The following is a 57,671-nucleotide window of genomic DNA, read 5'->3' as shown; positions in this document are numbered from 1 at the left end:
ATAGCGATCGGATTTCTTCCAGTCGGGCAACCACCTCCGTTCAGACGGTTCTGGCCCCGCCAATGCCTGCTCAGTTCCAGCGTAAATGCAGGGCACTCCCAATGTAAACAGTTGCAATGCTACTCCGGCAATCAGCTGATGATCCGATGCAGCTTCACTGGAAAAGCGGATTTTTTCACCAAATACATGATCATGATCATCCAAAATTGAAACATGCCGCCGTCCGATATTCCGATGCGACCCCATTACAGCTTTCCCTGGATCAAACCCGTTAAAGTAGGCTCTTGGATCTATTAGCCCTTTGGCAACCAGGTTAAGATTTACCCGCATCTCGGCGATATCCAGAGCAGCGTTTAGATTTTGCCCCACCACATCCAGATAGCGGTCTTGGTTGTAGTCTCCGCCTGCTATTTCTCCCACTAGAAAGAAGTCACTCTTACCTAGATTGGCTGCAAACTCCTTAATAGTTCCGCAAAAATTTCGGGCTTGTTCATAGGTCACATGCTTGAGTGTATCAATCCGAAAGCCATCACAGTCTGTCAGCGCAATCCAGTATTTATAACATCGGGCTAAGTTATCTAATAGATGGGGATACTCCAACTGGAAATCTCGTAGTGTGATGAAATCCGAACGCCGGAATTCCGCATTGGGATCATCCAAGTCTCCTCGCCCCAAATCTCCCTTGCCAGCACGAGTGTAGCAATCTGCTTCCTGAAGTTCCCTCGGCCACACTCCTTCTGCGCTCGTTTGAGGCTTTACCGCAATGGGTTGTCCACGATCGCCTAGCCATGAGCCAAACTGATACCAACCAGACGTATAAGGTGGTTCCAATTCTCCCCCAGAAGTATTCGGAGCATAGAGCCAGTTAGATCCTGAATGGTTAAAAATGATATCTAGGATAATGCGTAGTCTCTTTTCGTGGGCTTTATTGACCAGACTGACCAAATCTTGGCGAGTCCCAAAGCGAGGATCGACCTCTAGAAAATCTTGAATGCCGTAACCGTGATAGCTATCCAAGTGACCCCGTTGTTGAAAAACTGGACCTACCCAGATCGTCGTCATGCCCAGTTGCTTCAGATAATCCAGTTTCGACTCTAATCCTTTGAGTGTCCCACCCTGCCAGCGATCACCTCCGGACTCTGCCCATTTATCAAATCGCCAAGACTGCCCATTCGTTAGATTAGGGCGGGCCAGATTCAGTTGCTGTCGATTCAGCAGAGGACGTGTATCCTCTTTACCATCGCTAAAGCGATCGGGTAAGAGAAAATAAAGCACTTCATTTCTCCAATCCGCAGGGGAGGGAAAGTAATTCTCGCGTCGAGGCAAACAAAAGTCTTTTAGACTATCCGGTCGCTGTGTAGCTAGATTCTGATCAACAAATGTCATAGAAATTATCTCAAGATTGGTAAATAAGTTTACTTAGTGAAACTCTTTTCTCTTTCGACGAAGACTATAAATTTTCTCCCCGACTTACTTAGTTGAATAACTAGCTATGTGTTGCAACGCGGTAATACTAGGTATAAAACAGTAAGCTCCTCCTTTGGTTGTAATGAATCGATCAAAACCCGTCAACTTGATTGAGGGGTTGTCTGGGGAGACGGGAATATCGAATTGACCACTTTTATTGTCATTAGCACCAATCAGAGGAGCTTTAGCATCTGTAGGTAAACCAGCAAAATCTCCTTTATTCACCCACTCTTCCATGACAAATTCAAATTGACGTTTGAGATTCACACAGATGAATAGACCTAGCAATCCCCTTTCAATGCCATCATTAGGAGAGTTAGGATTATAAGAGGGCCCATAGGGAATTCCCCTACGGATGAGTCTGTGAATATTTGTTACTCCTTGTATTTTTGCCGCACGAGGATTTGTGCGTCGTATATGTGAACCAATCGGACATTTATATCCTTGTGGATCATCAGAATAATCAAAATTATTAAATTGTTCGTAAATAATTGGTTCTTTAGGGGAAGTTAGTTGATCAGCATCTGGAGAAAGGTCTAGAGGGACACCATTGCGCCATCGGCCACACATTTTAGCTGCCAGTTTGTCTGAATCAATTTTATCTTTTTGCTCTTGGAGAAACTTTTCAAAGCCAGCTACATCTTGTTCCAGGACTCGAAAAGCAGCAAAACTACCATTCAAGCCCAACTCCGGAGGTGTCGGTACGTAGTAAGGAGCTTTTTCATCATCCAGCAGGATAAACTCATAAGCAGGAATAATAGGTTGGGGATCTAGGGATTTTGAAAGTCCACGCTTTGTAGGAACACCTTCTATTTTCGGCTGTGAAATTCCATCTTTGTAACCAAAATGAACTATATCGCTGGGTTGGCCTTTCTCATCAGGAAGTTTAGCTCCATCAAAGCAAGATAACTCTTTAAGTGCGTCTCCTTCCTTAAAGAGCGATCGCAGTTTATCCGATTGCTGCTCTAACACCTTACTATCTTGAGCATAGAGCGAGAGCAAAACATGAGTATTAGATGTTCCTAATCCACCTTTCCACTTATCAGGGGCACTCTCTCCAATATCACCTACTTGAGTTGCTTGAGCAATGGCACCTTGTCTAAATGATTTGTAGTTGGAACCGGAAAAGGATTTACCAATATCTGCAACAATTTGGAGAGCGTTTAAACCTTCAAAAGTAAATCCAATATTTAAGCAATAACTCGGTTTTATGTCCCACCATGCAGCAGTGGTGATCTGAGGAATTGATTCATCACTACCGCTTACCAAGCTACCAATAAATTTCTTTGCGCCCTTCGCATCTTTAATATGTAGAACAAAATGTCGCACATTGTTCATGTTATAGCCACGGATAATATAACCCTGGATATCACTAAAGTTAAGCTGCGTTAGAGTTTTTTCATTTGTCATAGATTTTCTCAATTTCAGAAGTAGGATGTTTGACAAATGGAGAATTATTGCCTTAAACTTGGCGACAAAAAAGCTTACATCTTCTGCCTTTTTGCTCAGTCCATCTCTAAATAAAAGCGTTGCCAAATAGAACTTTTCAGATTAATTAACTACAACTTACTCTAGGGGTGTGGTTGCCACTAAAGTAAGTTTTAGTTTAAAGGATGTTTGAAAAGTCCTCTTGTCAGTATCAAAAGTTTAGATCCTTCTAAATTACCCGATTAATTGGGGGACTTTGATTCCGGTTACCCCCGATTTATCGAAGGTTTAGGGGGGATCTAAAAGTGCATAAAGTCACAGTGAAACACTTTCCAGATAACCTCTTAGCAGTTAGACGCTAGCTGACGAATTTTAACCACAGTTAAAGTAGGATAAGCACTATACCAAACTTTTACTGGTTGATTATATTTTTGTATATAATCAGCAAAAGCTTCAGAGTCTTTTTGGACTGGAATTAACCCTTCAGCATTTTCTAAATGCACTAACACTGTATTGAAAAAGTCACCAACCACTGCAACAAAGTCATCAACATATTTATTAAAATCTCCGTCATAGGCGGTAAAGAGTGCAAATTTAGCATAATACTCTTCCCCTGATTCTGGCGTAACTTTTTCGAGAAACATAAAACGGCCAAAATGCACTGTACCAATCTGATCTAGTGCTGCTCCAAAAGTCCCAGTTTCTAAAATATCCTTTAGGGCTTTATAGTTTTCTGGCACTGGTGCCTTAATTGGGGCAACAAAGCTTAATGGATGTTGTTCTGGTTTAGTACTCATGATCATGACTCCTTAGTATTTTTAGAACTTAACGCGGGTATTGCTTGTTGTGGCTATGTCCATTTAGTTTTTATTAGTAAATAAGATGCGTTTCTCGTGACCTGTTAAGTGGACATACAAGGGCAAAGTTTTGGCTATTTAATGGTCTGCTTTTTACGCTGTACTGTACTAGACAGTAAGGGGCTAATACCGAACTTTTCCAGCACCATGTCGGACGTTTGCAGTGCGCCTTCAACCCAACCCTGAGCGTCTGAATAGGCTTCACCACAGATGTAGAGTGAGCAATCAGTGCCGAGCGGTTGGATAATTTGTTGCTTCACCTCCCAGCTTTTTACACCGATATTCCAACTGTTCCATCCACCGCCAAATGGGTCGTCACCCCAGTCGCGGAATGCGGCGTTCTGCACATCCGGTGTATAGTTGAGACCGTGGATGATCCCAAGCTGGCGTGCCACCTCCTCAACCATCGGTGCCGATGCCACGTATTTGTCCCATTCGTTGTTAAGCTTTTGCTTGCTTGACCCCAGGTATGGATTTTTCACTAATTCCGCAACCTGCCGACGCGCTTGCCAAGCCTGATGTCGTCGTGGGCGGAGACCGTCCCAAAAGCCGATGTCTGTGCCATCATCATAACTTGCCATCAGCATCGATGGCCCCTCGGTGGCTGGTTTGCCGTCGTCCTTGGGCCAGTAATAGGTTTGCCGCACTGGCAGGTCTGTGACTGTTCTTCCAGACTCAACTGGAATGAACTTACCATCGTCCGTGTAGCCTGCTGCACGCCACCACGGGCTAGTATAGGTTGTGAAGAGCTTGAAGAGTGGGCGCGGTGTGACGCTAGTGATGAGGTGCTGAATCTCCAGCATAGGCGGACTTGTAGGCACAAGCAGATCGAGTGAGCGGCGCGGCATAGCGAGGATCAATGATTTTGTCGCGATCGTTTCTCCTTGGATGCTCAGTTCAAATGTGGCGTTTTTCCAATCGAAGCCGTCAAGCCTAGTATTAAGCCGAATTTCGCCACCAGCTTTGGAGAAAAGCTGCGCTAATGATTTGGGTACCTCCTGAAATCCTTTCTTAAAACCCTTGTATTGCGGGTCAATGCCAAAATCGGAGAGATACCAGGGAATTGCATCAGCGGCATTCCAGTTAGTGAGTGTTGAGTTGTAGCCACCAGCATCAATGCCGAGTTCGTAAGCTTCGCCGCTGATGATGCGTATTAGCACGTTCCAAAAGCCTTGTTTCCAGAGCGGTGTTCCAGCGAAGCTCGCGTTCTGCACCATCTCTCGGCGTTGAGATTCAGTAAGCTTTGGATTTGTGATTCCCGGTACAATCTGCTCAATCGCATTGATGATGATGCTGCCTGCTGTACCACCACGTTCCAGAAAGGAGAGATGATACGGCACTTTATCCGGTTTGATAATGAAATCGGAAAGCCGGAGATAGACACCACGGAGATAGGCGATGTTTTGTGGTTGATCGACCGGAAAATCATACAACTCAATCTGCTGCTCTAGTGGGAGGACTTTATTAAGCTCTCCGATGAGCTTTGCGATCAGTGGTTGCACTGCTGGGAGGATACGCATCCCCCCAAGTTCCGCAACCATGTTTGAAATATCGGGCGGGCGCACTGAGAGCAAACGCCCCCCAATATAATCGCTCCCCTCGAAGACAACGATATTTTGATCTGGGTAGGCTTGTTTGAGCCGCCACGCACTATAGACGCCTGATACACCACCACCGACGATCGCAATATCGATTTCTGCCATGATTTGTCATCCTCTATTGGTGTTTGGTTTAAAAAATAATCGGAACATTCACGGCTGTGCCAGGAGCCTGTGTCCGCAAAAATGATTTTTCCACCTGACGATGAAAAAAGTTGAGTGGCGGTTGTGCGGTATAGCGTGCAGATATCTGCTGGGTCAATGGCGTTGAGAGCGTGTCTTTGGCAGTTCGTACATCGAGGATATACGAGCGCCGGTTCTCCAATACATAATCGATGCCGCGCCGTACAGCAGAACTAACGTCCTGAGAAGTCTCTACAATCTCACCATCTTGACCACCGAAGGCCTTCGCCAGAGCTACAAAGTCGAGTTTTGGCTTCTCAATTCGCAGATACTCAGGGTCGTTAGTCTTCGGTTTCCAGCCATAGCCAGGTGCAGAGCTATATGCAGCGACTACCTGTTGCAGTCCGCTTTGCAGTGTTTGGTATTCCTGATTGTTCGTAATGATATAGAGTATGCCGAGTTCGCGGTGTGCCGCAGTCCACCAAGTTTGCGGATAAAACAGCGATGAGCCGTCACCGACGGCGTTAACGACCAGGCGCGTCTCGATGCCTTGCCAACCAAAGCTTTCGAGTTTAATTCCCAGAGAAGCAGGCATTGACCAGCCGAGGGAGCCGCCAGCTACGCAATAGTAGCTAATGGGTGCGGCCCCATCATTGCCAAGTGGAAGAAAATACTGGAACGGTGCTGGATCGGAGACTGCCTCATGGACGTACACAAACTGTTTCTCCAGACCGCGCTCCTGAATCGCCTCGCGGAGCGCGTCAGCAATGGCAACAGCCCAAATCTCATCTTTTGTTAGCGCTAGTTCCAAATATTGTTGCCACTGTTGATGTCGCTGAACATTGAGTTGTCGCAGATTCTCGTTGCGCTTTACCGCCTCTGTTGGGGGGTTCTGACGAACAAGGTTGTTGATCAGTGGGAGTGTTGTTTTGATATCGCCGAGAATTCCCACCTGGCTATAAGAGTTCTTGCCGATGTCCCAGGTGTTATTCGTCAAATAAATCTGCTGAACACTGGGGGGAATCAGAGGGCCGTCGGAATACTTGAAGACTGTAATCTGAGCTTGGAGACCGAAGCCGCAGAAAAAGGCAACATCATGATCTTGAAATACTTGCTGCATTCCTAATTGGGTACCAGGGAGTTCTCCCTGCCAATGGAAGTCATCATTGGGGAAATTCGCCACGCTACTGAAGGTCTGGAGTAGTACTGGTGCGCCCAGGAGTTCCGCGAGTTCCTGTAACTCTGGCCAAGCATTAGCATAGCCAACTGCATCACCAGCAATGATAATCGGGTTCCTTGCTTCTGCCAGCAGCAAAGCCGCTTGCTGGATTGTTGATGAGTCACCAGTGAAATGGGGTGATATCTGTGTGATCCCTGGAATACGATCTTCGGCATCAATGTGGCGCATTGTAAATTCCCACGGGATGGCGACCATCACTGGACCGTTAGGCGGCGCGATCGCCTCTTTGAACGCACGCTGTAAAACCAGCCCAATTTCCTCGGGTGTCCGAACCTCATGTGCCCATTTCGTATACTGCCGTGCCAGATCAACGAGGTTTGAGGCCAAGAGTGGCTCTTGTGTTACTAACTCATTTTGCTGCTGGCAACAAAGTATTACTAAGGGGATATGCGATCGCCAGGCGTTGAAAAGATTACCGATGCTATGAGCGATACCCGGTGTAACGTGGACAACAACAACGCCTGGTTTGCCGCTCATCCGTGCCGAACCCATCGCTGCACCGATGGCGATGTTTTCATGTAAACATTCAATGTATTGGACTTCATTTTCTGGATATGATGTGCCATCAATAATTGGAATTTCGTTTGTACCTGGTACACCAAAAATGTAGTGAATGCCTATCTCACGCAGAATGTCGAAGATGTAGTCGCGAGTCCAGCGTTCTGGGTGTTGTATAGTCTTATTTGTCATACTTTATTATGCGGATTATGCCAAAACGGTAATAAATCAAAAACGCAAACCTGATTTTGTCAGCCATAGATCGAAGAAATACAGTTCCGCTTCTAGAGCGTGCTTGATGTTTTCTGCCTGCCGAAAGCCGTGCTGTTCGCCGTCAAAGAGAAAATAACCTACAGGAATATTTTTACCCCGCAACGCCTCGACAATTTTCTCCGTTTGGTTGGGAGGAACAATTCGATCTTCATTGCCTTGAAAAAATATCAGGGGCGAAGAGAGTTTGTCAGCATGATGCACAGGAGAGCGTTCTTCATAGAGGTCACGTCGATCTGGATAAGGGCCAATTAACCATTCGAGATAGTGCGACTCAAATTTGTGCGTATCCCGAACCAAAAGCTCTAAATCACTAACGCCATAAAAACTGGCTCCTGTTTTAAAGAAATTGCGAAACGTTAAGGCGCTTAATGTTGTATATCCACCAGCACTTCCTCCTGTTATAGCTATCCGTTGGCTATCAACTAAATTTTTTTGAATGAGATACTTCGCTGCATTGATACAGTCATCAATATCAATAATTCCCCATTTTCCTTTCAGGCGATCGCGGTACTCTCTACCGAATCCAGTGCTACCACCATAGTTAACGTCAAGAATTGCGATCCCTCGACTTGTCCAAAATTGTTTTGACAAATTTAAAGTATCGTCAGATGCTGCTGTAGGGCCACCATGACACATCACTAATAGAGGAGGTAAACTCCCAGCAGGTGCAATATAATCAGGATTTTTGGGAGGGTAAAAAAAGGCGTGTGCTGTCAACTCTTTCTCGGTGGGGAACTCAATAGCTTCAGAAGTAGAAAAATAAGGTTGCCATTGCTGGTTTTCTTGAGTAGACCGACGTAGGATTTCAACTTCGTAAGTCTTTAAGTCAATCTGAACTAACGCCGAGGTCATAGTGGGTGAACCTGCAATAGCCACAACCTTTCCTGGTGTGGCATGAACAGCTGTGAAATAAGTAAACGGTGTATCGATAGGCTTAAGCAAACCCGTCAAGAGGTCAATGATTCCTAGTATCCACCTTCCTCGTTTTGCATAAGTGCAGACGATATGGTTGGCAGATACAAATGCATAGGTAGAAGTTCCAAACTGCCAAGGAGGCTGACCGAACTCAGCCTCATCCAAAAGAACTGGTTCAACTTTGCCATTCACAAATTTATAGAGGTTCCAGTAACCGCTCCGGTCAGAAATGAAGTAGAGTACACCATCCGGCGACCACTTTGGTTGTAATATGGATTCTGCTGAACCACCTGCAACTTTTTGTGAGTTCTCCAATTTACCCTCATCTGTGCAATTAGCAATCCACAATTCTGTGGCTACCCAAGGCATATTTGGATGGTTCCAGGTTAGCCAGGCAATTTGCTTACCATCATGAGTCAGTCGAGGAGATGAATAGAAATCATTACCTTGAACTAGAGACTCCAATTTCCTACTGTCAGCAACCGCAACCGCAACAATAGAATTGACAGGCTCGCCGAGTTCATTTGTGTGATCTTCTTGGATGCAGATAATTCGATTCCGAGCCACGTCGTAATCACCATCTGCGTATCGCTTTTTCTCATCAGGTGTCAATGGCTGGGGGGTGTCTATATTAGTTTGTCCATAAATCCGTTGATCGTTGAAGTTTGAGAAATATGTAACTCCGTCCTTCACAACAAAAGCACCACCTCCATATTCGTGGACTAGTGTTCTAGCACTGAAACCCTTTGGAGTAATATCGACAATTTCGCCATTGGCAGTTCGTCTGACAATTACATATCGACCTTTTTCTGATGGTCGTGACTCGATCCAATAAACATCCTCGCTATCTAAGGCTACTTCTTGAATATTAATCGTTTCAGCAACGATAGCGTCAGCAGTAATAGCAGACTTCCAGAATCCATAGGGGGATTCCAGGGGTTGTGGTAAATCCATACTTATAATTACTTGTACTATTTTTTTAACAAAATTTGCTAGGAAGTATCTCCCCATAGCAAATGTCGGATAAAAATCTATTTGTCGTGTTATGAAATTAATATCGTTAAACTTTTAAATTGATGTAATTTTCATCCCAGCTATGTTGTAGCACTTTGCATTCCTTAGAACAACGGCAGGTAAAAAAGACTTATACTGCGTATAATGAGCTAATGCTTGATATAGCGTAACTTGGCAGGGTGCATTGTAGAGCGTCACTAATGTGTTAACAACGACAAATAATTTGTTATTCGACAAAAGAACAAGCTCAATACATAGTTACTAGTATTTTCAAGATTATATGAATGCTATAAAAGTGAATGTAATAGTATAAACTTCTTTACAAAACGCGATGTGCGACTTATTCCCGCATTTCTCACAAGCCCTGCGATGGCTACGCCCGCCGCAGGCATCGCACTTTTCATAATCCTTACCCAGAATATGTTTCGGGCATTTTTGGCAGTTTATTTGTTGATGCAGTGTGAAAAACCAGAATCTAGATTTTATAAGGCTTTGAGAATTCTGGTGAGAAATACGGCTATGTTTCGTTACAAAAGGCTGGTGTACGAATGATTGAAAAGAAAAATCCCACAATCCTCATCTGGAGAGAGAAAATCGTCACCAGTGATTAGAATGAGGGAAAGATGTTTTCTATTGAAGAGTTTATCATTGCCGTATTTTGTTGTATTGACAACTTGCTAATTGAAATTACCTAAATCTACCCAATAAAGAGACAAGGTTTGTCTTAATTAGTATCATTTTCAGCAATACTATACCTTTGGCTTACTTATCCTCTAACTTTAGTTAGAGGATTAAGTCTTTGAGCTTATCATAATGAAATTATGTATCGAAACATGATTCAGATATCAAATATCCAATTTTTTAAGATTAGACATCTCCAGAAATGATATGAAGGCGAACAACCCTTCGCCCCCAATACGGTTCGGTTAAAGGTATTGGTTTTGAATACATCCTTTACGCAATACCTGCAAGCCCATTCCCCAGACCACACTCGATTGTGAAAAATGCTTATCCGAACCGTATTACGTTCGCCCCTACTAAGGATTTTGAGCAACGCAGAATCAATTATTCGGGATGTCTACTTAATAACTATTGGGAATTCAGAATGTTGCTCGATGAATGGGATTAGCTTTCAGTCTTAAAGTTTTTCTGTCTAACTGTGAGAATTCAATTACGAGCTTAACAATAGTTTGGGTTCTACTACTTATTTAGCTCCTAACTTTAATAGATAAAACTAGGATTTAGGTATCTCTACAGATATTAAACATCTTAACTGAAGCTAATCACAAACTACTACATAACCGATACTTGATAATGCTTAAAAAAGCATAATTACCATATAAAGAGGGATAATTATGACCACTGAATCGGCGGCTAAACCAATCACGCCCAAATTTGATAACTTCCAGACTCTTGCTACTGAAAAGGGAGCTGTTCGCGCTGTAGCAGAGAAAATGTTTGACTTGCCTGCACAAATAAATCCACCTATACTTGGTTCTCGCACGCGTATTTGGAAGCAAGATCCTTCTGTAACAGAACTAAAATTGCCAAGAACTGTTTATGTTCACACCGAAGTAAACGATGGGCCTAGTGACTCCCAAATTAGAATAAAGGGTGTTGTGCCTGTTCCTGCGGATGTTAATCGAGATTTTTTACCAGACCCTGCTGCAAATGTGGAAGCTTTCGACGCGGTACATACTTATACTGTCGTGCGTCAAGTTCTTACTTTCTATCAAAGAGTATTGAAGAAAAAGTTGAATTGGCAGTGGAGTCAAGATAATGGTGAGCAAGCAATCAATGTTTATCCTCATGCAGGAGAAACGGCAAATGCCTTTTATAGCCGTGAGGAAAAAGCTTTAAAGTTTTTCTATTTCACTCCCTTTAAAGATTCAAATTTAACCTCGAAAGTTTTTACTTGTCGTTCACTAGATATTGTTGCCCACGAAACTGGACATGCAATATTAGACTCGCTAAAGCCTGAATGGATCTTATGGGATGCGCCAGCACAAACAGGAGCTTTACACGAGTCATTTGGTGATTTGACATCCATCTTTTTGATTCTGTCTCAGTTGGATTTGGTCGAGTATATTGTCGCGGAGACGAAAGCAGATTTACATCACAAGAATATATTGGCTGAACTAGCAGAGGAATTTGGACTGGCTTTTAACCTACGTAATGGGTTGCGAAATGCAGATAATAACTTAAAACTCAGTGAGGTTACTCCTGAGGTACATGACTTGTCTCAGGTATTTACAGGAGGAGTGTTCGACACTTTGGCAGATTTGTTTACATCACGCAGAGATCCCTATGTGCAAGATAGTGCCGAAGTTCTCTACCAAACTGGGAAATATTTGGGTGAAGTTGTGCTGCGTGCTATTATTGAGTCCCCAAACACTAATGCCAGCTTTGCAGATGTGGCTAATGCCATGATTAGAATTGCTCAAACAGACGGTAATCACGATTGCGCTAAATTTGTACAGAAAAACTTTGAATTTCGGGAAGTTTTGGGATCAAAAGCTTTTGGGACTCACATTGATTTATCCAATTTTGGTATGTATCCTAGTCGTCGTTGCGCTTGTGGGACAATGCAGCATCCACAATATAGACCAAAGGCTGCTCACTTGAATGGCACTCACACAGATGGAATGGTCAAGACACCATAGGTGTAGGAGAGCAAAGAAGCAGGGGAGAAAGAAGAAGCTCCATGAGCATCTGAGTCCAATGTCATCAACAAAAGCTGAAATCTTTGCCAGGGAAGGGTGTAGGGAAGTTGTTGATTTGTAAGTATTATTTGGTTCTTCGTTTTTTCCCTTACATCCTTACCCCTTACACCCTTACGCCCAAAAACCAGCTATAGGGTTGTGCTTTTTAAGCGTGCCATTCGCATTTGAGCCAAAGGGATAAATTCTCTTCTTCCCCTCTGCAACCCTTACACTCATTACACTACTTGCTTTTAGACTTAACTTAGTGCCATTCACTCCTCACTCCAATGGAAAAAATGACAAGCAAGCTTAATGTCCCCTCTCTTTGAGAGGATGGCAAGGAGAAGAAGCAAGTGTGAAGTATAAAGTGTATGACCGCTCTCCTGTATGAAGCATTTATTTTTATATCTTTTGTCTTTCATCCTTCTTCTTTTTCTTGCCAATCAGCCAATAAGTGAGGCTTACTCAACTATGAAAGTTAAGTTCGTTCAGTCAGGAGGATACGCAGGCTTGAGAAGGGGTTGTGAAGTGGATACAAACTTACTTCCAAGCAACGAAGCGGCTAAGTTAAAGTCTTTAGTGGAACAAAGTGGCATTCTACAAAAAGCTAAAAGTAATCACGCGCCACATGCCCGCGACTTGTTTAACTACAACATTACTGTTGAAACAGCTGAGGGCGAGGAGTGCAATGTCTCATTTGATGACTTGAGCTTACCTGAAGGTATACAACCATTGCTTAACTATCTCCAAAGTTGTGCGTATCCACTTACGCCTAATGTGAATTAGGAAAAAAGGCAGGAGAAGTAAGAAGATGAAATTTACTAGCTTTTCAAATCAGACTTCCCCATGACTAGCATAGACTTTAGAACGTTAATCACAACAATCTTTGTCATAGTGGATGATTTGTATCAAAAGCAAGTAAAAAGTTTTTTAGCTTAAGTTTCTGTACGATTGCTACCAGAAAGCCTCATTTAATAAAGAGCATTGTAAATAATTTTGAGAAGTTAAATTATGAGTGAAAACACCCATAATGTTATTTTTTTTGACATAGGCGGTACTCTTGGATCTCCAAGAATTTCACCCTTTCCCTATCGCCTTGAAGGTTTAGATGTTTATCCTTATGTGCCTGATATACTACGGCAGTTGCGTGATCGCAACAGTCGCATCGGAATCATATCGAATATCGGCGATGATAAACCCGAAAACGTAAAGAGAGTGCTGGAAAAGTGCCAAATTTATGATCTTTTCGATTCTGATCTAATCATTTATGGTGCAAAAAACTCTTCAGAAATCTTTCAGTTTACAGCACGTCAAGTAGGCCATTCTAATACTCCAAACCAGTGTCTATTTGTTGGTGAGGATAGTCATGAGCGAAGTTATGCAATACAAGCTGGTTGGCGTGTAGTTCCACATCCTTGTCTAGTTTGGGACGTGCTCAATGGTAGCCATTTAAGGTATATTCGCATAACTGTCCCAAGCGATCGCAGTGAACAGGGATGGCAGCAAGTCATTAAATCTTTACCTGTTGTACCTTTGTATGTGACTGGTGACAAAGGAAATCAGGTTTATGCGATCGCCACAAGCCAAGCGGCGATGAGACTTGATGATTTGGGATTTGCAGTAGATCGCTTGGGTAGTGAAGACGATCCCCTGACTACAGAAGTTTATTTACTACGGGACGATCTTCAAAAAAGCACTGGCTTTCTCAACCCACAAGGAAGATCGACGGAATTTTTTGCTAATGATGAATCCTCTAAAATGGTTTTGGCTTCTTCAACCGAAGGTCTTTTCGTTGCCTTACCATCAGATCACTCAGTAGAGGACTATCATTTTGAGAACGCCCAACACGGACATAATCTGAAACTGCTGCCCGATCTTAGTTTGCTCGAACCATTTGGAGAAGGTAATAATGCAAGAACTGCTGGCTTTTTAACCTCCCCTACCACTGAGCCATCCTTAAATCAGGCTGAATTAGACAAATTTAAAGCCATTACACCCGACAAAATTCGCAGCCATGTGGAAAGGTATGCAGGGATCAAACCTCTCGATGAGCAGCAAAGAATTATCAAAAGCCGACATATTCACAGTCCAGATATGCCGTTGGTTACAGAAGCATTAGCACAAGACCTAAAAAGCATTGGGGGAGATATTTTTAGTGTCAGAATGAATCAGTTTGTCCACGAAGGACGGGAGTTATACAACGTCGAGGCAGAAATTCAAGGCAGTCAATCACAGGAGATAGTTCTGGTCACTGCCCATTTAGATTCTACTGCTGCCAGCGATAGGCCTTACGATGCCAAAAATGATCCTGCCCCCGGTGCCGATGATGATGCAAGTGGAGTTGCTGCTGTCTTAGGGCTTGCCGAGGTGATCAAAGAGCTTAATTCCCTTAACCCATCTAAGAGAACAATTCGCTTTGTCCTCTTTAATGCCGAGGAGCATGGCTTAGTCGGTAGCCAAGCTTACGCCAGAACGCAAGCGGCGATCGCTGCTCCCATTGTTGGCGTGTACCAGATGGACATGATTGGTTATAACATCGAAGCTCCTCGTTCCTTTGAAGTTCACGTTGGTTATGCCAAATGCGCCGACGTGCAGCAGCGATCGCTCGTTCTCGCCCAGCGTCTTGAACGGCTAGTTTCTGTTCTTTCTCCCAGACTAGAACATCCTCAAATCTATACCCAACCCGACCCTGCCGAGGGTAGGAGCGATCATGCAAGTTTCCATCAACGGGGCTACGCAGCTTGCATTACGTCTGAGGACTTTTTCGTAGGTCCCGATCTAACATCACCCGAAGCTGAACCCAACGTCAACTATCACCGAAAGGAAGATAAGTTTGTGGATTTTGACTATGCGGCTGATATTGCCCGCGTAGTTGGTGCTGCTGCATGGGTGACAGCAAATGCTTAATTTGGGATCAGCCCATAGAAGGTTATTAAAACCTAGTTTTTTCCTTGTTCTTTAACTTCCGCTTTCTCATTACAAAAAGGTTAGGTATGCACAATGGTACATTCTATTGACCGTCGTAACTTCAGCACAAATCGTGCGACTCCAAGCCGTATTGATGAACTCAGCCGAAATGCGTCATTTGTTTCTAATGAGTTGCCTGGAGAACATACTGTTAGTGTCGCTTATTTGAATTCGCTCACAGGTACGCCCAACACTCTCGTTTCAAACAATGCCCCAAGCACAGATGGATCGCTGATTGATCGAGCGTTAAACTTTGTCAGCCAGACAAGTGCTGCTTTCGGATTTGCTCCCAGCGAACCAGTAGAATTTGTCCCAGACCCGACCATTGAAACAACTAGTGCTGATAGTCGCGCCGTTCACTTACAACAAACCTATCGTGGTATTCCCGTCTTTCAGATGGTTCGTACCGTTCGCTTTTCTCCTAACCAGGAGATTAATGAAGTCGTCGGAAATAACGTCAATCTCCCAACTGGGATTAATATTGCGCCGCAAATTGATGTTACCCAAGCCGTAACATCTGCTGCTGCGTATATCGCTAACCCCAATGAAACTGAGGAGATGAGAGACGGTTGGGGACAGCCAATAACCCCTATCAGCGTGGACTTGTCCGATTACAACCCGCGAGTGCTAGTTACTTTTCCCATGCCGAGTCAACCGACAGTCTTGGATAAAGGGCCTTTTGCTGACTTGATTTCCGCTCATCTGGTTCTTTTTTATCAAAATCCTGAGACACGCCTCGGATGGTACGTGCAGATTACTCTGCCAGATTATCAAGATCAATACGAAGTTATTATCTCAGCCGATCAATCTAACCCAGACATTCTTTACTGTCAAAGCTTAATGAGAACGGTTGTGGAGGGCAATGTTTATACAGAAAATCCCAGGACTACCCCACGAAGAATGATTCGTTTTCCCAGAGACTTGAATGAGTATCCTGTTCCAGTCGCCCAACCTCTGCCTCCTCAATTCCCTGGTGACTGGTGTATTAACAACCAGTCCGTTGGCAATAATACGATCGCAGCTCTTTGGGAGGTTATATTTCCAGGACGACAAGAACGTGAAATTCAGAAACTTGAAGGGCAAGAGCAAAATGGTAATGTCGTGTTCAATCCTAACGACCCTAATGGAGATGAACAGAAGATATTAAACATCTTCTATTTCTGCAACTATATGCACGATTTCTTCTACCTGTTGGGCTTCAATGAAGCAGTCGGTAATTTTCAACAGATAAATTTTACAGGGCAAGGAACTGCTGGCGATCCGGTGGATGCTCGCGCCTTTCGTAATCCGGTTCCTGGGACAGCGAATATGTTAACTCTGCCAGATGGGCGAAAAGCCATTATGAACATGGGGTTGGTAGTTCCTACTCGGCGGCATACTGCTTTTGATGCAGATGTAGTCTTCCATGAATTTGCTCATGGCGTGACTAACCGTTTAGTCGGTGGTCGAATGAATAGTCCACGAGGACTCCAACAGCCTCAAAGTCGGGGAATGGGTGAAGGCTGGGGTGACTATTTTGCTCTGACGATTCAAAATTTCGGTAAGCCAGTTGAGAAAGTTGTCATAGGCGATTGGGTGACTGATAATCCAAGAGGTATCCGTGGCTTGCCCTACGAACGCAACTTTCGCGATCGCTTTGGCAAACTTGGGAAAGATCGCTACAACGAAGAACATAATATCGGTGAGATTTGGTGCGCCACATTAATGGAGATGAACCGCCAGATTGGGCAGGCATTAGGATCGCAAGAGCGCGGTCATCAGATTAGCTGGCAAATGGTCGTTGATGCCTTAAAACTGTCTCCCTCTAATCCCAGTTTTCTAGATGAACGTGACGCAATACTCTGCGCACTCAATGACTTGCTTACGAAGGGACGCTTAACCAATGACGAACACGCTAATGTAAGAAGGGCTGTTTGGACAGTCTTCGCTAAGTTTGGCATGGGGCCTAATGCTGATTGTTTTGGGGCTTCGCTCAATGGAATTGTTGAGGATACTAGTCTGCCCCCAGACTTATAGGTAAGGCGTAGGGGTAAAGGAGCATTTCCTGCCCCTACTCAATAATGAACCTCGACTTCATGCAATTACAAAATATTCTTAGATTTCACCAAGTGCATCCCGTGCGGCTAACATATTTGTTTGTGACGCAACACTTTGGAGTTCCGCGATTGATGGAGTTCAGAGTCTTGAGATTTTCTGGAAAAACTTAGCTTTCCTTCAATTGTAAAAAATGACCTTTAAATCGACAAAATTCAAATCAAAACTTTTGATTGTCTTGAGTTTGATTTTTATTCTCTTTATTAGTGTGATTTTGGCTAATAATCATGCCTTAGTAGTATATGTACCAGAAAAATTAAATACAAATCTTTTTTTAACTCATACATTTTATAATGAAACACGACATAAAATGGTTAGTGCTGATTTTGGAGAGCAGTTTCAATTGAAAATTAGTGAAATTGCTAGTATAAACTCTGGAGAGGTTGAACTAACTTTACTAGACGTAACAGAAGATTCAAGATGTCCTTCCGATCTAAATTGTTTCTGGGCAGGACAAATACAAATTATTGTTAAAATTTTAGTAGATAAGAAAGATTTGGGAAAATCAAATTTGATTTACAATGCAAGCCGGAAGGATTTAGCTATCAAAAAAATTGATAATTATTTAATAGAGTTTATTAAGGCTGAACCTTATCCCAAGAGTAATCAAAAAATAGAACTTTCCGATTATATTTTTACTTTAGTAGTTTCTCTACTAAAAGATAATTAAGGAAGGTGTAGAATAACAAATTATTTGTCGTACTGGGTTGACAACACGCATTTACTCAAGTTTTATCCAGAATACTTGGTCGGATTTTCTATTTTCCCTTAAGTTTTTTCGCAACCAAAAAGTGGATATGATCGAATGACACTAAGAAAATCTCTAAGCTATGCTCCATAAACATTACAGACGTTTATACCAAGTAGAATTATCAGGTAACTTTGTTATATCCGTTGTAATTTGCCAATACCCCCAAGTTCTTCGCTAATTTTTCTCATATAGCGTTCTTCAGTTTTACCATTGGAGAAAAACCAGTATTTTTAGAAATTAATAGACGACAATTCAAATGTGATAAATGTAAAAGATCCTTCAGCGAAAACCTAGATTTTATCAGAAAACAAAGGATTTATACAAAATTAATTTAGCATCATTCCCAATAACTTAAATTTCCTTTGGTGCATTCACTACGTGAGCGCTTGTAAATGTAAGGGCGATGCTCACAGTATAGAAATAATGAAAAAATAATGAAAAAATAATGAAATAAATTTTAGTTTTAGTTTTCGTTTCTTCTAATCAGCACCCTAATGGATCGATAGCTTTCTTGTCTAATTGCTCAACTCAAGACTGTCCGGAGTATTGTTAAGAGACTGCGAGTAAAGTTTGGTAGTGCCCAAGATGTAATGATGGAGAAGTAGAACTTTTTGAGATATCTCATCAAGATGAATTCTCGTGCAAAACAGTATTTTGTTTGTAAATAAAATCACCCCGTACTTGAATATAATTTTTAGCGATGGCTACGCCCGCCGCAGGCATCGCACTTTTGTTGTCCGACCTCACAAAATCGCATTGCTCCCTATGAAAATTTAGGTTGTGAAAAAAAGTAAGTATAAAAGTTTGATTCAGTTTAAAATATAATGTATCGAATTAATGAAAATAGTTAAATACATGGTTAAGTATCCTGCTCCAGCTTTCTTAAGTGATTATTGGCAAAATTCATTTAACTTAAAACAACATTTACAGAAATTTTTGCATTTGGATGTAGAAACACTAGAAAGCAAGTTAGCGGTAGGACAAGAACAAATGGCCGAGTTAGGCCATAAAGATTTTGATTGGGATACAGCAACGGATTTTTATCGTGACCAGGTGGGAGAGGTTTATTTATTTGAGTTGGGAGCTTGGCATCTAGAACAAAGTCAAAATATTGAAAATACATTACATTTGATTGTAGATCATGCCCAAGGTCGGGTGTTAGATTTTGGCGGTGGAATTGGTACTCATGCAATTAATGCTGCCCTTTGTCCACAGGTTGAGCAAGTAATATTTTGTGATCTGAATCCTATTCATAATGATTTTGTGCGTTATCGAGCTGAACAGATGGGTTTGAGCCACAAAATAAGTTTTTGCTTAGAAATGCCTGAAAAAGAGACTTTTGATACCATCATTTCTTTTGATGTTTTAGAACATTTGTCAGACCCCACCAAACAGTTACTAAAGTTTCATGAAGCACTGACACCTGGTGGTAAAACAATCTTGAACTGGTATTTTTTTAAAGGCTTTAATCAAGATTATCCTTTTCACGTTGATGATCCTCAAATAGTAGAAACTTTCTACAGAACGCTTCAGAGTAATTTCTTAGAAATTTTTCACCCTTATTACTGCACAGCTCGTTGCTACCGGAAATGGGATTCAGTTTAACTCAAGCCCCACAGTAGTTTTATGTGTAAAGATAAAAACTACTGTGTTTATAAACTAACATGAGTATCGTACCAAGGTTCTTTGATATTTAGCCTGTTTAGTAACATTTTCCCCACAGGAAATCGATAGATAATCCCATTCACTCCGATTATTTTATAAGTCAAAAAAATGCCTTTATAGACCTTGATTACTTCACTCTCAGAAAGCCAACTACCTGGGGTTTCTTCTCCAAAAAGCCCGCTAGCACCATATTCAAATTGATGTGTGATATACTGACCTTCTTTTGCTGGTGAAGGACAGAATTGTTTAGGTACGTGTCCCTGACTGATGGCTTTGAATTTGTGATAACCAAGTTCTTTTAACAGCGCAAATTCTTCCAGCAGTTCCTTCCAAGAAGTCTTGGTTGATTCTATAGACAGGAACTGTGGTTTATTATCAAAGTGCCGTAATGCCTGTATGCATAATAAATCAGCACCTTCAATATCTACTTTGATATAGTAGGGAATGCCAAATTCCTCCAAAATACTTTCAAATCTCCGCCCTTCTACAACCATCTCGATGGAAGGCGCATCAAAAGAGCTTTCGTTTCGAATAGCCCAATCTGGTGAAGTTGTACCCCAAAAGCTTCTCTCCAAGTTGGCGTAAAAAGTGACTGGCTCATCTTTCGGTGATACAGCAATATTTAGAAGGGTAAGTTGACCATTTTCTATATATAAATTTAGTCGCTTTTTTGTAGCTTCGTAAAGCTCAGGATGAGCCTCAATACCAACAACTCGAAAGCCTTTTTTTAAGTAAAACTCTGTATCCTCGCCTGTGTGAACACCAACATCAATTATTAAGTTTTTATCCATAAATCACATTTTCCTTGAATAATCACCGCAAGCGTTCAAACATGTAATACTTTACACTATCTATAGTTTTTTATATGGAAATGCTACCAAAATAAACCTCTGATATAGTCATTTACTTTGAGATTTTAAAACACTTAACCAGAAGCGAATCTGATTTTAACTTAATATGGATGCGCGATCGCTAATATCCCCGCATCCCCATCTAAAGTTACCTCTACACCCACTGGTAAAGCTGCATTGGGGCTATTATGACCAAAAGGTAAATCAGAGACAACAGGAATACCCAAATCACCCAAGCGATCGCGCAATACTTCTTCTACACTAAAGCTAGATACAGTTGGCGGCGCTTCGCAGCGAGTAAAACCGCCCAAAGCAATACCGCAGACTTGTGACAAAGCACCGCTCAAACGCCACTGCGTTAGCATCCTATCGATGCGATAGGGTGCTTCTGTAACGTCTTCTAACGCCAGAATTACACCATCCAGATGTGGCAGGATTGATGTAGCTAAAAGGTTAGTCGCAACCGTGAGATTACCTGGCAATAAAATGCCATTAACAACCCCACCACCCCACCCGCAACCTTTGAGAGGAGCGAGAGGGCGACCCTCTACCGAATCGAATAATCGCTCAATTGACCAATCTGGCTCATCTAACAAGGTCGTCAGCACGGGAGCGTGAACACCGGAAATGCCTACTGTATAAAGGCTCCATAACAGGGCTGTGATATCAGAAAAGCCTATGAGCCACTTTGGAAACGCTGAGTTTGCTTGCCAATTCCAATCTTCTAAAATGCGGGTGCTGCCAAAACCGCCTCTGGCACAGAGAATACCGCGACAATCAGGATCTTGCCATGCTGTGGCTAATTGCTGACGGCGGTTTTCATCTGTTCCAGCGAGATAACCCCATTTGTCATCTATCTGAGGACTGACTTCTACTCGATAACCACGCGATCGCCAAATTTCTATACTCCGTTCAAATGCCTCAAATTCTCGCAAAGCACCACTAGGGGCAATTACTCGTAGTAAGTCTCCAGGTTTCAAAGGCGGTGGTAAGGTTTTGGATGGCATGAAAAAACTTAGAAGTTTGGAGTTAAGAATAAGAACTATACCTCAGAACTCCTATAAAATTCTGTTGAATTATTTTTGAAATTACTGAGTGTTCATATAATTAGGGTGAGGATTGCACAAACCGAAAAGAAACGTTTGCAGTCAAAGGCTCTGGTAGTGGTTTTCCTTGTGCTTGGTAATCTTCAATCAAAAGTTCCAGCACTTCCTCACCATTATTGAGAGCATCCGCGTAGGTATTTCCATGAGTGTGTGCATAGGGGCCAAACTCAGGTAGGCTGACAATGTACTTTTTATCTTCCATCGACCACTGAATTACAATACTATATTGTGGTTTCATTCCTGTTCTCCTTTGTCTTCTTCTTCCTCCGGTAGTTTTATTTCTATAAGCGCATTTCTAACATCTTTTTCCTGGTAACGATCTGCATCTGCTCCGTCTTTGCCAGACAAAGTGAGGCTGTAAAGTAGCAAAGGATGGCTCCATACTGTATGACTGCCTTTGCCGCTTCTATAAGTAAATCCAGCTTTAAGGAGCATTGCTTTTAGTTCCCGAATTTTCTTGGGCACTGTTAGAAATTTCTTACCTAACTACAAATATTTTGTCATGATTATCTGGGAAAATCTCAGATATACAGGGACGATACAGTAGATGTATCAATCAGCAGTGCTAGCTTTTTGGGGCAAAAGATAAAGACCTCCAGATATTAAAGTCAGGGCGACAGAAATCCAAAAGGCAATCAGAGAGGGAGTTTGCCACACTTCACCCAGAGGTGCAATTAAAAGTGCGATCGCAACTATTTGACTAACAGTTTTGAGTTTACCCCAAATATTCGCCCCTGTAATCGTCTTTTGACTTACCCGCCAACCAGCGATCGCTAATTCCCGCGCTAAAATCAAAAACACTCCCCAAGCTGGCACTTTTCCCAGTTCAATCAACACCATTAACGGTGCAAGTACGAGAAATTTATCCACTAACGGGTCAAGAAACTTACCTAAATCACTAACTTGGTTGAGTTTCCGCGCTAAATAACCGTCTAACCAATCAGTCAATGCGGCGACAAGAAAAATCGCCAAACATATCCACTTAGCTTGATCTGTGGGATTATATAAGCCGTAAAGCAGAAATGGTACAGCCAGAAGGCGAGAAAAAGTAATCCAGTTGGGTAAAGTCATGATTTGGGTTGAGGAATTATCTATAATTTTAACCAAGCAAATAATTGCCCTAATGTCAAATGTAAATCACTGACTAAATCGGGTACTGGCAATATATCTTGTTCATTTTTTAAATAGATTGCTTGTTGCTGAGGCAAATACACTAAAATACCATATTTCTCAAACATTAGGACACAACGAACTACACTTGAATCGATATTTAAAGATTGACAATACTCAACTTCTGTAATGCGTACATGACCGCACCAAGGCGGCTTTGAACACCAAATTTTTTGTAAACATTTTCCAAATGTTTCTTAACTGTACGATCGCTCATTCCCAACTGCTTGGAAATTTCATGGGTACTCGGATCTCTCGCTACCCAAAATAGCACCTCAGCTTCCCGTTTGGTTAACCCCAGCATTTCTAAGTATTTAACTGAAAACACATGAGGTTGAATTTCTTCCAACAGCAGGTAAACCCGTTCAAGTGCTGCATGATAATTCAGTCTCACCGTCAGCTGAGTTCCATTGTATTCCAGGTGAAGTAGACGCACAGGAGAAGGAATCTCGGTTGACTGTTTTAGTAAAGATATTTGATGATTTATCCATCTTTGAAGGATGTCAGGTAGCGAGTTTGGCAGCTTTGATAGTGGGCAATATTTATGTAGTAAGTCTCCAGCTTTTTGGCTTATCCACTCCACTTTGCCGTCAAGAAATAGAGCAATTAAACCTACTTGTTCGGTTGCCTGATTTAGCTGGCTAAGTTGTTCCTGTACTTGAGTAAATGCGGCAATGTTCTGATATGCCTGCTCTAACTGCGGACGAATTAAATTCAGAATTAAGCGATCGCGCTCAGTGAAGTTCCGGCGATCGCGGTTGATTGATACAACTAAGTGGTCTTGTCCTTGATGAAACTGATCGGCATTCCCTATGGAAGGAAGCTCAAAGTGAATCGCCATCTGATCCTTCAACCCAAGGGACTGAAAAAAAGCATAAAAAGCTTCTCTGCGTTGAAACTCTGGCTCACTAAAAAAATCTGAAATTGCTAGTGCTTGTCCATCCAGTGTTTTGACATAACGTTTTGCAACTGGATGAGTAAAAAATTTTTGACGTTGAGATGTGAATGATTCCGCAGCCATGCCTACTTCAGGATGGGGAAACGTGTAGAACCTGGGCAAGAAGGGTGTACCCCGAATGTTGAAACTGCCTATTGCAAATGTTTCTGCACCTACTAACTTTGGTAAAGCTGTCAGTATTTGTATGGGAAATTTATCAATACTGCAAGGTGCGTAAAGCGATCGCAAAAAAAGCAGAATCCTCTGCAAATCATTTTGTGACAAATTTTTCACGGCTTTTTATAGGTAGATGATTACTGCTTCACAATTAACTACGGCGATCGTCGTATTGTTTTCGTAAAAAAGTTTTGTCATTCTACTATCAGTAATTTTCTCGAACAAAATACTGCTCAGGGATTTCCCTGAGACAGATAAAACATTTGTGCAAGTCGCAATGATGCGATGAATCGTGAAAAGCCTAGTAATGCTGTCTACGAGACGCTATACGTAGCTAAAATTCGTGTAAAAATACACGAATTTTTGTAAAGACTAGCTTGAACGATTCCTCTAATAATTTTCAAACATCCTCTAATTTAAGGAGAAGCTCATTATGGCAGGTACCAATTTTAACGATATACTCATTGGAACCGCAGGCAACGATATCCTGGACGGCTTCGATGGAAACGATATCCTGAGCGGTTTAGGTGGCAGCGACACTCTCAGAGGCGGTAATGGGAACGATACACTCAATGGAGGCGCTGGCAACGATGAACTCAGAGGCGGTAGTGGCAGCGATATCCTCAGAGGCGGTAGCGGCAATGATTTCCTTTTTGGGGGTACAGGTGTAGACAACCTAGATGGTGGCGATGGCAATGACACCTACATCGTAGACAACACACTTGATGTAGCATCCGAAGTATTTGGTGATGCTTTGGGCGGCGTAGATACGGTAGAGGCTTCAGTCAGTTACACCCTGAGTACTAACTTAGAAAACCTGAATTTGACAGGGGTAGCAGCAATTAACGGCACAGGTAACGCCAAGGATAATGTCATCAACGGCAACAGTGGCAATAATATACTCTCTGGGTTGGATGGTAACGATAAACTTTTCGGGTTGGATGGTAACGATCAACTCAATGGAGGCGCTGGCAACGATGAACTCAGAGGCGGTAGTGGCAGCGATATCCTCAGAGGCGGTAGCGGCAATGATTTCCTTTTTGGGGGTACAGGTGTAGACAACCTAGATGGTGGCGATGGCAATGACACCTACATCGTAGACAACACACTTGATGTAGCATCCGAAGTATTTGGTGATGCTTTGGGCGGCGTAGATACGGTAGAGGCTTCAGTCAGTTACACCCTGAGTACTAACCTAGAAAACCTGAATTTGACAGGGGTAGCAGCAATTAACGGTACAGGTAACGCCAAGGATAATGTCATCAACGGCAACAGTGGCAATAATATACTCTCTGGGTTGGGTGGTAACGATAAACTTTTCGGGTTGGATGGTAACGATCAACTCAATGGAGGCGCTGGCAACGATGAACTCAGAGGCGGTAGTGGCAGCGATATCCTCAGAGGTGGTAGCGGCAATGATTTCCTTTTTGGGGGTACAGGTGTAGACAACCTAGATGGTGGCGATGGCAATGACACCTACATCGTAGACAACGCACTTGATGTAGCATCCGAAGTATTTGGTGATGCTTTGGGCGGCGTAGATACGGTAGAGGCTTCAGTCAGTTACACCCTGAGTACTAACCTAGAAAACCTGAATTTGACAGGGGTAGCAGCAATTAACGGCACAGGTAACGCCAAGAACAACGTCATCAACGGCAACAATGCTAACAATGTACTCTCTGGGTTGGGTGGTAACGATAACTTGAACGGCAATGGCGGGAACGACATCCTCAGAGGTGGTAATGGCAATGATGTCCTCAATGGGGGTACAGGTGCCGACAACCTGGATGGGGGTGACAACAATGACACCTACATCGTAGACAACATATTTGATATCGCATCTGAACAATTTGGTGATGCTTTGGGCGGCATAGACACTGTACAAGCTTCAGTCAGCTACACCCTGAGTGCTAACTTGGAAAACTTAACTTTGACAGGGTTAGCAGCAATTAACGGCACAGGTAACGCCAGCAACAATGTCATCAACGGCAACAGTGGCAATAATATACTCTCTGGGTTGGGTGGTAACGATACTATTTTTGGTGGGTTGGGCAACGACATTCTCAGAGGTGGTGCCGGAACTGACAGTCTCATCGGCGGATTGGGTAACGATGTGTTCGATTTCGACTTGATTTCAGACAGTCAACCTGGTGTACTGCGCGATGTGATCAGTGGTTTCGTTGGCAACGGTTTTGGATTAGGCGATCAAATCGATTTATCTACCATTGACGCTAACCCATTTTTAGCAGGCAACCAAGCCTTCACTTTCGGTGGCAACGGCCTCGGTCATCTCAGTTATAGCGGAGGCATTCTTCGAGGTAACCTCGATTTCGATCTTGCTGCTGAATTTGAAATTCAGATTGCAGGAGCGCCAGCACTATTTGTAGCGGTAGGAAATGCTGGAAGCGACATTATCCTTTAATTAAGTAAAGATACATTGAATAGTCGGAGGGAGAAGTGACTTTGCCTGTCCCTTTTTATTTCAGTATTTTTCTGTACTTAATTGTATTGGATGGTACATTACAACGTGATGGAGCAACCACTTAAAAACGCTAAAAAGCCTATTTAATAAGACTTTTGACTTCGCTTCGTGCTATTTGTTAGTTTTGTATCGTAGCTAAAAAAAGATTTTTTGTACGCCAAGGAAATTCCCTAGCCACGACAATTCCCGAATTGGTGCTGAAGGATTGGACATAGTAAAAAGGGCCTGAGTATCATTTGCATGGCATGATCTGTACTTTAAAGATCATCCAAACAATACTATGACTGAAAATATAGATTTTCGCATCGAACGAGATTCGATGGGCGATCGCCAAATTGCTAGTAGCGTTTATTACGGCATTCAAACACTTCGGGCAATCGAAAACTTCCCAATTAGTGGTATCAAACCTTTGCATACTTACGTAGATGCTGGATTGATAATTAAAAAAGCTACAGCAATTGTGAATGGAGAACTAAATTGCATTCCCCAAGATATTAGTCAGGCGATTGTCCAAGCAACTGATGAAATCCTGGCTGGGAAGTTCCGAGATCAATTTGTTGTCGATGTTTATCAGGCGGGTGCTGGAACATCTCACCACATGAATATCAACGAAGTTTTGGCAAATCGCGCCTTAGAAATTCTTGGTGAGGAAAAGGGCGATTATAAACGTGTTAGTCCTAATGACCACGTTAATTATGGGCAGTCTACCAATGATGTGATTCCTACCGCAATTCGCATTGGTGGATTATTGGCATTATCCAAGACATTACACCCAGCAATAGATGGTGCGATCGCATCCTTAGAAAACAAGGCTGTAGAATTCCAAGATATTGTCAAATCTGGCAGAACCCACTTACAGGACGCTGTACCCGTGCGTTTGGGTGAAAATTTTCGGGCTTGGGCACAAATCCTCACAGAACATCAAAACCGGATTTACACCGCCTCTGGGGATTTGATGGTGCTGGGTTTAGGAGGTAGTGCAGCGGGAACCGGGTTAAATACTCATCCTCTATATCGCGCCCGTGTGGTAGAAGTTCTTTCAGAATTGATTGATACTCCTTTAGAACCTGCACCGCATCTTATGGCAGCTATGCAGAGTATGGCCCCATTTGTAAATGTTTCCGGTGCTTTACGCAACTTAGCGCAGGATTTAGTCAAAATATCTCACGACTTGCGACTGATGGATTCGGGGCCAAAAACAGGCTTGAAAGAAATTCAACTCCCTCCAGTGCAACCCGGTTCCTCAATTATGCCAGGGAAATATAACCCCGTGATGGCAGAGATGACATCAATGGTGTGTTTTCAGGTGATGGGTTACGACAGTGCGATCGCTTTAGCCGCCCAAGCCGGACAATTAGAATTAAATGTGATGATGCCGTTGATTGCCTATAACTTGATTCACAGCATCGAAATTCTCGGCAATACCATCGCTGTCCTTACAGAACGTTGCATTGAAGGAATCACAGCAAACCAGGAACGTTGTTTAGCTTATGCAGAAGGTAGTTTAGCCTTAGTAACCGCACTAAATACCCACATCGGTTATTTAAATGCCGCAGCTGTCGCCAAAGAATCTTTAGAAACTGGTAAATCTTTACGGCAAATTGTTTTAGAACGCGGATTGATGAGTGAAACAGATTTAGCCACAGTGTTAAATCTAGAACAGATGAGTGGTATTTTACCTTTGAGTCGAGAATCAAAGCAGATCGATTAGTGTCAATTTTTTTAACGTAGACGCAAAGCGGCTTACCGCAGGCTACCACAGAGGCGCAGAGTACACAGAGAGAAAAAAACCTCTCATAACTCTGCGTTCTCTGCGTTCTCTGCGGTTCGTTTTTGGCTGTATTTAATTTGGCGGATCAAAACGATTTACTACTGTAGCCCACAAAATCATTGGTGAACCAACTGCTAAACAAAATAGCCACTGCTGCAAGTTTAATGGTGCTGTTTCAAAAACTTCATTAATTAATGGCACATGAGCAAAAATAATTTGCAAAACAATTGCCCCTAAAATCCCAAAGCCAATAGCAGGAATATCAACGTTCTCTTTAATTGTGCCGTCCATCTTGGCAATCAAATTCGGGATTAATTGACTAATACTCAATAAATAGAATATCCGTCCGGCAATGAGAGCGTTAATCGCCATTGTTCTGGCTAAATCAATATTACCTGTAGTTTGGCGGATATATTCAAATACTCCAAATATGACAACCCAATTAAATAGAGAAATTGCTAAGATTCGTTGTAACCGACTTCCTGAAATTAATGGTTCATTAGGATGACGGGGTGATTGTTGCATGATGTTTTGCGCCTTTGGCTCAAAGGCTAAAGGCACTGTCATAGTAATAGAATTGAGCATATTGAGCCACAGAACTTGTAAAGATAAAATTGGTAAATCTCTGGCTAACAATGTGCTAATTAAAATTGTCATTGATTCACCACCATTGACAGGCAAAATAAAGCAAATTGCTTTGAGCAGATTTTTATAAACTGCCCGTCCTTCTTCTATAGCAGCTTCAATGGAGGCAAAATTATCATCGGTAAGCAGCATATCTGCGGCTTCTTTGGCAACTTCTGTACCAGCACCACCCATCGCAATCCCAATATCTGCTTGTTTTAAGGCTGGTGCATCGTTGACACCATCTCCTGTCATAGCAACGATTTCACCTTTTGATTGCAAAGCTTCGACTAAACGTAGCTTTTGTTCTGGGGCGACACGGGCAAAGACTACACCTTCTTGGGCAACTTGGGCAAGTTCTGTTTGATCCATTTTTGCTAGTTCTGCACCTGTGAAAGCCAGAACTGAACCATTTTTGTTGATGCCCATGCGGCGGGCGATCGCCTGCGCTGTGATAGCATGATCGCCAGTGATCATTTTGACCTCAATTCCCGCTTCCTGACAGGCTTGTACTGCCTTAATGGCACTCTCACGCGGCGGATCGATCATTCCCTGCAAGCCGATGAAAATTAACCCGGTATCAATATCTGGATGATCTAGTGTATTTTGCCCATCAGGTACTACTTTCTTCGCTAAAGCTAATACCCGCAAGCCTTGCCGTGCCATAATATTGACTTCCCGCTCGACGCTGCTTTGCCGTAATGTTTCTACACAATCCAACGGGCGGGGTTGTCCATCAGTGTTCAACATCAGGGTGCAGCGCTGGAGAATTGCCTCGACTGAACCCTTGACATAAATAGTCTTACCTTGGGGTGTGGCGTGCAAAGTCGCCATGTATTGAAAGTCTGATTCAAAGGGAATCGCATCTACCTTTAGCATTTGCTTAACTAAGGTAGGCTGACTAAAACCTGCTTTATTTGCTGATGCAATTAATGCGCCTTCTGTGGGATCTCCCATTACTACCCACCTACCATTCTTCTTTTCTAAATGGGAATCGTTACACAACAAGCCTGCGATTAAACATTCTTGCAAACCTTTATGGCTGTTGAGGTTCACGGGTTTGTCATCTATCAGGATTTCGCCTTCCGGTGTGTAACCGATACCAGTGAGAGTATATTGATATCCCCCGGCATAAATTGCCTGTACTGTCATCTGGTTTTCTGTCAAAGTCCCAGTTTTATCAGAGCAAACAACAGTTGCACTCCCCAAGGTTTCCACGGCTGGTAATTTGCGGATAATAGCGTTGCGTCGTGCCATCCGGGAAACACCTATGGCTAGGGTGACTGTCACTACTGCTGGTAATCCTTCAGGAATTGCACTGACTGTTAAAGCAACTGCTGCTTCTAAAGCTTCTTGAAAACCTCGAAAGCTTAATCCCACCACGAAGCAGAGGGCTGCTAATCCTAACACCATATATAGCCAATTCTGGCTGAATTTATTGAATTTTCTAGTTAAGGGAGTAGAAATATCTGTGTGTTGCTCCATTAACTGAGAAATCCGCCCTGTTTCTGTGGTGTTCCCTGTGGCAACTACAACACCAGTACCTTGCCCAAAGGTAACGAAGCCACCCGCATAAGCCATGTTTTTGCGCTCGGCTAGAGCAATATCTGGTTTTAAAGTTTGAGTATTCTTTTCTACTGCTAGAGATTCACCAGTCAGGGCAGATTCATCTATTTGTAGATTTTTAACTTGAATTAACCGTAAATCTGCTGGGACTTTATCACCAGAAGTTAATAAAACAATATCTCCAGGCACTAACTCACCAGAAGCAATGCGTAATTTTTGACCATCACGGATGACGGTTGCTTCTGTGGTAATTGCTTTGGCGAGGGCAGCGATCGCACTTTCGGCTTTTGATTCTTGAATAAATCCAATGATGGCGTTGGTGGTAGTCACTCCCCAGATGACACCAGCATTCACCAAGCTGCCAGTTAGCGCCTTTACTAAACCCGCACACAACAAAATAATCAGCAGTGGTTGGTTAAATTGCAGTAAAAATTTTAACCACCAAGGTTTGCTTTTCTTGCCTGTGAGTTCGTTTGCCCCCACTTTTGTCAATAAGTGTTTGGCTACTGCACTACTCAAACCATTCTCAGCATCACTATCCAAGCGAGCGATCATTTCAGAAATTTCCAAAGTATGCCAAACGGTGAATTGCTTTTCTTGGGGTGCAATGGGAGATGCTGCCTGTACCATACATATTCCTTAATTTAGTGTTAAATAAGTTTTAGCACTAAGAGTAAGTGCTAAATACAAATAAGCACTAATAAAAATTGACTATTATCATAATTACTTTCAATGCTTGCTCAGTAGTCATGCAAGTGAGTATGCTTGCCATTAAGTGGGGATTAAAACCAAGGGCAAAAACTAGGTGAATTTGGATTTGTCTACTCCTTTACAATTAGTTGGGCGATCGCTAGAATTTCAGCGAATTGTCGAAGTACTAGCCCAAGATGGAGACTTGCTAATTACTGGCGTACCTGGTAGTGGGCGACGAACTTTAGTGCGAGGGGCTGCTCAAGAAGTTGGTGCGATCGTCTTGGAGATAGACTGCATCCGCGCTACAGATGGAGAGCGATTTATCCTCCTGCTAACAGAGACAATTAGCCAAAACTGGGAAGCAGCACAAATTCAAGACTGGGTAAGCAACTTTGGCAATGAGTTTTTTGTCTTTCATCCAGAAGGTAAACTTAAGTCATTGCGTTCCCTGAACCAAAAGCAGTTATGGCAAGCATTTGAAATTTTGCTCAATTTGCTCCAAATTATGGCTATTGGTTTAAATAAGCGGGTAGTGCTGATTTTGCAGGGTTTTCCGCACATTCGCTCTTGGGATCGCAATGGTTTGTGGGAAGCCACATTCAGACGAGAAATCAATGTACAAACTCATGTCAGCTACGTCTTGGTAGCAACCATAGCTGAAATCAGCCATCATCCAGATGAGACAAACTATCCGCTAGAAACTATACAGTTAGCCCCCTTAGCTAATGACGTTTTGGCATTGTGGGCTAGGGAGATATTGCATATACAAGGAATGAAATTTGATTCTCGCTCCCAAGCACTGCAATTATTTTTAGATGCTGTCCAAGGACACATTGGCGACGCAATGGCAATAATTCGCCGCCTGCAAACTTTTTCTTATCCTGATGGGTTAATTAGTGAAGCAGCAGTGCAGCAGGCAATAGAAGGATTACTCAAAGACTTGTCTTTAGTTTTTGAATCTTTACTAATGTTATTGCCAGCCAATCAGGTGCATCTTTTAGAATCTTTGGCTTTAGATCCTACAGATAAACCACAAAGTAAAGAATATATTCAAAAACATGGTCTTTCAAGAGGTGGTAGCCTTCAGGGATCGCTGACTGGATTACAGAACAAAGGTTTAATTTATAGTGCTGAACAGGGTTATCAACTAGCATTACCTTTATTGGCTTTGTGGTTACGGCAGAGGTTAAGCTAGTACGCGAGATTTTAGAGAATTGGTATAAATAGGAAGATAGAAGAATATCTTCATTACTGGTAATTTATTATCCATGCAGACTCAAAAATCATCTGTTAGTCTCATCCGGGCTACATCTTATGAACGAGAGGCTTTACGAGAATCTTTAGTTACACTGCTGGAACCTTTTGGAGGAATGGCAGCGTTTGTGAAAAAAGGCGATCGCGTTTTACTCAAACCTAATCTACTTACAGGGACGCGTCCTGGTAAAGAATGTATCACCCGTGCCGAACTAGTTTACGAAGTTGCCCAGATGGTAATTGAGGTTGGCGGTAAACCATTTTTGGGCGATAGTCCTGCTTTTGGCAGTGCCAAGGGCGTAGCAGTGGCAAATGGCTATCTGCCTATTTTAGAAGAACTCAATCTTCCTATTATTGATTTTCACGGTCAGCGTTACCAAACCGTCAGTGACAATTTTAACCATCTGCGGCTATCTAAAGAAGCAATGGAAGCAGATGTAGTGATTAACCTACCGAAAGTGAAATCACATATGCAATTGACATTAACACTGGGCGTAAAAAACTTATTTGGTTGCGTTCCCGGCAAAATGAAAGCTTGGTGGCACATGGAAGCTGGAAAAGACGCGAATAGATTTGGTGAAATGTTAGTAGAAACAGCCAGGGCAATTAACCCTAACTTAACCATATTGGATGGCATAATTGCTCATGAAGGAAATGGCCCCAGTAATGGTGAACCTCGCCAGTTGGGCATTTTAGCAGCCGCATCAGATATATTTGCTTTAGATCGGGCAATGGTAGAAATCCTCAATGTTCCTCCTGAACAAGTGCCCACAGTTGCAGCTTCCCAAAGGCTAGGAGTTTGTCCAGAACTTGCTGCCATAGAGTTTCCGCATTTAAATCCTGACTTATTAAAAATAGAAGATTGGCGGCTACCCGACAAGTTAATGCCCATCGATTTTGGTATGCCTCGCGTAATTAAGTCTACGTTTAAGCATCTTTACACCCGATTTATTAAAGAACCAATGAGTGTTTATGGAAGGGAGTAGAGAGTGTGGGAGATAAGGAGAATAACTATGCCCAATATACCCAATCCCTAATTTACAAGTGCAAACTTCGTTACAGCAATTTTATTTATTAGCAGAGTAATCTCTAATTACCCTCCGATTGCTTAACCAGACCGCCCTATTATATTTAGTGGCGGTTTTTTTAGTTGATTAATTTGTTATAAAATTTACCGTTTTAGATTTTGATTTATCCAAAAAGTTATACAGATTTAGAATCTGGAAATTGGGTATTTTGCTCAAAGATGAGCCAATTTTAACGATAAGCCTCTACACTACCTTATAAAACATTTTTACTCTACCTATATATAGATTGACAAAAATGCTGTGATATTACATAGATTTGAAACTTTAAATTCTTAAATATTTGTTTAGTGGTATCACTGAATCTATGCTGCACAACATGAGTAATGTATCTGTATTTATTCGGTAGCTATCATTGGTTACAAAAATCATTCCTGCCATTTCTTCTCTGGTGGCAAATATCCTTGTGTATAACTACTGTATAACAATTAAAAGCACTGAGAGATATTCAGTGCTTTTGCGGTTTTGTGTCCTGTATCACAAATTAGTAATTCCAGTAAAATGACCTTATCAAAGGCGTTGCAGGATGTTATAATCATGAAGAATAGAACAAATACATTTTGCTAATTAATCTTTAAGCAGCGAAAAAATGTAATTTATGATGCTGTTAAAGTGAGTTTTGCGTATGCAATCAGTTACACCATACAGGGAAACATCTGAAAATATTAATTACAAAATAAAACATGATTTGTCTACTTGTAACTTTGTATTAAGAACTCTATGTATAAAAACGCTGTTATGACAGTTGCAAAACTGGTTTAGATTGTAGAATGCTACACATTTTACAATCTAAAAATAGCTAACATAGCATTAAGGCTCTCGTTCAGAGAGTAGACCTACACAGTGATACGAAAAACGTCAATTTTGTATGAATTCAAATAGCCAGTCTGCCAATTCTTCCGACACATATTCCCAACGTTTGGCAGACATTGTGGGAACTGCGATCGCTCTGTTGACTCTTACCCTACCCGTATTTGTCATCGCCCACTATTCTTCAAGTGATGTCCAAAATAACCAGCAACCCCTGATCGAAAACCTACAAGGAAGGAAAGATTGATAAAGCTTCCCAGTAGCATTTCACCAGCAGGAGAGCTACAAACAGGAGAGAACTGATTTTTAGATAACCTCTGTAAATGTGGATGTAGTTGATCAGGCATAAGCTGAATCTGTATTATGTGACTCCAGATTTCAGTTGTCTTGACAGAGTAGACGCAGAAATCAAGGGCAGGAGAGAATAATACCCTCTTGGAAAAAGCGTTGCGAAGTAACTTCGCAACGCTTTTTCCATTTTTTGGCTAATTCAAAGGAATACGGTATAGGTTATGGGGCAATACGCTTGGGTTAAGCAATGCTGTGGAATGAATACCTTGGGAAGAGATCCATATTGCCCTAAAATTCTACACGGGGAGCGAAGCTGACTGAGTGCCCCCATAATTCATTGTTATCAGAGGAGTTTTTTGTGGACTTATCTCGTATTCCTGCCCAACCGAAACCGGGTCTAATCAACGTTCTGATTGAAATTACTGGCGGAAGTAAAAATAAATACGAATACGACAAGGAACTAGAAGCTTTTGCTCTAGACCGAGTACTTTATTCCTCGGTACAATATCCATACGACTACGGCTTTGTACCCAATACCTTGGCTGATGATGGCGATCCCCTAGATGGTATGGTCATAATTGACGAGCCAACCTTTCCAGGCTGCATTATTGCTGCAAGACCAATTGGCTTCTTGGAGATGATTGACGGTGGCGATCGCGATGAAAAAATCCTTTGTGTTCCTGACAAAGATCCACGCTACACTCAGGTAAAATCCCTGAAAGACGTAGCGCCACACCGCTTAGATGAAATTGCCGAATTTTTCCGTAGTTATAAAAATTTGGAAAAAAAGGTGACAGAAATTCTCGGTTGGCAAGATGTGGATAAGGTTGCAGCTTTAGTAGAAAAATCCGTCAAAGCTTATAGAGGATAATAGAGGAGTTAGGAGTTAGGAGTTAAGAGTTATAAATTTTTATTCCTAACTCCTCACTTTGATAACTTTCGCTTGTCACGGATTTTAAAATCTGCCACCAACCCCAAACCCAAATGCAGCGTACTCTCCTTTTGGCAAAAATTCATAACTGCACCCTCACAGGGGCGAATATTAACTACGTGGGTAGTATCAGCATCGATGAAATCCTTTTGGAAAAAGCTGGTATCTTACCCTATGAGCAGGTGCAAGTAGTTAATAATGCCAACGGTCAGCGCTTTATTACCTATGCGATCCCGGCTCCAGCCCATTCAGGAGTAATTGAACTAAATGGGGGTGCGGCACGTCTAGGCATTATTGGCGATCGCTTGATTATAATGACTTACGGGCATTTCACTCCAGAAGAGTTAAAAAGTTACTCTCCTACAGTAGTCATTGTGGACGAAAAAAACCAACTCTTAGAAGTGCGGCGCTACGATGACTTGCTTAGTAAGGTCTAATTTCAAGGAAAATGTCAAATTTTGAGTTGTCGGGTTCCCAGAGCTACATACCTGAAAAGTCAGCTACCATGCCAAGTAGTCCAGCAGGTGAATTTCTAGTGCAATTCTGGGGTGTAAGAGGTTTGATTCCTACCCCAAGTAGCAACACCAACCGTTATGGTGGTAATACCGCTTGTGTAGAAATGCATGTAGCTGGAAAACGCTTGATTTTTGATGGCGGTACTGGCTTACGCATACTGGGTAAAACTTGGCAAGAACTGCAACAGCCACTACAAGCCCATTTATTTTTTACTAACTGCCAATCAAATCGGATTCAAGGGTTTCCCTTTTTTGCTCCCGCATTTATTCTGGAAAATTGTTTCCATATTTACGGCACAGCTGCCTCAAATGGAGCCTCAATCAAACAATGTCTGTACGATCAGATGCTCCAACCACACTTTCCTTACCCTTTACAGGTAATGCAGTCGGAATTGCAATTTTACAATCTGACTCCAGATAGTGATGTGAAGCTAGATGATGTCATTATTACAACCGCATTAATCAATCAAACTCAGCGGTCAGTTGGTTACCGAGTTACTTGGCAAGAGTATAGCGTTGCCTACGTCACGGATTTGCACCAGAATGCCGATCAAGTGGAGCGAGAGCGGATTTTACAGTTCATTCAAGGCGTTGACTTGCTGATTGCCAATGCTACTTACACTCCCCCTACCTCTCACAACCATGACTCTGCTGATTTACTTTGGCAAGCTGCGGTGAATGCAGCCCTGAATGCTGGCGTTAAACGGCTAGCCATTTCTCATCATCACCCAGATGACCATGATGATTTTCTTGATCAGGTTCAAGTCGATATTAAATCTGCCTTTCCTGAAGGAATAATAGCTCATGAAGGTTTAGTATTAGCTGTTAGTAAGTGATTGAGCATGGTTAAGAGGTAACAGGGGGAGTAAAACACCACAAAAGTTATCCAGTTTTTACATTTATGAGCTATGGTAGCGGATCTCGTTTGCAGACAAAGGGCGCACAGCTAGCTGTGCGCCCCTACTATATTTCACGTTTAAGTTGATACCAGTAACAGATATGCGCCTCTACGAAGCATTTTGCAACTCGGCTGTGCGGACTGAAAGCTGCTGTGTCTGATTACCCCGTTGCACTTTCACCTGCAATACTTGACCAAGACGACTATCTTCTACAACATTCTGCAATTGTTCAGCACTGGTAATAGCTTTACCATCAACTTGAAGAATTACATCCCCGCGCCGGATACCCGCAGATGCAGCTGGAGAATTGGGGACAACTCGCATGACAAAAACACCATTAATTTCCGGTATCTGAATAGGAGAGTTGGGATCAGTGTTATTTTGCTTGGCAAGATCGGGTGTCAAAGTTAGCATTTGCACACCTAGATAGGGGTGAGCAACTTTACCATCACGTTGTAGTTGCGCTGCGATCGCTTTGGCTTTATCGATAGGAATCGCAAACCCAATACCCATTGCATCAGGGCGAATGGCTGTGTTAATGCCTATCACTTCACCTTGACCATTTAATAGTGGCCCGCCAGAGTTACCAGGGTTAATCGCGGCATCTGTCTGAATGAAGTCCAAGCGTTTGTCGCTAATGCCGACTTGGGCGCTAGAACGTTTGAGGGTACTGACAATTCCCAAGGTAACGGTGTTATCAAATCCCAAAGGATTACCAACTGCGATCGCCCAGTCTCCTACCTGTACATTACTGGAAGAACCCAAGGGTGCCACTGGTAAATCGTTACCAGCGTTAATTTTGACTACTGCCAAATCTGTGACTTCATCAATACCTTGAACTTTTCCTTCAAAGGTGCGCCCATCTTTGAGTCGGACTGTTACTTTATCAGCCTTATCGACCACATGAGCATTAGTCATAACTAAGCCGCTCTTGTCAATAATGAAACCTGAGCCTAAACCGCGTAACTGCTCAGAAGGCATCTGTTGAGGCAAACCCTCACCAAAAAACCGACGGAAAAAGGGGTCTTCAAAAAATGGATCAACGCGACGAGTAATTGTCCGCTCAGTATCAATTCGGACAACTGCTGTGCCCACACGATTAACTGCTGCTGTGACAAAGCTAGTGCTACCTATAGCAGCAGTAGCTGGTGATTGCCGTTGGGCAATCAGTTGTGAAGTATCTCCAGCAATTCCTGTGGGTGCTGGTTCGGCTTGGGAGGGCAACACTTGCAATGTGCTAACGGTTAGCAGTACTCCTAACGCGATCGCTAAAACATGAGTACTGAGTTGACGTAGAGACCGGGATGATTTGGGAAATCGCATAATCACAACCTAATTTATAAGCCTAATTGTTGCTTAGTCGTGACAAATCTATTTAGAGTTATTTTTACAAAATTGACGTTGGCTTTTTACTTGGGGTTTCGCCTGCTCTTTCCAATTATGGGGTTAGAGAATTTTGCGAACTACCTGTAATCAACTTAATGTAAAATTTAACCCAAAAGCTATTATGGACATTTACCCTTTACAAGTTCGGTTTTTACCCATCAATAAAACTTTTGGATTGCTAATAAGAATATACCTTTCAAAGTCGTGACATCCATAAAAAGGAGATAGGGGATAGTGGACACCCATGCTCACTTTTGGTTCAAAACCTTGTTAATGAACTAACTTTTGAATAAAATTTCATTCCGACTGGCTGCGCCTAACTGGGGTAAAGAGTTGATGGCTGAGTGGGGAGTGAGATTAGTGGGAACAGTTGGAGGGACTTGTAATTGTTGGACAACGCGTTGCAGTAGTTGGTCTTGTCCAGTCCGCAAACCCCAGAGATTTGTCCCACGGTTGATAATAGCAAACCAAACCAAACCGCGATCGCGTGTGGGCATTACTCCCGCTAAAGCACTGACATCCCGGAGAGTACCAGTTTTGATCACAGTTGCGGCGGGAATGTGTCTGGCGTGTAGTGTCCCCCGGTGATCAAATCCAGACATGGGGAACAAGTCAGCCAGATTCAGTTGATGGGCGGCTGCTTCACCTTGAATAGCCATCAACATGGCACAAGCAGCTCTGGGGGAAATGCGATTTTCCTGTCCCAGTCCAGAACCATTGATTAACTGAATTTCCACTTGTGGCACCCTAGCAAGGTTAGCAGCAGTTGATTGGACTACAGTTGCTCCTCCCACTGACTCTGCCAGCATCTCTGCCATATCGTTGTTACTATAAACATTCATTTCCTTGATTAGTTGCTTCAAGGGTAATGAGCGATGACGCAGTAACAGGATTTGTTGAGCGTTGGGTTGCATTGCAACTTTGACAGCGCCCGCAATCACGACTTGAGGCTTGGGCGTTCCCTTAGGCATGATTGAGTGTGTGTAAACAGCGGGGCGACCCCAAGTCCCATGATTTAGTGTTTGCTTGAGCATTAGACCCGCCAGCATTGGCTGCCGTTGGAAATTCATGGCAAAACTGCCGTTAATGATCAAATTTCCCTTTACCTGCTTGATGCCTATTTTATTGAGAGTATTACCAAGAGCGATCGCTTCTTCCCAAACAAACAAAGGATCGCCACCGCCTGTAATCACCAAATCGCCCTGCACAACCCCCTTGACTATTGGGCCAGTGACACTCACCAAAGTATCAAATTGGTAGTCTGGCCCCCAAGTTTTCAAAGCAACTAGTGAAGTGGCAATTTTGGTTAAAGAGGCAGCCGGCAGAGGTGTTGTCCCTTGGTGATTTGCCATCAGCATCGGCCCCGACTGCATCCAAATTCCCTGACTCTCAGCCAGATTTTGTGCTATCAGTTTTGATGTTACTAGCTCTTTCAGATATTTCTGCACCGTAGTTGCCCCAGTTGGATTTGGATCAGGAGCAAGAACCAAGCCAGGACTACTTTGCCAAGTCAAAGCATCTAAGGCATCTAGAGGCTTGATTTGTACCCCGGCCATCTCCAGCCAAAGCGACACCAAACCTGAACCCAATAATTCCAGCATGTTTTATTCCTCTGTTAGGATCTGATACGTTGTTTATTGTGCTAATATACAAGCTTTTTTACGATAATCAGTATTGAGTCATAATAGCTGGTGTTTTTCTCATCTGGAAGTAGGATGAATAATATTGTTTTCGTGCCTGCTTTGACAATGCCAAAATGCCCATTGCTCATGAAGAGAGACGCATGGAAATAAAAAATCTCCAACTGAGGCAATCATAATGAATTAGTTATGATAAAAGTTTATGGCCAAGTATGAGGCGATCGCATCTCATCAAAATAGTTCTGAAAAAGATAATTCGCAATTCGTAATTGAATTAGTTAAGGAATCATATCCAAACTAATTATAGACCAGCAGTTTTAAAATTTAGTCCGGGACTCAAACCCGAAAATTACGAATTACGAATTACGAATTACGAATTAGTTAATACCTACTTTCTTTCTGGATGTGCTGCATCCTCTGGCGAAAGAATACCCATCTTATTAATTGTGGCAATCATCTGATATAAGCGCCCCAAGTCGCGTTGATTAAAGTACAAAATGAGCCTGGGTAATTCAATAGTTTCATCTTGTGCTTCTTGAGGTAATGCCTGACTTTTTTCAATCCGTCCTTGAATAATAATGTCGCTGAAATCAGCATTGAGTTGCTCTACCTGAGCGTCTGATATATCTGTCTTCAAGCGGATGACTAACTGATCGGCTACATATCGACAGGAGTGATAAACTTGGTAAAAACGAGTAATGGCATCACAAGCCACATCCAAGTTGTCTGTCACCGTGTAAAGGCTGGGATCTTCAGGGCTGACAAGACCATTTTGCACTAGTTGCTTATCAATATATTCGCTCCAAGACCGCCAGTAATCGCCACCAGGGTGGTCAATTAAAACTAGAGGTACTGGGCCAAATTTACCAGTTTGGCTTAATGTCATACATTCAAAAGCTTCATCTTGAGTGCCAAAGCCTCCAGGAAACAAGGCTACAGCATCACTTTCTTTGAGGAGAAACAGCTTGCGGGTAAAGAAATATTTGAAGTGAATTAACTTGGGATCACCTTCTATAAACGGGTTCGCTTCCTGCTCAAAGGGTAACTGAATGTTTAATCCAAAGGAATTTTCTCGCCCAGCCCCTTCGTGTCCCGCCTGCATGATTCCACCACCACCGCCAGTCATCACCATAAATCCTAATTGAGAAACAGCGCGACCAAACTCAAGGGCCATTTGGTACTCTGGTGTATCTGGCGCTAGACGAGCAGAACCAAAGATAGTGACTTTGCGAACGTGTCGGTAATCATAGAACAGCTGAAAACCGCGCTCCATATCTGCTAACGCAGCCGATAAGATTTTCCAATCGAGACGCTCAATTTCGGTATCAGCTAGACGAACAATAGTAGCAAGTGCTTGCTGAATAAATTGCCGATTTTTTAATGTCGGTAAACGAGCGATCAATTCAGCGATATCCGCCTGTAAAGACTCTAATGTGTCAAACGACGCAGATGAGGTCATGAGAACTGCCGCAACAATGGCACTATATTTTACGTGAATGACTCACACTCTAGCAAGCGGGATATAGCCCTCTGATGTGCAGTTAGTATTCTCAGAACTGGTTTTGAGGTAGTATTGATTATTAGTCAAGCTGAGATCCCCATTTTTTGAGATTGAAACTCGTAAGTTGGTGTACGGAACTCGGAAGTTCGTGTAAAGAACTCGAAAAGTCTTGTTCGGAATTGGGAAGTTGGTGCTCTGAACTCGGAAGTTGGTGTTCAGAACTTGAAAAGTTGCGTTCGGAACTCAAAAAGTCATGTTCGGAACTCGGAAGTTGGTGTTCGGAACTTGGAAGATGGTGTTCGGAACTCGGAAGATGGTGTTCGGAACTCGGAAAGTCGTGTTTAGAACTCGAAAGGTGGTGTATGAGAATAACGAACCGCAAAGTGCGCAAAGGACGCAAAGAATAAAAATGTCAACGCGTCCCCGTGTCCCCCTATCCCCTTATCTCAATTCAGCCCCAGTTCTTCCTTCAACGTCTCTGGCATATTAACTGCTGTCTCTAATCCCCGCACACCTTCCCACTGCTGCTTTTTACCCCAGGTCATTTTTTCCAAATTGGCGTCGCTGAGGTCAGCACCACCCAGAATGGCATAACTTAGGTTGCTGTAGCTGAGATTCGCGCCGTTGAGAATAGCACCACTGAGGTTACTGCCACTGAGGTTAGCACTGTTAAGGTTGGCATGGCTGAGGTCTGTGCCGAAAAGGATAGCGTCGGTGAGGTCGGCACCACTGAGGTCGGCTTCGCTAAGAATCACCCCGCTGAGGTCGGCTTCGTTGAGGATTACCCGACTCAGGTCTACGCCACTGAGGTCTGCGCCTAAGAACATTGCGCCGTTGAGTCTGGCATCATTAAGCTTGGCACCGTTAAGTTTGGCATAGCTGAGGTCAGCGGCGATGAGGACGGCATCACTAAGGTTGGTACTGAAAAGAATTGTGTCGCTGAGGTTCGTACCGTTGAGGATGGCGTGACTCAAATCAGCACCACTGAGGTCGGCACGACAGAGGTCGGCATGGTTAAGGTTGGCGCTGCTGAGGTTGGCTTCACTTAGATTCGCACCGAAAAGGATGGCGTTACTTAGGTCGGCATGGCTAAAGTTGCTGCTGCTGAGGTCGGCGCGGTTGAAGTCGGCGCGACTGAGGTCGGCGCGACTGAGATTGGTGCTGCTAAGGTCGGCGCGGTTGAGGTCGGCGCGGCTAAGGTTGGCACAGCTAAGGTTGGCACCGCTGAGGTTGGTGCTGCTGAGGTCAGCACCGCTGAGGTTGGCACCGCTGAGATTTGCACCGCTGAGGTTGGCATCGCCGAGGTTAGCACCGCTAAGGTTGGCACCGCTGAAATTTACACCAGTTAAGTTGGCATCGCCGAGATAAGCAAGGCTTAGGTCAGCACCCCTAAAGTCTGCCCCGGTGAGGTTGGCATCGCCCAGGTAAGCATTCCGAAAGTTGCCGCCTTTAAGGAATTGCCCGACTATACTACTAAAATTACCAATTTCCAGGGCATCACTATAGTTGATGATCCGCAGCAGTTGAGATGTGAAAAAATTGTCTGTGTCTGGTTGAGCAGATGGATAGAAGGTGATTTTTTGTTTGAGTTCATCTTGATCTTGGGCGTAGCGGTGTAACTCTAACAGTAAAATTAATACGTTCAGCCCTGTATATATGTCTACCTGTCTCAGCCCGATCGCAATATTTTGTGCCGCTAACTTTAATCTTGTTTTCTGAGGCAGGTTATCATCTGGTGTCCCATCGATAAATTCACCTTGACACCAGCGACGATAAAAATCTTCTAGCCGCCAGAAAAGCAGTTCTGGGCGAATTTTTTTACCAGTCACTACCAATTCCCTTACTTGGTTGACTATTTCTGGTTTCAGCGCCCCATTGCCCAGTAAATCATAAATCTCTTCGTGCATCTGGCGATCGCACACTCTCAAGCAGAACTCTGATGGTAGTGTGCCCGATGTCTGATCACCTATCTTAGAAGTCAAACTGCTCCTTGATATTGTCCATTTTTCTAAGCTTTCTTGCAGCCTTTGAGACCATAAATCTTCCTGGAAATTATTTTTAGCCAATTTAACGCTTTTGTCTGGTTCTTTAATACTTTTTCCTAGAGGCAAAACTGCTTCAGTTCCCATAGCTGTGGTCTTTGACATCTCTTGCAACCTTATATCCTTCACATAATTTCTCAGCAGTTGCCAGACTTGAGATAAATATGTTGACATTTCTGTGTCCGTTGTTACATTTAAATTACTGTTTTGATAATCCTGAATTAAAAATTTTTCTGTGCTAATTTGCTTATCATTGTCAAAATTAATAGTATCAATAAATACTACACGAAAAATAACATGCGTTGGCGATGTCTACAATTGACTACACCGACGGCGTTCCTGGAGGGAGGCTTATCGCTAACTCGTAGTAACCTCAAGCTTCTTCTGCTGATGCAAATAAAATGTCATCGGCAAAATTCTTTTAAAAATCAAGTAATTTTCCTATTTGGGCTAATTTGTTATACTTTTTTCTCAAGATATTTACTAATCTGATGTAAAAATAATACTTACTCTTTGTAAGAGACGGAATTATTAGGAAAAATCTTACTGTACAACAGCGTAACAAAGTTGAAAAATGGCAACTAAAATTAAAGTCTAAAGTTTGGTGCTTGATATCAAGCATCTGAGAAAATCGGCAAAAAGTCGGCTATATAGCTTTGCAAAAGTTAAAAATTAACTACGGGATAGTTATTGGGGGATTGATGCGATGAACAACAGATTAACCTTTTATATGATTTTGTTACATAGTTTGTTTTTAGGAATAGCAACGGCTAGCGCCAAGTCACCGTCTGTTAACATTGGTACAGAGTTATCAGCAAAGCATAAGGCTGTGCGGGTTGTCGAAGCTGTGGTTACAGCCAGAAGTGGAGAGAAATCCAATAGTAAGTTAACGATAGGAACTTCTTCAACGAAAATCTCAGAGTTATCGTCAAGGAATATCAATATTCCCCAGAAACAGAGCCTACCTTCAGGGCAAGTTTGGGTAGTTAATAAAAATAAAGACGTACAGCCTCAACCGTTTATTTGGGTAGTAAAAGACCTAAAAAAAGTAGGACAGCAACCATTTTTACAAGTTGCAAAACCCCCAGAAAAGCCTAAACCTAGCAAAACACCAACAACAAAGGATGAGTTAGAAGCCTTTGACGAAGTAATCAAAGACACCCAAAAGTCAGGGGGTTTGTTTACCCTTTATCGCAATAAAGAAAAGAATAAAATTTATCTAGAAATTAAGCCAGAGCAACTCAATAAAAATTACCTAGCTACGGCAACCCTAGAATCTGGCATTGGCGAACGAGGTATTTACAGCGGTATGCCTCTGCAAGATTTTTTATTTTATTTCCAGCGGGTAGATGATAAATTAAACTTCGTCATCCGCAATGTTAATTTTCGCACTCGTGAGGGAGATCCTCAAGTGCGATCGCTAGCCCGGTCTTTTAGTGACTCTGTTCTCTACAGCATTTCTCTTAAAAGCATTCATCCAGAACGCAAAACTCTTCTCATCGACTTGGGAGATTTGCTACTCACAGACTTGGCTGGATTGTCTGTAAGTTTAGGAGTCCCAGGAAGCACAGACCAGTCTTATTTTGGTACTGCTAAAGCGTTTCCCCAAAATTTAGAAATTGAATCAGTTTTAAATTTCTCTGGTGGTACTGGCCGTGACAGTGAAATAGCAAGCTTTGCGTCGCTAGCTGATAACCGTGGCTTTACCCTGCGCGTCCACTACAGTCTCTCCCAACTACCCGATAAAAATTATCGCCCGCGCCTTGCTGACGATCGCGTCGGCTATTTCATCACCGCCTACCAAGATTTATCCAAAGACGATCGCGGCGATTCTTTTGTCCGCTACATCAATCGCTGGGATTTAGAAAAACAAGAGCCAAAAGCAGTAATTTCTCGCCCCAAAAAACCGATTGTGTTCTGGATTGATAACGCTGTGCCCTTAGAGTACCGCGATGCCATGAAAGAAGGTGTCCTGATGTGGAACAAGGCCTTTCTCAAAGCGGGATTCAAGGATGCAATTGAAGTCCGCCAAATGCCAGATGATGCCACATGGGACCCAGCAGATATTCGTTACAACACGATTCGCTGGATCAACACAGTCGATGGTTATTTTGCAATGGGGCCATCCCGCGTTAACCCCTTGACTGGGGAAATTTTGGATGCAGACATTCTCGTAGATGCTAGCTTTGTGCGGGTACTCAAGAGTGAGTATCGCAAAATCGTCCAACCCAGCCAAACAGAAAATCGCACCACTCTATCAGCTTTGATGCAAAATCGTCTACTTTGCGCTAATGGTTTAGATGCAAAAAACAATGGTGTACCCCAGCAAATGCAAGGGCAACAAGGGTTGTTGAATCGTTTATCTAAAATGGCTGGGGAGTACGATTTATGCTACGGGATGGAAGCTGCTAACCAGTTTGCCCTTGGTTCACTGGCGATGTCACTGCTGCCAGATACTATGGCCACTCCAGACCAGTTGAAAGAATATATCAATCAATATTTACGTTTAATCATCGCTCACGAAGTTGGCCATACTCTTGGTTTGCGCCATAACTTCCGTGGTAGTACACTGCTATCACCAGACGAGATGAATAATACCGAAATTACCAAAACTAAAGGTCTGACAACTTCGGTGATGGATTATATTCCCCCAAATATTGCCCCTCAAGGGACAAAACAGGGAGATTATTTTCCCAATATGGTGGGGCCTTATGATGAGTGGGCGATTAAATATGGCTACATACCAATTCAGACATCAACTCCCATAGCAGAAAAGCCGATTTTGGAAGAAATTGCTGCACAATCCTATAAGCCAGAATTGAGTTATTCCACAGATGAAGATGTCTATGACCTTGACCCCACAGCCGATGCTTGGGATAACAGCGGCAATGTCCTGCTTTATTCTCAGTGGCAGTTGAATAATTCACGGGTGATGTGGGAACGTCTTGATAAGCGTTACCCAATGGCTGGTGATAGTTACAGCGATGTGAGCGAACGTTTTAGTACAGTATTGGGTAACTATTTCCAGCAAATATATTACACCACAAAATATATTGGGGGACAGTCTTTTTATCGCATCCACCCTAGCGAAATCACCTCTGGAGTTAACCAACAGCGATTACCATTTAAACCGGTACCAGTTGAAGAACAACGGCAGGCTTTAGAAACGCTGCAAAAATATGTATTTGCAGAAGATGCCTTGAAGTTTTCACCAGAACTACTGAATAAATTAGCTCCTTCCCGTTGGCGACACTGGGGTAGTTCTCCGCAAGTTGGTCGTTTGGATTTTCCAATTCATGACTTGGTGCTGTTGATGCAAGGTTCTGTGTTGCGGGATTTACTCTCAGGCGATCGCCTCTCTCGCCTCAAGGATATTGAACTGAAAACCAAGCCAGAAAATGCACTGACTCTGCCGGAACTATTTGACACTTTGCAGTCAGGTATCTGGACAGAAGTAATCAAACCAAAAGGTCAACCAATGAAGATTGCCAGTTTGCGGCGAGGCTTACAGCGGCAATACCTGGATATTTTGACTGGTATGGTGTTGCGAAAAGAATATGTTCCAGAAGATGCTCGTACTCTGGCGTGGTATAAACTGAGACAACTAAATGAGAAACTTAAGGGGGTTAATTCCGAGGATGAATACACCAAAGCGCACTTATTAGAAACGCGCGATCGCATCGAGAAAGTCTTAAACGCTCCATTGCAAGCGAATTAAAAAAGTTAGGAGTTAGGAGTTAATCTTAAAACTCCTAATTCCTCTTCTTCTCCCATTATGATGTGGAAACGGAGGAAACTCCAAAACGCTTAAATCGTTAGCGCTTAAGACTTTCAGCGATTTCAGGATCAAGTTTATATATAAAAAACTCAAAATGAGGCAGCAGATGAGAAAGTTTCCTCCTGCTACCCTTTGTTTCTTTTAACTACTCAACGCCTTTAAGAAGCGTTGCAAACTCTTAAACACATTGGGCTTTTTCGCAGGTGTCGCGTCTGTTGCTGTTTGCGGTTGTCCCTTCAAGAGGATGAGATCCAACTCATCACCCGATGGTTTTGTAGGTAATTCGGCAATTCTTTGATATTCGCCGCCAATTTCCAGCCAAACTTCCCACTGTCCTGGATAGCAGCGATATAGGGCACTTTCATCGTCTACAGGGCGGAGATAATAGGCGGATTCAATGGTACTAATAAAACGATCGCGGATTTTTCTAGCTGTATAACCAATGCCCACAGTTCCAGAATCTTCTAGGCGGGGATTTAACAAGACTAAAGGACGATCGCCTATTTCTTGACATAACTTTTCCACCTGCGGTACTTCTACAGAAGTGGGGGCGATGAACAAGAAAATTTCATCCTCTGGCTGAATTTTTGTCTGCAAAGAAGCAGCCCTTCCCGTACCAATATCCAAAATTTGAAATGGTGTATCTGCCCAATTACGACGGGCTAAAGCCGCAGCACCAGCGTCAGCAAAGAAAATCTTCAAACGGGAATCATATTCTGTAAACAGTGGCAGAAATTGTTCCGCCACCGGCATAAACTTGAGTTCTGGGAACAGGAAATCAACTTGTATGCGAGTACAGCCAGCTGCAAGGGCGGCTTGGACGGCTACACGAGATTGGGCGATCGCATCTTCAAGAGTATTTGGAAGTTCATTCATGGTTTATTATGTCGTTTTAGCATTACTCCCATTGTTCCAGTATTAGCTCTGATTGAGTAGACAAGTGATGACGATCAACCCCAGGATAGCCGCAATGGGTGTTGGGTTTTGCGTAGGCGTAGCCCGTGAGCAGGAAAGTTCATAGGAGTAAGCATAAAGCTCATTTGAAGAAGTGCGATCGCATAGAAGACACACTCAAAATTTTACCTGTTGGTAAAAGACTCGTTTAAAAGCGAGGTCAAAAATTTCATTGCTTACTTGCGATCGCAAGTATGGCAGAAGTTTTCACCAATCGTTGCTATACCCCTACTATTGTTAAAATAGCTTGCATTAGTACCTCTAGCTCAATTGGTTTAGAAATATGCTGTTGAAATCCGGCTGCTAGTGCAAGTTGTTGATCAATCTCTCCTGCATAAGCAGTGAGAGCGATCGCCGGAATTTCTCCGCCCTGGTCAGCCGACTGCTTTCTAATTTGACGAATTAGTGTGTAGCCATCCATATCGGGCATACCAATATCACTGATTAACAAATCAAATTTTGCTTGCTTCAAACTGCTGAGAGCATCATGTGCTGATTCCACTTCAGTCACTTGCGCCCCGTACTGTTCTAGCAGGAAGCCGATGAACTCCCGCGAATCTCTGTCATCATCTACAAGCAGCGCTTGCAATCCATTCAGATTAAAATCTGAGTGATTATGAAACGCAGCATCATCTTGATTCAGTTTTGCCGCAGCGATGAGTGGAAACTTGACTGTAAACGTTGCTCCTTGACCTTCTCCAGGGCTTGCTACCTCAACAGTTCCTCCATGCAATTCAACCAAATGGCGCACGATCGCTAACCCTAACCCCAATCCTCCAAATCTTCGGGTTGTTGTCCCATCGGCTTGGCGGAAGTAGTCAAAGACGTAGGGCAGAAATTCAGCAGAGATCCCCATACCAGTGTCGCTGACAGAGATTTGAGTGTATTCCAAAGGATGAGTATCTACTTCATTCCTCCCTTTACCTTCATCCTTGATCCTTTCTAACCGCACCTCTACCCGACCACCCTGTGAGGTAAATTTAATCGCATTGGAAAGTAGATTCCAAACAACCTGTTGCAGGCGACTAGAATCACCCAACACTTGCCCAACGTTCGGTTCAAATATTGTTTGAATCTGAATGGATTTAGCTTCAGCAGAGAGCCGCACGGTTTCCAGAGCCGCTTTGATGGTACAAGTTAGACCGACTGGAACTGTATGCAAACTCAACTTGCCTTGGAGAATACGCGACACATCGAGCAAATCTTCAATCAATTGCGCTTGCAGCTTGGCATTACGCTCGATTGTTTCGAGTGCATACTGAGTTTTGGCTGCGTTCTGGTGGCTCGTTTGCAAAATTTTTGCCCATCCCAAAATAGGATTCAAGGGCGATCGCAATTCATGAGACAGCACTGCTAGAAACTCATCTTTAATCCGATTAGCTTGTTGCGCTTGTTCAGTTTGTTGCTGCAAAGAAATCATCAGCTGATTGAGGCGATCGTTCTGCTCTTGCAGCAAGGCTGATGCTCGCTTCCGTTCGGTGATATCGGACAGGATGAAAACGGCACCCGTGAGAGTCCCATGCCCATCAAATACCGGATCGATGGTTTTGGCAAACCATCGTCCTGTGGACTGGAATTCTAAAACTTGCCGTTGGTGAGTTTCTTTAGCACGGCGAAAGCAGGTGCCATCACCAATTCCCAATTCTGCGCCCATCAACTCATGGTGAACACAACCTAAAATTTCGTGAGAGGGCTTGCAAAAAAGCTGCATCATCGCTAGATTACAGCGCAGAATTATACCTTCCTGGTCTACCAGACATACGCTGTCCTTGATAGAGTCAAAGGTAGTTTGCCACTCCCGTGCTGAGGATAAAGCAGCTTCTTCGGCTCGGCGAATTCGCAGCAGCGATCGCACCGTAGCAAGTAGTTCAATGGGTTCAACAGGTTGCACCAGATAAGCATCGGCTCCACTGTCTAAGCCTTCTGCTTTATCCTGGCTTTGAATAAAACTTGCAGAAAGATGTAACACGGGAATAAAAGCAGTTTCGGGGTTTGCCTTAATTTGGCGACAGACTTCAAAACCACTGATATCTGGTAATTTGACATCCAAAATCACCAGAGCAGGCTGATGTTCAGCAGTTGCCTTTAATCCTGCTGCTCCGGTTGCCGCTTCCACGACGGTAAAGCCTGCATTTTGCAAAATCCGGGTGACAACGTAACGATTTGCTTCGTTATCGTCAACATGCAGAATGATAACCCGTGGCTCAGACATGACTTTGCCCGCAAATATCTAGAACAAGCCCGGCTTTGATCAGTGCATCTTGAAGTTGAGCGTTCGCTGCCATTTGAGAGCCTGTTTCTTTGGAAAGAATAGCGATACTTGTTTTTGCTAATTGGCTCTGTGCTTCTGCATCCAGTTGTGCAGATGAGTGGATGATCACAGGAATCGACTGAGTGACGGGATTGCTCTTAAGCTGCTTGAGTACATCAAACCCGCTGAACTCTGGCATCTCCAGGTCAAGCACGATCGCAGTCGGTTGCTCGCATTGTGCCAAATTTAATCCTTCCCATCCGTTCATGGCTTCTAAAACACTCAATTGTGTATTTACTAACAACTGTTTCACCAAATATCGGTAGGCAGGGTCATCGTCAATTAACAAGATTTTTTGAAGCTTGTTCTGATTAATTAGCGTATTAAGTTTGTTCAACAACGGCAATCTGTCTACCGGCTTAATTAGAAAACCGTTGGCTCCTAACGCTAGTGCTTGCTTCTCGTTATCAATGATGGTAATAACTAGCACAGGGATAGTACGAGTAGTTTCATCTCCTTTGATTTCTCGCAAGAACGTCCAGCCGTTTTGCCCTTCTAGCATGATATCTAGCATAATCGCCGCAGGTTGAAGTTGTTGTAAGGCAAGCCTTGCCTGAGCTAAAGTGCGAGTCGCAATTAATTGATAGGTTGACTCCTGAAGGTGCTTTTCGTAAATAAATAGGGTTTCTAGATGATCTTCAACCGCTAGAATGGGCAGGCGAGTTTGCTCAAGTAATGCAATGGTTTCCGATCGACGGTCGGTCATCGGTTGCAGTAGGGTGGAAAATTCAGTTCCATGTGGGTAGATGATCGGAATCGATGCTGTAAAGGTGGAGCCTTCACCCAGCTTACTTCTAACTGAAATGCTGCCGCCGAGTAGCTCCGTTAGCTTGCGCGATAACGGCAATCCTAACCCGGTTCCCTTCACCTGCTTTTGCAGAGGGGATTCAATTTGGACAAAATCCTCAAAAATGCGCTCTTGATCGGCGGTCGCAATGCCTATGCCCGTATCGGACACGGAGAAGATCACTGTATGACCCCTTTGCACAGCGGTTACACGCACTTCTCCCTGCTCGGTAAATTTGAGGGCATTTGAGATAAAGTTTCTCAGAATTTGCGCGACTTTACCCTCATCACTATATATCTGCCCAATACCGTCAGGTTCCTCGACAATTAGCGCGACAGAGGAGCCTTGAACCAATAATGGGCGCAGCATTCCCCGCAGCGTGGCAAACAAGTCACTAACTTCAAAGGAACTGGGACGGACTTCAATTTTTCCAGCTTCTACCTTTGCCAAATCCAGTAAGTCGTTGACTAGTTCTGATAATCCGCTTGCCCCCTTTTGGATGAATTTCACCTGCTTTTCTTGCTCGGCAGTCAAATCGCCATCCATCCGTGCCAGCAGCATCCGAGATAGCGACAAAATAGAGTTGAGCGGTGTGCGAAACTCATGGCTCATGTTCGAGAGAAAGCGGGTTTTTAGCTCGTTGACCTTTTGCAAGGAATCTGCCTTCTCATCCAATTCCGCATAGAGGGCAACTACACCACGATTAGTATCTTCCAGTTCTCGGTTGAGTTGGGTCAGTTCTTCCTCGCGCTTCCGTAACTCTGCCATTGCCCGCAGTAATTCCTGGTTTTGTCGCTGGATTTCTTCATAGGGATTTTGGGGCGATCGCTTCATCACGGTTTCTCGAATCTGCTGCAATTGCGAATCGCTGAAAGTAGGTGTGCGCTTCGACAGCCTTTTGCTCATCACCACCGTTGTTCCCTGTCCCGGCAGCGATTCCATCTCAAAGAAATCCATCAGCTTGCGGCTGCCCATAATGCCTAGCCCCACTCCTGTAACAGAGGTGTAGCGTCCTGCCAAAACCTCTGCTAGATGAGGAATGCCCCCTCCCTGATCCTGAATCCGAATCAGAAACGCCTGAGGTTCTCCTATCACACAAAATTCAACCGTTCCACCTCTGGCATACTGAAAGGCGTTGCGGGCAATTTCGGAAACTGCCGTTGCCAATCGTGCTTGATCTTGAGTATCAAAGCCCAATTGCTCGGCGATCTCACGAGTTCGTTGTCGAGCTTGGACAACATCCTGTTCGTAGTGGATTTCGAGCGTGAAAACGATTGTCAAGTTGCTTCGCTCCAATTCAAAAAAATTGCACTTTCTTTGGGACTTGTACCTTTAATTACGAATTACGAATTACGAATTACGAATTAGTTATTATTTTCCATTCCTTTAGCCACTAACACCGTCACATCGTCCCGATCTCGGTTAAAGTCTCGGTATAACACACCTGCAATCAGGCTGGGATGTTTTTGACTCAAGCCTGGATAGCGATCAAGCTGCCACTTACTGTCTAATCCGTCAGAATGCATAATTAAAAGTCCGTTGGCATACCAGGGGTAGCCAAACTCTTGAATTTTGCGAATTTCATGTCCGACCGTGCCGTTGTGAGACAGCAGATGGTGGTGTTCAGTAAATGAGAAAATCCTGGCAGCAATATTGCCAATTCCGGCAAAGCGGACAGACTCTTGTTCAAAGTCGATTTCGGCAATGGCGAGTGCCGCTCCTCGTGTACTTCGCAAGGCGGCGTGGGCAGCTTCGACGATCGCACCAGGAGAGCGATGATGTTCTTGAAAAATTCTTACGGCTTGTGAAGCAGCGCTAGCAGCCGCAGGCCCATGCCCTAAGCCATCGGCTACTAGCAACAGGCTGCGGCATTGATCGACTTGACATGCCCAGGCATCTCCTGAAACCTCCTCCCCTCGTTTGGGCAAACAGATCACCCCAATTTCTAAGGTCTTTTCAGGCGGATGGGGTGCCGAGTTTGCCCAGAGGTGGACGAGGAGCGCCGTTCCTTGATTGCGAATCGAGTAAATTTCAAATAAACCAGAGAGGCGACGAATACCGCCCAGTCCATTGCCTAAGGTTCCGGCTGTGGAAAAGCCATCTTGCAAACACTCATCCACATCGACCATTCCCCGTCCTTTATCTAGCGACAAGACTTCAATACCGATGGCTGAATCGTGTTCGATCAATCTTAGTAACAACACTCCACCCTGACCGTGCTGGATCAGATTGTTCGCCAGCTCTGTCACCACAATGCCAACCCTGCCCCGTTGAGTTTCTTGAAAGCCGAGCCGAGTTGCTAGAGCGATCGCTACCCGTCGGGCTTCCCCGGTCTGGCTAGATTCAGTAATTGTAATGATGACAGATTCTCTCATTTTATTTCCATCGTATAATTGTTACCCGTGTTCCTTCTCCCACCGCAGACTGAATCTCAAACTCGTTGGCAAGTCGTTTGGCACCGCCCAGTCCCATACCCAACCCGCCCCCGGTGGTGAACCCATCCTTCAGCGCCAGATCAATATCGGGAATTCCCGGTCCCTGATCTTCAAAGGTCAGCCGGAGTCCTCGTCGTCTTCCTTCCTGAAGGGTTTCTAGCTTTACGGTGCCACCTCCCCCGTATTCTAGGGTGTTACGGGCTAACTCACTAGCAGCGGTCACAATTTTAGTTTGGTCTACTAAGCCAAAGCCAATCTCCACGCCCAGCTGGCGCACGGCTTGCCGAACTAAAACTACATCTGTAGAAGATTGAATATTGATTGTTTCAGTCTTCTGCATTGTCATCTGCACTCCGTTTGGTGGCAGCGACCGGATTTGTGGTTTCATTGAGTGATGATCGCAACAGTGCCATGCCCTTTTCTACGTTTAGGGCAGTGCGAATGCCCGTCAGCGACACCCCCAATTCCACCAGGGTAATTGCCACAGCAGGCTGCATCCCAACGACAACCGTCTCCGCATCTAGTACCCGTGACATTCTGGCAATATTGGCTAAAATCCTACCAATGAAGGAATCAACAATCTCTAATGCCGAAATATCGATTAAGACACCGTGAGCGTTGGTTTGAGTTATGCGGTTGGTTAGGTCGTCCTGTAATGTCATGGCAAGGTGATCGTGCATATCCACTTGGATCGTCACAAGCAGAAAATTGCCCATTTTTAGTATAGGAATGCGTTCCATTGGTTCCTACCTATTGAGGTTGAGAGCGGGTAATGGTCACTCCCAACCGTTTTAGCGCCATGAGAAAGGCATCGGCTAACGTCGCTTTGGTGATTACATCTGCCAAATCTATGCCGAGATAAACGATTGTTTGAGCAATTTGAGGACGAATGCCACTGATCATACAATCGGCTCCCATGAGACGGGCAGCAGTAACGGTCTTGAGCAGATGTTGAGCGGTGAGGGTATCGACGGTGGAAACCCCGGTAATGTCAATAATGGCAACTTCTGACCCGGTTTCAACAATTTTCTGCAATAACGACTCCATCATCATTTGAGTGCGGGCACTATCCAGGGTGCCGATAATGGGTAATGCCAAAATTCCCTCCCAGAGTTTAATTACTGGGGTAGACAGCTCCATCAACTCTTCCTGCTGCCGCAAAATCACCTCTTCCCGCATCTTTTGATACACTTCAACTGTCAGCAATCCCAGCTGATCCAGTAAGTTTGTGGCTAGCCATATCTCTTCACCCAACTCAACGGGGTCTTTTAATTGCTGACGCATTCGGTTGAACAGGGGTTGCTTGAACGAAAAGACGAATGTAGCTGTTTCCGACGGTGTGAAGCCTTTTTGCGATCGCGATCGAGAAATGCTACTTAGGATCTCTCGCATGTCCTCCCATACTGCTGCTTGAATATTGGCCAACTTACCCTGTCCAACGGCGATCCGAAACAGGCTAAGGAATTCCCGGCACTCCTCCTTTAGCTCGGCTTCTTTAATCAAGCCTCTCCGAATATTGACAGTGGCTAACTCCTGAGTCCACTCCGACAGCAGGTCTGCCTCAAAGGTTTCCAGGATCTCTGGTATCTTACTTTCGCTCATCGTTCCTATAAGGGCAACCGCTTTCATTAGTCCAAAATTCAGTGTATGACGATTCAGTCCAACGTGAAAGCTGATATTGGAGAGCGATGTTTTTAGGAGAACTGGGCAACACCTGCCGTTGGCGATTGTGATTCTTGATTAGTTACATAACCACGTCTTTTGACAAAACTGGCCCGAAATCGCCCTGGCCCAGTCTGCGAATACATAGGTGTTAGTTTCAGCCTTGCATAGCCTTTTATGCAACTTAAATGCTCATTAGCTTATTAGTATGAGCGATCAACGCTTAACTAAAGATAAATCCGGTGTCAGCCTTTGCAAAACTTGCTTCAACACCATCACTGTCCAATCTACGTCAGCTTCATTCGTATCACGCCCTAATGTGATGCGAATTCCGCCCAAGGCAGCTTTTTCGGAATAGCCCATTGCTAACAATATTGGGCTAGGGCTAAGTTTACCACTTTGACAGGCAGCACCAGCACTGATGCCGATACCTGCAAGGTTTAGCTGCCGTACCAAGGCTTTACCGCTAAGTTTTTTACCGTCGGCGTTTTCTAGGCACATACTGACATGGTGAGGTAAACGATCGCAGCCATCCCCTGTAGCAATTAAACCAGGAATCTCAGCTAATTGGGCAAAGGCGCGATCGCGTAACTCAATCAATCGTGGTGTTTCTGTAGCCAATTCTTGCGCTGCTAATTCTGCTGCTACACCAAACCCGGCAATTATCGGTACTGCTTGCGTACCAGAACGCAGCCCCATTTCTTGCCCACCACCACCCAGTAAGGGCATCAAATCCACACCAGGACGCACGTACAGCGCCCCTACACCTTGGGGGCCATATATTTTATGACTGGAAAGGCTAAGTAAGTCTACGGCCAGTTGTTGCACATCTATGGGTAAGCGTCCCGCAGCTTGCACTGCATCTGTGTGGAACAAAGCACCGTGCAATCGCACAATCTTACCCAGTACCTCAATTGGTTGCACAGTGCCAACTTCACTTTGACCGTAAATTATAGAAACTAAGGCTGTGTTATGTCGCAATGCTGCCTTTAAATCTAGGGGGTTGACTCTGCCTTTAACATCTACACTTAGGCGCGTAACTTCCCAACCCCACATTTCTAGAAGCTTTACTGTCTCAGAAATTGCGGAATGCTCGACGCTAGAGATAATTATATGTTGAGGAACAGCATACAACCGAGCCACACCCATAATTGCGAGATTATTTGCTTCTGTACCACCAGATGTAAAGATTATTGATGCTGGATCGACAGCATTAATTAGTCCAGCAACTTGGACTCTGGCTTGTTCTACAACCGTTGCAGCGCGTTGTCCCCATTCATGTAAGCTGGAAGGATTGCCCCACTCTTGGGTGAGGACTCTTTGCATAACTGCGATCGCTTCTTTTCGAGTGGGAGTAGTGGCACTGTAATCTAGATAAATTTGCATATAACCGATAATGGTGAGAACACACGTTGGTAGTAGGCTGCTGATCTTGCCAGCATATACACTTTGAGTGGACAAATCCTGAAAAAAATCTCTGTAATTCTGCCTCTCTAGCAGTGGATTTTTCCCTTTACTTGGAAAGTTATTTTCTACTTCATTCAGAGCACAAAATTTTGGGAATTATAAATATGTCCACTCCCAATCCACTTTTAACAGATTACAGTGCAACTTTTATCTAGACAAAGGTATTTTTTATATATCTTTTTACTGATATTCTCCCTTGCTGCTTGTCAACGAGTCCAGTCTCTCAATCAGCGTCCAGCACCTTTACCACAAGACCCGTTAGTTCAAGTTTCTTTTAACCATTCTGAGTCTTCAGAATACAAAGAACCTTACCGTCAGCAAACTCGCCTTGGGGATGATTTGGAAAAACAGATTGTCGATGCGATTACGCAAGCTAAATCTACAGTAGATGTGGCGGTGCAAGAATTACGTTTACCCAAAGTTGCCCAAGCACTGGTTGATAGACAAAAAGCTGGGGTGAAAGTCAGGATAATTTTAGAAAATACCTATAGCCGACCTTGGAGCAACTTAACATCTACTGAAGTAGGTAAGTTAGATAAAAGGGAACAGGAACGCTACAACGAATTTCGCAAATTTATCGATATTAACCAAGATAATCAACTCACTCCAGCAGAAATCAATCAAAGAGATGCTTTGATAATTTTGCAAAATGCCAAAATTCTCTGGATAGATGATCAAGCAGATGGTTCAGCTGGTAGCAGTTTGATGCATCACAAATTTGTGATTGTGGATAATCGCGTTGTAATTATAACTTCGGCCAATTTTACTTTAAGTGATACTTATGGTGATTTCACAAATTCTAGCAGTTTAGGCAATGCCAATAATTTATTGCAGATTGACAGCCCAGAATTAGCATCTTTATTTACAGAAGAGTTTACCCGGATTTCTCACAAAGCCTGAAAAAAGAAGAGTCAAAAACTGCCAAAATGACTAATATACCTGAATTCCAGCAGT

At 43.5% G+C, this 57,671-nt stretch carries 40 protein-coding genes and 1 pseudogene (1 of these 41 running past the window's edge); 16 read left to right on the top strand and 25 right to left on the bottom strand.

Features of this window, described 5'->3' with window-relative positions:
• From ACEYW6_RS15770 to ACEYW6_RS15745, 6 genes are all read right to left on the bottom strand, one after another.
• Window positions 1-1,386 carry the 5' portion of an alpha-amylase family glycosyl hydrolase gene (locus ACEYW6_RS15770; protein ID WP_412980450.1) on the bottom strand. It extends 558 nt beyond the left edge of the window, so only the first 1,386 of its 1,944 coding nucleotides appear in the window; it begins with the start codon at window positions 1,384-1,386; its stop codon lies off the left edge, out of view.
• Window positions 1,387-1,470: 84 nt separating this feature from the next.
• Window positions 1,471-2,877 carry a Dyp-type peroxidase gene (locus ACEYW6_RS15765; protein WP_412980448.1) on the bottom strand — a complete coding sequence of 469 codons (1,407 nt, stop codon included), beginning with the start codon at window positions 2,875-2,877 and terminating at the stop codon, window positions 1,471-1,473.
• Window positions 2,878-3,239: 362 nt separating this feature from the next.
• Window positions 3,240-3,692: a hypothetical protein gene (locus tag ACEYW6_RS15760; protein WP_412980447.1), complete on the bottom strand. Its 453-nt coding sequence runs from the start codon at window positions 3,690-3,692 to the stop codon at window positions 3,240-3,242.
• A 134-nt stretch (window positions 3,693-3,826) separates the two neighbouring features.
• A complete protein-coding gene (locus tag ACEYW6_RS15755; RefSeq protein ID WP_412980446.1) occupies window positions 3,827-5,455 on the bottom strand; it encodes a flavin monoamine oxidase family protein in 1,629 nt (542 codons plus the stop codon).
• Window positions 5,456-5,483: 28 nt separating this feature from the next.
• Window positions 5,484-7,403 (bottom strand): thiamine pyrophosphate-binding protein, encoded by a 1,920-nt coding sequence (locus ACEYW6_RS15750; protein ID WP_412980445.1) that lies wholly within the window; start codon window positions 7,401-7,403, stop codon window positions 5,484-5,486.
• Window positions 7,404-7,439: 36 nt separating this feature from the next.
• Window positions 7,440-9,353: a S9 family peptidase gene (locus ACEYW6_RS15745; protein ID WP_412980444.1), complete on the bottom strand. Its 1,914-nt coding sequence runs from the start codon at window positions 9,351-9,353 to the stop codon at window positions 7,440-7,442.
• A gap of 1,415 nt (window positions 9,354-10,768) precedes the next feature.
• Between ACEYW6_RS15745 and ACEYW6_RS15740 the strand changes: the two genes are divergently transcribed.
• The 6 genes from ACEYW6_RS15740 (at window position 10,769) to ACEYW6_RS15715 (ending at window position 19,532) form a co-directional block, all read left to right on the top strand.
• Entirely contained in the window at window positions 10,769-12,076 is a 1,308-nt protein-coding gene (locus tag ACEYW6_RS15740; RefSeq protein ID WP_412980443.1) for a hypothetical protein, read from the top strand.
• A 426-nt stretch (window positions 12,077-12,502) separates the two neighbouring features.
• Complete coding sequence (locus tag ACEYW6_RS15735) at window positions 12,503-12,901, top strand: protealysin inhibitor emfourin (protein WP_228058079.1); 399 nt, start codon at window positions 12,503-12,505, stop codon at window positions 12,899-12,901.
• Between the two features lie 225 nt (window positions 12,902-13,126).
• A complete protein-coding gene (locus ACEYW6_RS15730) occupies window positions 13,127-15,022 on the top strand; it encodes a M20/M25/M40 family metallo-hydrolase (protein ID WP_412980442.1) in 1,896 nt (631 codons plus the stop codon).
• 93 nt (window positions 15,023-15,115) lie between these two features.
• Window positions 15,116-17,098 carry a M36 family metallopeptidase gene (locus ACEYW6_RS15725; protein ID WP_412980441.1) on the top strand — a complete coding sequence of 661 codons (1,983 nt, stop codon included), beginning with the start codon at window positions 15,116-15,118 and terminating at the stop codon, window positions 17,096-17,098.
• A 211-nt stretch (window positions 17,099-17,309) separates the two neighbouring features.
• A complete protein-coding gene (locus tag ACEYW6_RS15720) occupies window positions 17,310-17,846 on the top strand; it encodes a hypothetical protein (protein WP_412980440.1) in 537 nt (178 codons plus the stop codon).
• A 936-nt stretch (window positions 17,847-18,782) separates the two neighbouring features.
• Window positions 18,783-19,532, top strand: a complete 750-nt coding sequence (locus tag ACEYW6_RS15715; protein ID WP_412980439.1) for an SAM-dependent methyltransferase — start codon at window positions 18,783-18,785, stop codon at window positions 19,530-19,532.
• Window positions 19,533-19,579: 47 nt separating this feature from the next.
• On the opposite strand, the gene ACEYW6_RS15710 is transcribed toward ACEYW6_RS15715, so the two are convergent.
• The 6 genes from ACEYW6_RS15710 to ACEYW6_RS15685 form a co-directional block, all read right to left on the bottom strand.
• Complete coding sequence (locus ACEYW6_RS15710) at window positions 19,580-20,383, bottom strand: FkbM family methyltransferase (protein WP_412980438.1); 804 nt, start codon at window positions 20,381-20,383, stop codon at window positions 19,580-19,582.
• A gap of 161 nt (window positions 20,384-20,544) precedes the next feature.
• Window positions 20,545-21,450 carry a S66 peptidase family protein gene (locus tag ACEYW6_RS15705; RefSeq protein ID WP_412980437.1) on the bottom strand — a complete coding sequence of 302 codons (906 nt, stop codon included), beginning with the start codon at window positions 21,448-21,450 and terminating at the stop codon, window positions 20,545-20,547.
• Window positions 21,451-21,550: 100 nt separating this feature from the next.
• Window positions 21,551-21,787: a type II toxin-antitoxin system HicB family antitoxin gene (locus tag ACEYW6_RS15700; protein WP_412980436.1), complete on the bottom strand. Its 237-nt coding sequence runs from the start codon at window positions 21,785-21,787 to the stop codon at window positions 21,551-21,553.
• Entirely contained in the window at window positions 21,784-22,014 is a 231-nt protein-coding gene (locus tag ACEYW6_RS15695) for a type II toxin-antitoxin system HicA family toxin (protein ID WP_412980435.1), read from the bottom strand. Before ACEYW6_RS15695 ends, ACEYW6_RS15700 begins: the two co-directional genes overlap by 4 nt.
• Window positions 22,015-22,101: 87 nt before the next feature.
• A complete protein-coding gene (gene pgsA / locus ACEYW6_RS15690) occupies window positions 22,102-22,620 on the bottom strand; it encodes a CDP-diacylglycerol--glycerol-3-phosphate 3-phosphatidyltransferase (RefSeq protein WP_412980507.1) in 519 nt (172 codons plus the stop codon).
• 199 nt (window positions 22,621-22,819) lie between these two features.
• Complete coding sequence (locus ACEYW6_RS15685; protein ID WP_412980434.1) at window positions 22,820-23,950, bottom strand: LuxR C-terminal-related transcriptional regulator; 1,131 nt, start codon at window positions 23,948-23,950, stop codon at window positions 22,820-22,822.
• A gap of 316 nt (window positions 23,951-24,266) precedes the next feature.
• Between ACEYW6_RS15685 and ACEYW6_RS15680 the strand changes: the two genes are divergently transcribed.
• Together ACEYW6_RS15680 and ACEYW6_RS15675 are read left to right on the top strand one after the other, a co-directional pair.
• Window positions 24,267-26,255 (top strand): calcium-binding protein, encoded by a 1,989-nt coding sequence (locus ACEYW6_RS15680; RefSeq protein ID WP_412980433.1) that lies wholly within the window; start codon window positions 24,267-24,269, stop codon window positions 26,253-26,255.
• Between the two features lie 340 nt (window positions 26,256-26,595).
• Window positions 26,596-28,026, top strand: a complete 1,431-nt coding sequence (locus ACEYW6_RS15675; protein ID WP_412980432.1) for an aspartate ammonia-lyase — start codon at window positions 26,596-26,598, stop codon at window positions 28,024-28,026.
• Between the two features lie 132 nt (window positions 28,027-28,158).
• Here the strand turns inward: ACEYW6_RS15675 and ACEYW6_RS15670 are convergent, their stop codons facing one another.
• Window positions 28,159-30,906 carry a cation-translocating P-type ATPase gene (locus ACEYW6_RS15670; RefSeq protein ID WP_412980431.1) on the bottom strand — a complete coding sequence of 916 codons (2,748 nt, stop codon included), beginning with the start codon at window positions 30,904-30,906 and terminating at the stop codon, window positions 28,159-28,161.
• Window positions 30,907-31,081: 175 nt separating this feature from the next.
• Here ACEYW6_RS15670 and ACEYW6_RS15665 point away from each other — a divergent pair, with 175 nt between their 5' ends.
• The 6 genes from ACEYW6_RS15665 (at window position 31,082) to ACEYW6_RS15640 (ending at window position 36,691) form a co-directional block, all read left to right on the top strand.
• Window positions 31,082-32,164, top strand: coding sequence for an ATP-binding protein (locus ACEYW6_RS15665; RefSeq protein WP_412980430.1), 1,083 nt, complete (start codon window positions 31,082-31,084; stop codon window positions 32,162-32,164).
• Between the two features lie 73 nt (window positions 32,165-32,237).
• Complete coding sequence (locus ACEYW6_RS15660; RefSeq protein ID WP_412980429.1) at window positions 32,238-33,209, top strand: DUF362 domain-containing protein; 972 nt, start codon at window positions 32,238-32,240, stop codon at window positions 33,207-33,209.
• Between the two features lie 967 nt (window positions 33,210-34,176).
• Complete coding sequence (locus tag ACEYW6_RS15655; RefSeq protein ID WP_196510076.1) at window positions 34,177-34,365, top strand: hypothetical protein; 189 nt, start codon at window positions 34,177-34,179, stop codon at window positions 34,363-34,365.
• Between the two features lie 402 nt (window positions 34,366-34,767).
• Window positions 34,768-35,280: an inorganic diphosphatase gene (locus ACEYW6_RS15650; protein ID WP_094349222.1), complete on the top strand. Its 513-nt coding sequence runs from the start codon at window positions 34,768-34,770 to the stop codon at window positions 35,278-35,280.
• A gap of 113 nt (window positions 35,281-35,393) precedes the next feature.
• Window positions 35,394-35,777, top strand: coding sequence for an aspartate 1-decarboxylase (gene panD, locus ACEYW6_RS15645; protein ID WP_190896252.1), 384 nt, complete (start codon window positions 35,394-35,396; stop codon window positions 35,775-35,777).
• An 11-nt stretch (window positions 35,778-35,788) separates the two neighbouring features.
• Window positions 35,789-36,691: an MBL fold metallo-hydrolase gene (locus ACEYW6_RS15640; protein WP_412980428.1), complete on the top strand. Its 903-nt coding sequence runs from the start codon at window positions 35,789-35,791 to the stop codon at window positions 36,689-36,691.
• Between the two features lie 171 nt (window positions 36,692-36,862).
• Here the strand turns inward: ACEYW6_RS15640 and ACEYW6_RS15635 are convergent, their stop codons facing one another.
• From ACEYW6_RS15635 to ACEYW6_RS15620, 4 genes are all read right to left on the bottom strand, one after another.
• Window positions 36,863-38,077, bottom strand: coding sequence for an HhoA/HhoB/HtrA family serine endopeptidase (locus ACEYW6_RS15635; RefSeq protein WP_412980426.1), 1,215 nt, complete (start codon window positions 38,075-38,077; stop codon window positions 36,863-36,865).
• Between the two features lie 341 nt (window positions 38,078-38,418).
• Window positions 38,419-39,741, bottom strand: coding sequence for a D-alanyl-D-alanine carboxypeptidase (locus tag ACEYW6_RS15630; RefSeq protein ID WP_196510079.1), 1,323 nt, complete (start codon window positions 39,739-39,741; stop codon window positions 38,419-38,421).
• A 427-nt stretch (window positions 39,742-40,168) separates the two neighbouring features.
• Window positions 40,169-41,239, bottom strand: coding sequence for an LOG family protein (locus ACEYW6_RS15625; protein WP_196510080.1), 1,071 nt, complete (start codon window positions 41,237-41,239; stop codon window positions 40,169-40,171).
• Window positions 41,240-41,727: 488 nt separating this feature from the next.
• The gene (locus ACEYW6_RS15620) at window positions 41,728-43,497 is read right to left on the bottom strand and encodes a pentapeptide repeat-containing protein (protein WP_412980425.1); all 1,770 of its coding nucleotides are present in this window, start codon (window positions 43,495-43,497) and stop codon (window positions 41,728-41,730) included.
• A 532-nt stretch (window positions 43,498-44,029) separates the two neighbouring features.
• On the opposite strand from ACEYW6_RS15620, the gene ACEYW6_RS15615 reads away from it, so the two are divergent.
• On the top strand, window positions 44,030-47,041 hold the full coding sequence (locus ACEYW6_RS15615; protein WP_412980424.1) for a zinc-dependent metalloprotease: 3,012 nt from the start codon (window positions 44,030-44,032) through the stop codon (window positions 47,039-47,041).
• Window positions 47,042-47,242: 201 nt separating this feature from the next.
• Here the strand turns inward: ACEYW6_RS15615 and ACEYW6_RS15610 are convergent, their stop codons facing one another.
• The 8 genes from ACEYW6_RS15610 to ACEYW6_RS15575 all read right to left on the bottom strand — a co-directional run bounded on the left by ACEYW6_RS15610 (window position 47,243) and on the right by ACEYW6_RS15575 (window position 56,636).
• A complete protein-coding gene (locus ACEYW6_RS15610) occupies window positions 47,243-47,977 on the bottom strand; it encodes a DUF1995 family protein (protein ID WP_190896232.1) in 735 nt (244 codons plus the stop codon).
• Window positions 47,978-48,275: 298 nt separating this feature from the next.
• Window positions 48,276-50,267: a response regulator gene (locus ACEYW6_RS15605; RefSeq protein WP_412980423.1), complete on the bottom strand. Its 1,992-nt coding sequence runs from the start codon at window positions 50,265-50,267 to the stop codon at window positions 48,276-48,278.
• A complete protein-coding gene (locus ACEYW6_RS15600; protein WP_412980422.1) occupies window positions 50,260-52,434 on the bottom strand; it encodes an ATP-binding protein in 2,175 nt (724 codons plus the stop codon). The genes ACEYW6_RS15605 and ACEYW6_RS15600 overlap by 8 nt, the downstream gene beginning before the upstream one ends.
• Window positions 52,435-52,517: 83 nt before the next feature.
• On the bottom strand, window positions 52,518-53,528 hold the full coding sequence (locus ACEYW6_RS15595; protein WP_412980421.1) for a SpoIIE family protein phosphatase: 1,011 nt from the start codon (window positions 53,526-53,528) through the stop codon (window positions 52,518-52,520).
• A 1-nt stretch (window position 53,529) separates the two neighbouring features.
• Window positions 53,530-53,928 (bottom strand): anti-sigma regulatory factor, encoded by a 399-nt coding sequence (locus tag ACEYW6_RS15590; protein ID WP_412980420.1) that lies wholly within the window; start codon window positions 53,926-53,928, stop codon window positions 53,530-53,532.
• On the bottom strand, window positions 53,915-54,304 hold the full coding sequence (locus ACEYW6_RS15585; protein ID WP_412980506.1) for an STAS domain-containing protein: 390 nt from the start codon (window positions 54,302-54,304) through the stop codon (window positions 53,915-53,917). The genes ACEYW6_RS15590 and ACEYW6_RS15585 overlap by 14 nt, the downstream gene beginning before the upstream one ends.
• Before the next feature lie 34 nt (window positions 54,305-54,338).
• Window positions 54,339-55,190, bottom strand: a complete 852-nt coding sequence (locus ACEYW6_RS15580; protein ID WP_412980419.1) for an STAS domain-containing protein — start codon at window positions 55,188-55,190, stop codon at window positions 54,339-54,341.
• A gap of 276 nt (window positions 55,191-55,466) precedes the next feature.
• A complete protein-coding gene (locus ACEYW6_RS15575) occupies window positions 55,467-56,636 on the bottom strand; it encodes a cysteine desulfurase family protein (protein WP_412980505.1) in 1,170 nt (389 codons plus the stop codon).
• 219 nt (window positions 56,637-56,855) lie between these two features.
• Between ACEYW6_RS15575 and ACEYW6_RS15570 the strand changes: the two are divergent.
• A pseudogene (locus ACEYW6_RS15570) lies at window positions 56,856-57,593 on the top strand (phospholipase D-like domain-containing protein); the annotation flags it as partial.
• Window positions 57,594-57,671 lie beyond the last annotated feature (78 nt).

Source organism: Nostoc sp. UIC 10607, assembly GCF_047228265.1.
Lineage (GTDB): Bacteria > Cyanobacteriota > Cyanobacteriia > Cyanobacteriales > Nostocaceae > Nostoc > Nostoc foliaceum_A.
The sequence above is the reverse complement of the archived record's forward strand: the minus strand, read 5'-3'. Positions and strand labels throughout refer to the sequence as shown.

Excerpts from the sequence above, each read along its gene's own strand:
- pgsA (WP_412980507.1), bottom strand. The coding sequence starts at position 22,620 with ATGACTTTACCCAACTGGATTACTTTTTCTCGCCTTCTGGCTGTACCA.
- ACEYW6_RS15660 (WP_412980429.1), top strand. The coding sequence starts at position 32,238 with ATGCAGACTCAAAAATCATCTGTTAGTCTCATCCGGGCTACATCTTAT.
- ACEYW6_RS15755 (WP_412980446.1), bottom strand. The coding sequence starts at position 5,455 with ATGGCAGAAATCGATATTGCGATCGTCGGTGGTGGTGTATCAGGCGTC.
- ACEYW6_RS15680 (WP_412980433.1), top strand. The coding sequence starts at position 24,267 with ATGGCAGGTACCAATTTTAACGATATACTCATTGGAACCGCAGGCAAC.
- ACEYW6_RS15640 (WP_412980428.1), top strand. The coding sequence starts at position 35,789 with ATGTCAAATTTTGAGTTGTCGGGTTCCCAGAGCTACATACCTGAAAAG.
- ACEYW6_RS15715 (WP_412980439.1), top strand. The coding sequence starts at position 18,783 with ATGGTTAAGTATCCTGCTCCAGCTTTCTTAAGTGATTATTGGCAAAAT.
- ACEYW6_RS15740 (WP_412980443.1), top strand. The coding sequence starts at position 10,769 with ATGACCACTGAATCGGCGGCTAAACCAATCACGCCCAAATTTGATAAC.
- ACEYW6_RS15720 (WP_412980440.1), top strand. The coding sequence starts at position 17,310 with ATGACCTTTAAATCGACAAAATTCAAATCAAAACTTTTGATTGTCTTG.
- ACEYW6_RS15625 (WP_196510080.1), bottom strand. The coding sequence starts at position 41,239 with ATGACCTCATCTGCGTCGTTTGACACATTAGAGTCTTTACAGGCGGAT.
- ACEYW6_RS15635 (WP_412980426.1), bottom strand. The coding sequence starts at position 38,077 with ATGCGATTTCCCAAATCATCCCGGTCTCTACGTCAACTCAGTACTCAT.
- ACEYW6_RS15615 (WP_412980424.1), top strand. The coding sequence starts at position 44,030 with ATGAACAACAGATTAACCTTTTATATGATTTTGTTACATAGTTTGTTT.
- ACEYW6_RS15630 (WP_196510079.1), bottom strand. The coding sequence starts at position 39,741 with ATGCTGGAATTATTGGGTTCAGGTTTGGTGTCGCTTTGGCTGGAGATG.
- ACEYW6_RS15705 (WP_412980437.1), bottom strand. The coding sequence starts at position 21,450 with ATGCCATCCAAAACCTTACCACCGCCTTTGAAACCTGGAGACTTACTA.
- ACEYW6_RS15745 (WP_412980444.1), bottom strand. The coding sequence starts at position 9,353 with ATGGATTTACCACAACCCCTGGAATCCCCCTATGGATTCTGGAAGTCT.
- ACEYW6_RS15675 (WP_412980432.1), top strand. The coding sequence starts at position 26,596 with ATGACTGAAAATATAGATTTTCGCATCGAACGAGATTCGATGGGCGAT.
- panD (WP_190896252.1), top strand. The coding sequence starts at position 35,394 with ATGCAGCGTACTCTCCTTTTGGCAAAAATTCATAACTGCACCCTCACA.
- ACEYW6_RS15590 (WP_412980420.1), bottom strand. The coding sequence starts at position 53,928 with ATGCAGAAGACTGAAACAATCAATATTCAATCTTCTACAGATGTAGTT.
- ACEYW6_RS15575 (WP_412980505.1), bottom strand. The coding sequence starts at position 56,636 with ATGCAAATTTATCTAGATTACAGTGCCACTACTCCCACTCGAAAAGAA.
- ACEYW6_RS15765 (WP_412980448.1), bottom strand. The coding sequence starts at position 2,877 with ATGACAAATGAAAAAACTCTAACGCAGCTTAACTTTAGTGATATCCAG.
- ACEYW6_RS15605 (WP_412980423.1), bottom strand. The coding sequence starts at position 50,267 with ATGTCTGAGCCACGGGTTATCATTCTGCATGTTGACGATAACGAAGCA.
- ACEYW6_RS15710 (WP_412980438.1), bottom strand. The coding sequence starts at position 20,383 with ATGGATAAAAACTTAATAATTGATGTTGGTGTTCACACAGGCGAGGAT.
- ACEYW6_RS15725 (WP_412980441.1), top strand. The coding sequence starts at position 15,116 with ATGGTACATTCTATTGACCGTCGTAACTTCAGCACAAATCGTGCGACT.
- ACEYW6_RS15670 (WP_412980431.1), bottom strand. The coding sequence starts at position 30,906 with ATGGTACAGGCAGCATCTCCCATTGCACCCCAAGAAAAGCAATTCACC.
- ACEYW6_RS15750 (WP_412980445.1), bottom strand. The coding sequence starts at position 7,403 with ATGACAAATAAGACTATACAACACCCAGAACGCTGGACTCGCGACTAC.
- ACEYW6_RS15610 (WP_190896232.1), bottom strand. The coding sequence starts at position 47,977 with ATGAATGAACTTCCAAATACTCTTGAAGATGCGATCGCCCAATCTCGT.
- ACEYW6_RS15735 (WP_228058079.1), top strand. The coding sequence starts at position 12,503 with ATGAAGCATTTATTTTTATATCTTTTGTCTTTCATCCTTCTTCTTTTT.
- ACEYW6_RS15620 (WP_412980425.1), bottom strand. The coding sequence starts at position 43,497 with ATGTCAACATATTTATCTCAAGTCTGGCAACTGCTGAGAAATTATGTG.
- ACEYW6_RS15655 (WP_196510076.1), top strand. The coding sequence starts at position 34,177 with ATGAATTCAAATAGCCAGTCTGCCAATTCTTCCGACACATATTCCCAA.
- ACEYW6_RS15700 (WP_412980436.1), bottom strand. The coding sequence starts at position 21,787 with ATGAAACCACAATATAGTATTGTAATTCAGTGGTCGATGGAAGATAAA.
- ACEYW6_RS15760 (WP_412980447.1), bottom strand. The coding sequence starts at position 3,692 with ATGAGTACTAAACCAGAACAACATCCATTAAGCTTTGTTGCCCCAATT.
- ACEYW6_RS15595 (WP_412980421.1), bottom strand. The coding sequence starts at position 53,528 with ATGAGAGAATCTGTCATCATTACAATTACTGAATCTAGCCAGACCGGG.
- ACEYW6_RS15585 (WP_412980506.1), bottom strand. The coding sequence starts at position 54,304 with ATGGGCAATTTTCTGCTTGTGACGATCCAAGTGGATATGCACGATCAC.
- ACEYW6_RS15730 (WP_412980442.1), top strand. The coding sequence starts at position 13,127 with ATGAGTGAAAACACCCATAATGTTATTTTTTTTGACATAGGCGGTACT.
- ACEYW6_RS15580 (WP_412980419.1), bottom strand. The coding sequence starts at position 55,190 with ATGAGCGAAAGTAAGATACCAGAGATCCTGGAAACCTTTGAGGCAGAC.